The following is a 57,671-nucleotide window of genomic DNA, read 5'->3' on the forward strand; positions in this document are numbered from 1 at the left end:
CCTGAGCCCTGAGCCCTGAGCCCTGAGCCCTGAGCCCTGAGCCCTGAGCCCTGAGCCCTGAATCGCGACCAGCGGGAGCGGGAGCCGAAGGCGAAAGGCCTGGACGGCCAGTCCCCGAAGGCGAAGACCTGGACGGTCAGTCCCCGAAGGCGAAAGGCCTGGACGGTCAGTCCGTTTCGTTCCACAGGAAGGCGAGCTCGTCCGCCTCGTCGTCTACCAGTTGCTTCACCGAGACGCCTGCGCTGTGTCCGCCCTTGAGCGAGTAGTGTAGCAGGATCGGGCGATCGCTGCCGCTCGAGGCCTGCATCAGCGCCGCCATCTTGCGCGCATGTAGCGGATCGACGCGCGTGTCGCTGTCTCCGGTAAAGAACATGATCGCCGGATACTTGGTGCCTGGCTTCACGTTCTGGTAGGGCGAATATTTCACAAGATAAGGAAAGTCCTTCTCGTTCTCCGCGCTGCCGTACTCGGTCGTCCAAAGGCGTCCGAATTCGAACTTCTGGTAGCGCAGCATGTCCAGCAGCGGATAGCCACACCAGATCGCGCCGTACAGGTCCGGCCGCTGCGTCATCGCCGCGCCCATCAGCAGGCCGCCGTTCGAGCGCCCGCGCAGGGCAAAGTGTTCGGGCGATGTGTAACCGTTCTTGATCAGATATTCGCTCGCCGCGAACAGGTCGTCGAAGACGTTCTGCTTGTTGCCGAACATCGCTGCCTTGTGCCACGGCTCGCCGTACTCATTGCCGCCGCGCAGGTTAGGCAACGCGAAATAGCCGCCCTGCTCCATCCAATAGGCATACTCTGCGTTCCACGCCGGAGTCTCCGGCAGATCGAAGCCGCCGTAGCCGGTCATCAGCAGGCGTGTCTTGCCGTCGCGTTGCAGGCCCTTCTTCCCGGCGATGAACATCGGCACGCGTGTGCCATCCTTCGAGGTATAGAAGACCTGCGTCACTTCATACTTATCCGAATCGAACGGAACATTCGGCTTTGCGAAGACATCCGTCTGGCCGGTGCGCGTGTTGTAGCGATAGATCGTCGGCGGCGTAATAAAGGACTGGAAAGTGTAAAAGCCTTCGTCCTGGTGCGGCCGTCCGAACACTACCGAGCCCGAGCCGATGCCGGGATAGGGCAATGTGCCGATCTGCTTGCCCTCGAGCGTGTAGATTGTCGTCTCGCTCTTCACGTCATGCAGGCGCGAGACGAACAGCTTGCCGCCCGTGATGCTCACGCTGTCGATTACGTCTTTATCCGCGGGGATCAGCGTCTTCCACTGCGCGGCGGTCTCGCCCGGCTTCACTTCGGCGATGCGTCCGTTCGCGGCCTCGTAATCCGTCATCAGGAAGAAGCGGTCATCCACCTCGTGCATGCTGGTGTGGGCTTCCACGCCGTAAACGAGAGGCACAAACTCGCTGCCGGGCTTGCGCAGGTCGCGGATGAGGATATCGTCGCGCGTCGCAGGCACGCCATGCGAAATGGGGAGGACGAGATAGTGGTTATCGTCCGTCACATAGGCGCCGATCAGCGCCAGTTCTCCCAGCTTCTCGCCGCGATACTCGCCGCCGAAGATCTTCTCGTCGTGTGCTGTATCGTCGCCCAGCTTGTGGAGCCATACCGTCGTGCCGCTGTGCTCGAAGCGCGCATAGTAGAGAGCCTTGTGGTCCGGGCTCAGGCTCACCCCGCTGTAGCGCGCGGAGGGAAGGGAATCGGAGAGGTCTTTCTTCGCATCCACGTCGAGGATGTGGATCGACTCTTCATCCGCTCCGCCCTGGCGCACGCCGTAGACGAGCAGCTTGCCGTCGTCCGAGATATCGTTAATGCTCACCGACGTGTTCTGGTCCGTGCTCAGCTTCGTTGCATCCACCAGCCGTTCGTCCGCGCCGGTCCAGCCGTTGCGCACGTATATCGACGCTTGGTTCTCATCCGCCAGCCGCTTCTCAAAGAAATATTTTCCGCCCTCCAGCGAAGGCATGGAGTAGGAGTCGATACGCTGCAGCGCGGTAAGACCCTGCACCATCTCGGGCCGATTCTTCACCTGTGAAAGATATTTCTGCGTGTATTCGTTTTCGGCTGTGATCCAGGCGCGGGTCTCGGGAGCCCATTGCCCTTCGATCCAGCGGTAGTTGTCGGTGATCTTCGTGCCGAAGTAATCGTCGGTAACAGGCTTCACGGCGGCCACCGGCGGGGGCGGCAGCGTAATGCCGTTCTTGCCGTGGATTTCGCCCGTCTGTTGGGCCAGTATCGAGGGGCTGACAGCAGCAAGCGCGAACGCAAGGCAGACGCTGCGATTGCGTGCGCCCATGCGGGGAGCGGAAAGGGAAAAGCGGTTGCGGAGCATGGCAAGAGTGTAAACGCCGTTCCCGGCAACGTCTCGCGAAAAGCTTACAGGTGGATGTATCCCCGCCAGATCGCCCACAGGGACGCGCTTGCCGCCACGACCCACAGCAGGATGCCCTGGATCATCGGCCGCGCGCCCACCTCGCGGATCGTTTGCCGCGTGATGCCCGTGCCCACCAGAAACAGCGTCACCGCCAGGCCGAGCTTGCCCAGCCGCGTCAGTGAAGGATAGAGTCCCGATGCCCAGTGCAGGTGCTGCAAAGGCAGATAGCTATTCGCAACCGCCGCTGCGACAAAATACAGGATGAACCACGGCAGATGAATCATGCCGCGCTGCCCGGTTTTTCTGTCAGCGATGGCGATGCCCACGGTCAGCGGCACGATCCAGAGCGCCCGCGCCTGCTTCACTGTTGTGCCGACCTCGAGCGCGGTTGCGCCGTACTTCGCTGCTGCGCCTACCACGGAGCTTGTGTCATGGATGGCCAGCGCCGACCATAGCCCGAACTGCGTCTGCGAGAGGTGCAGTGCCGCGCCGATCGCCGGAAAAAGAAAGAGCGCGGCGGAGTTAAGGATGTAGACCGTCCCCATCGACACGGCCATCTGGCCGTCCGTTGCCGCCGTCACCGGACCGAGCGCAGCGATGGCGCTGCCGCCGCAAACTGCGGTTCCCGCTGAGATGAGGAAGGATTGCGTCTTCTCGACGTGCAGCAGGCGACCCAGCAGCCAACCCAGGGCCAGCGCCAGGGAGATGCCCGCGGCGGGGAGAGAAATCCGGCCGCGGCGAGAATGATGCCGAGGAAGAACAGGTCCTTTGCCATGGCTCTATCTCACGCCGATGGCGATTCGAAATACAGCGTGAAGAATCGAAGGCCGATTGGATTTTCTTATCGGGCGTGCAGCTCGGCCTGAGCCAGCTCTTCTTCGAGCGCATGCATCTGCTGGCTTACCGCAGGCTGGCTCATATGCAAGTGGCCCGCTGCCTTGCGGAAGCTCAGCGCCTCGGCCACGGCGCGAAAGACCTTCAGCCGGAAGTTCTCCATGCGCTGGATTCTCTCATCCCGCGTATTGCGAGACAGAACGCTCTTCGGACGAAAGAGGAAATGGGATTACTGCAGGTCCCGGGCTTCGAGGCGGGCCAGCCTCTTATCTACACCGATATCGTGGAGGATCTGGTCCATGCGCAGCTCAAGTCTGCTTTTTTGTGCCTCATCCCGAATCAGGGATTCTCGATGGATCGCGTCGATTTTTTCTTCAAGTGCTTTGATCTGCGCTCGAACCATGCGATATTGCGCCTCGGCAATCTCGCTTGCCGCTTTTACGGGTGCCGAGAGAGCGCAGCTCAGGCGCCAGAAAATCCTGAAAGACCTGCTCAGAAGACCTGGCGGAGATCCTCGACCATGCTCATGGTGCCGGATTCCGCCAGTTTCCCTATGCTGTCAATTGACTTTGGTGAGGGTTCTACGTGTGGCTCAGTTCGTCGGGTGTGCCGGGTCCGGAGCGGGAATGCTTGTCTCCGAGGTGAACGGCGAGGCCGGCAATCCTGCTGCGTTGTAGAGGTTCAGCGTCGGCGTCGGCGCGTTCTGCCAGCCGTAGCGCACGTAGACGGGCTGCGTTACCGAGCTGCTGGAGACGGAAAGATGCTCGCCGGCCTCGCCATGCTCCACCTTTGCCTCGGCCTTTACGAAGTTCCGGTCCGCGCCAGCAACTTCAAAGCCGGTCAGCTCGCCGCCCTTGGCCGTCAATCCATCAGCATGGTCGAACCAGACATCCAGCGCCGCGCCCGCGGGCGTCGCCTGCCGGAAGAGCGGGCCTGAGTCCTCCACCTTTTCGCCGTAGACCGTGCCCAGTGCCGCCAGCGCCAGGCGGTGCCCCACATCCTGCTTGTCGGCAGGATGCACATTGCCCGGGTTGCCGATATCGATCGTCACGGCCATGCCTGTATTCGTCAGCTTGAGCGTGCGCCGCTGCGCCTCGCGGATCGCCGGCCAGTATTCGCCTGCCGTCGAGCGAAAGCTCGAAAGCTGTACGAAGAGAAACGGGAAATCTCCCTCGCTCCACTGTTTGCGCCAGTCTTCGATGAGGTCCGGAAAGATGCGCTGATAGCTCAGCGCCCGCTTTACGTCGCTGTTCGTCTCGCCCTGGTACCAGATCACGCCCTTGACCGAGAGCGGCGTCAGCGGAGAGATCATTCCGTTATAGAGCCACGATGGATTCCACGAGCGCAGGTCCGGATGCCACGGATGCTGTGGCTTCGGTTTGCCGGCCGCAGCGGCTGCGTCGTCCGCGCGCTTCTCCGCCGCCTGCAGACGTGGCACGTCGCCTGCGTCGCGCGAGGTGTCGGCCCACTGCTTGAAGATCGGCATCAGCCCCGGATCGTTCGCCAACCCATCCATGCTCACCCACGCCTCGCCCGGCGTGCCGCCCCAGGTCGAGTCGATCAGCCCGATCGGCACGTGCTCCTTTGCGGCAACCTCGCGCCCAAAGAAATACGCAGCCGCGGAGAAGCTCGCCGCCGTTTCCGGCGTGCACAGCGTCCAGCTGTCAGGCTGGCTGGTCTGGGGCTCGGTATTCACATCGTGCAGCGGATATGGCGATGCCGCTTTGCGCACCAGCATCAACCGCAGTTGCGGCTGGGTGGCGTTCCTGATCTCCTCCGCGCTGTTCTGCATCTCCGCGCCGGGCCAGCCGGTGAGCGGCATCTCCATGTTCGATTGGCCCGAGGCTACCCACACGTCGCCGATCAGCACATCGTCCAGCACAATGCGGTTCGAGCCTGCGATCGTCACCTGGTAGGGCCCTCCGGCCTTCTCTGCCGGCAGGTAGAGGCTCCAGTGCCCCAGGTCGTCGGCTTTGGCCGTAGCGGAGTTGCCGCGCAGCGTAGCTGTTACAGACTCGCCCGGATCGGCCCATCCCCACAGGTGGATCGGGCGATTGCGCTGCAGCACCATGTGGCTGCTCAGCAGATGTGGAAGCGTGACTTCGGCGCGGCTGAGAGCGGCAGGGCACAGCGCGAGGAGGGGCAGCAGCAGGCGGAGTGGTTTCATGTGCGTGATGGGGTGTCCCGAAAGGACGCCCCATTCTAAACAGCGCACAGCAGGATGCGCACCGGCCCGCTGCAAATGCAAAAGCCCCGGATCGTCTCCGGGGCTTTTGCGGTAGTTGGGGCCGGTTTACGCCTGCGCGGCCACCGGGGTCTTGGCGGGCTCGGCCGCAGGAGCAGCCTTCGCCTCGTTGCCCGGCTTGCGGATGTCGATGCCGCCCTTGAAGAAGGCGCCGTCCTCGATCGAGATGCGCTGCGCAGCCACGTCGCCGGTCAGCGAGCCTTCGCTGCGGATATCCACGCGGTCGCTGGCCGTCATGTTGCCGCGAACCTTGCCGAGCACCACGATCTCACGCGCCGTGATGTTCGCCGAAACCTGACCATTGCGGCCTACGGTCACGCGGTTGCCGGGCAGGTTGATCGCGCCCTCGACCTTGCCGTCGATGTAGAGCGATTCCGAACCCGTAACCTCGCCCTTCACCACCAGGCTCTTGCCGATGGTGGCCTGCTCGCTCGAGGCCGCCGAGGAGGCGCTGGGCGCGGGCGTCCGCGCGGGCGGCTCATAGCTGGCCGGTGCTGCGGGCGCTGCCGGGCGGACCGGCTCGTTCGAAGGCGTCTGGGAAGAGTTGCTGGACTGGTTGGGTTTCCACATATCGTTCGTCTGTTCCTCTCTGGTTAGCTGGAGCCTGTTATGCCTTTTCCCGCGGGTGCCGCTGGGAGCCAATTTTCATCAGATCGAGGAGCATACCGCGACGGATATTAAACATATCCGAGCAGTATGCGACGAAGAGATGGGGAAAACTGGCCCCAGCCCTCCGGGTTGCAGGGCAAATCGGGCCATACTTCGTTGTCGTCCTTGCCTTGGAATTGCCAAAGCCTTCGTCCTCCGTCTCGTCTGGCCCGATTCTCCCTGGCAACGGCGACCACGGGAAAAGGCATAACAGGGTCTGTTCCCTTCCGGCCCCGGTGGACTGCGGGAAGCGTTCGCCCGACGGTGACACGTAAGCCCACACGTACAGCCTGGGAGCGGATTGAGCCTGCGCATGCAATTGCCACGCAGCCTATCTGCGCTCGTGCGCCACGCTTCGATCTTACCCACGGATGGCAGGAAAATGCACGCGTCCCCGGCTCTTTTCCCCGCTGCAGGCCTACACCTCGTAACCTTCGCGGAACCCCCGGTTCGTTTCTGCCCGGTCGGGCAGGAAAAGACTTCCCACGCGCGGCAGTTTTTACCTGTTCTGCTTCTGGGCCCAGAGCACAGCGCGAAAAAGGCTTGTCATTCCGGCCGCGGAGTGGAGGAACGTTATCGAGGGTCCGGGTGCCCCGTCTCGATTCTGAGACGTGGGTTCGCAGGATCTCGCGGTGCCCCATTCAAACCCGCTGTTGTCTTGAGTGGGAAATAGCACCGCAGTTGCAGCAACAGAACGCAACCCCGCGAACCCATGTGCCGTACCATCAAGAGATATGACCGACCGTGAACTCCTGCGCCACATCGAACGCTCTCCCGGCCAGCGTGCCGGCTACAAGCAACTGGTGCGCGAATTCTCGCTCGGTGGCGGCCGCGAACGCCGCCTGCTGCTCGAGCATCTCGCCCGTCTCACCGCCGCCGGCCATCTCACCAAGGTCGACAAAGAGCAGTGGGCGATCGCCAAAGCTGCTGCCAGCCGCGACAATCTCATCGCCGGCCGCCTCGATCTGCACCGCGACGGCTTTGGTTTCGTGCGCCCCAACGAAGGCCAGCGCCTGTCGGGCGGCGAAGACATCTTCATTCCGCCGAACGAGATCAGCGGCGCCATGCAGGGCGACCAGGTGCTGGTCGATGTCGCCCCGGCGCGGAATGATGGCCGTCGTCTCGGCCGCATCGTGCGCGTGCTCACCCGCCGCAATGCTACCGTCGTCGGCGTTTTCCACTATTCGCGCAGTGAACGCGCGCCCGGCAACTACATTCGCCCCGTCGACGAGCGCATGGGGCAGCCTGTTTTCATTCCATATGACGCCGAGTTGCCGGAAACCACGGTTACGCCGCACCGCGTTCTCGGCAAGGAAGCAGCGGCAAAGGTCTATGATCCGGAGAATCTCGAAGGCCTGGTGATGAACGTCGAGATCACGCAGTGGCCCACGCCGCACAGCCCGGCGCGCGGCGTGATTCGCGAGATTCTTGGCTACGAAGATGACTTCGGCGTCGATGTCGAGATGGTCATCCGCAAGCACCATCTGCAGCACACCTTCCCGGAGAACGTCCTCGAAGAAGCGCGTGCCGTCGCGCATCTCGATCCTGATCTTGTTGCTTCGCGCCGCGACTTCCGCGATCTGCCTATTGTCACCATCGACGGCGAAACCGCCCGCGACTTCGACGACGCGGTGCTTGTCGAGCAGGATGAGGCCACCGGCCACTGGCGTCTGCAGGTGCATATCGCAGACGTGGCCGAATACGTGCGTCCCGGTACTGCGCTCGACCTCGAAGCGCGCCTGCGCGGCAACTCCGTCTACTTTCCGGATCGCGCCATCCCCATGCTCCCGCAGGAGCTCTCGACCGACATCTGCAGCCTGCGCCCCGACGAAGACCGCCTCGTGCTCTCCTGCCTAATGAACATCGACCCCAGCGGCAACGTGGTCGACTACGAAGTCACCGAGGGCGTCATCCGTTCCGCGCGCCGCATGACCTATACACAGGTGCATAAAATTCTCGATGGCGATGAGGCCACGCGTGCCGAGTTCGCGCCGCTCGTGCCTGCCTTCGAACGCATGCAGAAGCTTGCCGAGATCCTGCACCACAAGCGCGATCGCCGCGGCTCCATCGACTTCGATCTGCCCGAGCCCATCATCGAATTCGACGAGTTTGGCGCGATGAAGGCGGTCACGCGCTCGGAGCGCAACTGGGCGCATCGCCTCATCGAAGAGTTCATGCTCTCGGCCAACGAGTCGGTCGCCTCGTGGATCGAAAATCTCTCCGTGCCTTCGATCTACCGCATCCACGAGAAGCCCGAACCGCGTCGCGTCGTCGAGTTTGAAGAGATGGCCGCCTCGTTCGGATACTCGCTCGGCGTCGGCAACCTGCCGGTGAAGACCTTCCAGACGCGAGGCGAACGCCGCGAGCGCCGGGGCGAAGGCCGCGGTGGCAGCCGCAACGCGCGCCAGCATGAGGTCGCAGGCGACATTGCCATTTCGCCGAAGATGTACCAGAAGCTGACCGCGAAGATCGCAGGCAAGCCGGAGGAGCGCATCGTCGCCTATCTCATGCTGCGCTCGCTCAAGCAGGCCAAGTACAGCGAGAGGAACGAAGGGCACTTCGCGCTCGCCGCGCCCAGCTACACGCACTTCACCTCGCCCATTCGCCGCTATCCCGATCTCATCATTCATCGCATCGCCAAGGCGCTGCTTGCAGCCGGAGTGGACGGCCACGGCGTGCTCTCCGCAGGCGAGCCGCATGCGAAGCAGACGAAGCCCGGCAAGGAGCCCGCGCTGCGCATCAGCGCCGTGCCCAAGGCGCCTGCGTTTGAGGTGATCTCCGAGACCGACCTCCAGCTCATTGCCGGAGAATCGAGCGAGAACGAGCGCCGCGCCGCCGATGCCGAGCGTGAACTGGTCGAGTGGAAGAAGCTCAAGTTCATGCGCGACCGCGTCGGTGAGGACTTCAGCGCGATGATTCTCTCGGCGACGAAGTACGGTCTCTTCGTCGAGCTCGATGACCTCTTTGTCGAAGGCCTCGTGCCCATCCAGAGCCTCGGCACACTCGACAGCGACTACTACAGCTATCGTGAGAACACGCGCGAGATCATCGGTGAGCGCTGGGGCCGCAAGTTCCGTATCGGACAGCGTGTGCGCGTCGTGCTCGAGCGCATCGATGGGCCGCAGAAGCGCCTGCAGTTCGGCATCCTGCTCGAAGAAGAGGAACTCGCGCAGCTGTCCGATGGGAAGACTCGCACCAGGGGCAAGACGAAGAAGGGCGAAAGGCGCGAAACCGAGCCCGTGGCCAAGAAGGCCGCGCGCAAGGGCATCGGCAAGGCCACCAACAGGAATCCGAAGAAGGGCCGAAGGAAGGGCCCGATCCCCGATTTTGCCATCAACGTCGCAGGCCCGAATGCAAAGAAGAAGTCCCCGGGCACGAAGCGCAGTGGTAAGCCAAGCCGCGCCTCCCGCCGCAGCATGCAGCAGGATGCAGCGCAGTCCATCCCCTATCCGAAGAAGAAAAAGAAGAAGAGATAGCGCACAGAGCGCAGAGCTCAGGGCCCTGGGCATAGGGCTCAGGCTCAGAACTGATCTGTCATTCCGACCGGAGCGAGGCGCAAAGCGTCTCGCGAAGTGGAGGAACCTGCAGTTCTCCTCAAAACTAACCAGAAGCCTGCTGAGTTAGCCGCAAGCCCTTCGATGAGCAAAGAAAAAGCCCTCGCATCCACAAGGATGCGAGGGCTTTCTGGCTTCCCGAACTGAGTCGCGACCAGAGGGAGCGGAGGCCGAAGGCGATCCGCCCTGCGTGAAGCAGTTAGTTCACCATCACGCCGTATTCTTCTTCCTCTTCCTCCGCGCCATGGCGGCGCAGCAGGTTTGGCAGGTTCTGCGAGAAGGCCGAGCGCGGCATCACCGTGTCGCAGCCGGCTTCCACGGCCTTTACCTTCAGGTCGCCCTGCACGTGCGAGAGGAATCCGATGATGGACGTCTTGCCCTTCTTGAGCTTCGCGCGCAGCTTCGGAATCGTCGTCAGCGGCTTTGCGTTCGCGTTGTTCAGGTCGAAAACGATCAGCGCCGGACGTTCTTCTTCGCTGCTGTCCGTCAGCTTGGCGAGCGCCTCTTTTTCGGCCTTCACGAAGGCGACCTTCACGCCTGTCTTCTTCGAGACTTCCTGGATCTTCGCGAGGAAGAAGAGGTCTTCGATGAAGCAGAACACGCGGGTGGGCGCGTCTTCGCGGATGGTCGGCGGTGGCGGCTCGTGATAGGTGTGCTCGTTGCCGTAGGAGCCAACATTGCCGTTCACCATGCGCAGATCGATGGTCGAAGGCGGAGCATCGGCGATGTTGCCATTCGCGCCGCGATAGATGTGATCCATGGGGCCGACGAAGGCCTGCTGCTTCTTCTGCTTGCCTCCGCCGCCTTTGCGGCGCTGGCCGCCACCATTTCCGTTGCCGTTCCCATTGCCATTTCCGTTGTTGTTCTTCTGGAAATAGCGGTTCTGGCTGGATTTGGCCTTCTGCGGCTGCTGCTGGCGGGGCTGGTTCTGCTGCGGCTGTTGCTGCTGCGGAGCGCCCTGGCCTTCGGCCTGTGCGCCACCCTTGTTTTTCCGCCGCCGACGGCGTCTGCGGTGCCCCTGGCCCTGACCCTGCTGGGATAGCTGGGCTTCCCCTTGGGAGGCCTCTGGCTGGTTCTGCTCTGTGCTCATGCGTGCACTTCCTGGTGCGTAATGACTGCTCTATCGGTGCTTTCGCACCGTTCTCAAGGCAGCGGCTTCCGGTATGCGCTGCCGCTTTGCCGTTAGAGGTGCCGGAAAGATGGAACTCCCATCGCTACGTGATGGATCCGTAGGGGACGATGACGCCGCTGGCAGGTGGCAAAGGGCGAATCGGACGGATTGACAGATCGCAATGGAGACAAAATGCTTCGAAACCCGGACAACGGATGTGTTGTTGACCCACTTCGATTCCAGCCGCTGCATCCCTGCTCATCCGTATAGATACACGGCGGGGAGCTGCAGTTGGAACCGGCTTGACTCTCGAGAATTGCGGCGAGCCCCTCTCAACATGAGGCTGGCGTCAGCCGCTCGATAGGCAAACACGATAGTACGCTGAAATAACCCGGCTGGCAAGTGCCCTGTTGTCGGAGGACATCCCCGGCATTTTGCAGGAGCAAAAGAATAACTTGTCAGCTTTCCGATGATTTCGAGACTTACGCCTCGCTCACCGGGAGTTAGGTTGATTGCTGATCAATGGACGCAGGCCGGAAACAATAGTTTCAAAACCTGATTCCCGCATCATCTACCGAGAGACTCACTTCTGGCAATGGGGACAATAATGCGTGCCCCGTCCAGCCACCAGCGTCCGCGTGATCGGCGTCCCGCAGACCGTGCACGGTTCGCCCGTCCGCAGGTACACCCGGTGTTCCAGCTGGAAGAAGCCCGCCACGCCGTCCGCGTCCACGTAATCGGAGACCGACGAGCCGCCCAGCGAGATGGCATGCCGCAGCACGGCCTGCAGCGCCACCCGCAGCGCCTCCAGCTGCGCCCGCGTCAGCCGCCCGGCCATCCGCGTCGGCCGGATGCCCGCCCGGAACAGGCTCTCGTCCGCGTAGATATTGCCCACCCCATGTAGCAGCTTCTGGTTCAGCAGCGCCGCCTTGATCGGAGTTTTCCTCCCCCGGAAAAGCTGTGCAAATTCTTCTGCGCCGATGGTCAGCGGCTCGTGTCCCGGCCCCGCAAATCCTTCTCCAGCAGCAAGATGCCGTAGATCGAGGCGGCCGAAGCGGCGCGCATCCACAAACCGCAACTCGCGGCCGGAGCTCAGCTCGAGCACGGCATGGGTATGCGGCGGCACGGGCACCGCCGCGGCCGAAACCAGCAGCCGCCCGGTCATGCCGAGGTGCACAATCCACTGCGCTTCTACCGGAGCCGTCCCATCCGCGATGCCACGGCCCGCATCGGGGGCCAGATCCATCACAATGTGCTTGCCCACGCGGTACACGCGCGAGATACGCCGTCCGGCAAGCGCCTCGGACATCGCCTGCGGCGTGGCCTTGAACGGCTCGCGATGGCTGCTGAACCACGTCCCTTCGATCCGCTCACCGCGAATCCGCTCGTCCACCCCATTGGCGACGGTTTCTACTTCAGGCAATTCAGGCATGCTGATTGGATTCTCGCAGGAAAGGCAGGGTGCGGGGGGGATTGAACGAGCGCGGGTGGCCACCATCTATCTGCCCCAGCCATCGAACTCTGCATGATCCGTAAACTCAAATCCGGCGAGTATCGGCTTTATTCGAGGAAGAAAGACGCCTCGACGGGGAAACGGCGCAATCTGGGCACGTTTTCAAGCCTCGATAAGGCAAAGCAGCACGAGCGGGAAGTCCAGTACTTCAAGCAGCATTGAAGAGGGTGCGGAGCTCGGAGCATAGGGTTCAGGAAGCTCCTTGGGCGCCCCGGCTCGCGACTATCGGGGAGCAGTGCCGAAGGCGACTCGCTCTGCGGCAGCGGTCCTATTTCGTCTCCGGAGGGGTGCCGATATATCATGAGATACCGGGTGGTTACGCACCACGCGGTTCCATCCTCAAGGCTTCTTTACATCCTCATTCTGAAATCCCGGCCCCGGCGAAAGCGCGGGCGAGGTGTGTGAGGATGTGGCCAAAATTTCCGGATTGAGCAGGCAAGCAAAACATGCGCGCAAAGACAGCTGTAGTCGTGGGTGCCCAGTGGGGCGATGAAGGCAAGGGCAAGATCGTTGACGTCCTCTCCGATCGGTTTAACGTGGTCGCCCGCTATGCCGGCGGACACAACGCAGGCCACACCGTCATCATTCATGGGCAGAAGTTCGTCCTCCAGCTCGTCCCCTGCGGCGTGCTGCGTCCGGACTGCCAGGCCGTTATCGGCAATGGCGTCGTCCTCGACCCCATGGCTTTCCTCAAGGAAGTCGGCAAGCTGCGTGACCTCGGCGTCAACGTGGACGGCCAGCTCCGCATCTCGAACCGTGCGCAGGTCATCCTGCCCTACCACCGCATGATCGAACTCGCCGCCGAGAGCGCGCCGGGCCGCCAGAAGATCGGCACCACCAGCCGCGGCATCGGCCCCGCGTACGAGGACAAGATGGCCCGTAACGGCCTGCGCGTCGTCGACATGATGAACCGCAACCTCCTCAAGACGCACATCGAGAACGCCTGCCACGAGAAGAACGCCATCGCGCACGCTCTCTTCGGCACCGAGCCTCTCAATCCGGCGCAGATCTACGAGGACTACGCCCGCGTCGCCGAGCAGATCGCTCCCTTCGTCGCCGACACCTCGGACCTCATCAACACGGCCATCCGTGAGGGCAAGAGCGTCATGTTCGAGGGCGCGCAGGGCACCATGCTCGACATCGACCACGGCACCTATCCCTTCGTGACCTCATCCTCGGCCACCGCCGGCGGCGCCTGCACCGGTACCGGCGTGGGTCCCACGGCCATCGGCACGGTCATCGGCGTCACCAAGGCCTACGTCACCCGCGTCGGCGAAGGTCCCTTCCCCACCGAGTCGCACGACGAGGCCGGTGAGAAGATCCGCGCCCGTGGCAACGAGTTCGGCGCCGTCACCGGCCGCCCGCGCCGCTGCGGCTGGCTCGACCTGCCGCTGCTCCGCTACTCGAACCAGGTCAACGGCACCGAGTGGCTGGTCATCACCAAGATGGACGTCCTCGACGGCCTCGAGGAGATTCCGGTCTGCATCGGCTACGAGATCAACGGCAAGAAGGTCGACACCATGCCGGCCGATGTCCGCGGCCTCGAGTCGATCAAGCCCATCTACACCAAGCTCAAGGGCTGGTCGGGTTCGACCGAAGGTATTACCGAGTTCGAAAAGCTGCCCAAGGAAGCCCAGGAATACCTCCGCTTCCAGGAGCGTGAGTCCGGCGCCAAGATCGGTATGGTCTCCACCGGCCCTGACCGCGACCAGACCATGCTGCTGCCCGAGTTCGCCGAGGCTCTCGGCTCCCTCCAGGCGTAAGCCGCCCGGCATCGGCTTCGGGCCTCGATCTTTTCGGGGCCCGGGCTCAAAACCAGATTTAGACTTGTTCCACCGTTCTGAGCGTCCTGCCCCGGCTTACCCCGGGGTAGTCACTCCCTGAGGAATCCGTGAGCCAGGCTGAAAAGCAGTCGATCATCAGTTTCACCGTCCGCATGAAGTTCAAGTCCGAGGATCGCGCCAGCATCTACGAGGCGTTGCGCGCGCTTACCGAGGCTTCGCGCCAGGAGCCCGGCTGCGTCACCTATGTCACCCATGCGGTCGAAGCCGAGCCGGACACGATCGTCATCTACGAGCAGTACCGCGGCGAGGCCGGCCTCGAAGCGCATCGCGCCACGCCCCACTTCCAGAAATACGCCGTCGGCGTGCTTTACCAGCGGATGCTGGAGCGCGTGGCCGAAGACCTCATCGCACTGGCCTAGACTCAGCCCGGCCGTGGCCCTTGGCGGTATCGACGTATTCTTTCCGATTGCCGGCTGGTTTCAGGGTTTTAGAAGAGCCTGTCATTCCGACCGAAGCGGGACAGCTAATCGTCTCGCGCAGCGCAGGAACCTGCGGTTCGGGCCACCCTTCAGCGACCTCACTCTTTGGTGGGATCGCATCCCTGCCGCAAAGCCTGATATTCCACGCATCTAACGTGGTGATGAATTTGAGCGGGATGGCACGGCAGCAGGACGGAGAGGGAAATGCAGTGGCGCACTGGCTGCGCGGATTGCACCACCGGACCCCTGTTTTCCGCTTTTCGTTGCGTGCGGATGCTCTTCAATCTTCATCCTTTGACTCGCCGCGCGGCCCCGATCTAACATCCGATACGCACATGCGCCCTTTCCGGCACTTTCCGGCGTCCTCCTCGAGGATCGCGGTTGCTCTTCTGCTCTTCGGAGTGCTGTCCTTTGCTGTTCCGCGCGAGGCGCGAGCGCTTCCGCATCACGAGACGCATGCGGTCCACAAGGAGATCGAAGCGCTCGAAGAGCAGTGGCGCCAGGCCATCATCGCCAACAATGTCGGTCAGATGGACCATCTCCTCGCAGACGATTACATCGGCATCAGCGCCAACGGCACGGTTGAGACCAAGACCGAAGCCCTGGCCCAGCGCCGCGCCGGCACCGCCCGCGTGACGCAGCTCGATATCAGAGATATGAAGGTGCGCGTCTACGGCGATACTGCCGTCGTCACCTCCCAGGCGCACGTCGAAGGCACTAACGGCCAGAGCAGCATCAGCGGTAATTACCGCTATACCCGCGTCTATAACCGCCGCCTCGGCCAGTGGAAGATCATCAGCTTCGAGGCCAGCCGCATGCATGACGCCGACGCCCGGCATAACTAGAGCAGGCGTTGCAAGCGAATCGACGGATCTGTCAGGTCATCGGCAGTCAGTCGCAAAAACTACCAGTGAGAGCATCATTCCCTCTGGTCGTTCTTGTTGCTGACTGTTGAATCTCGTCAATTCATGGCTTCTTTTCGCTAACCCAAGCGATTCGGTTTGCGGATATACTTATCGAGTGCCGACGATCTTCAGATTTTCCGGCCTTCGCGTTGCGATTTATCCGAACGATCATCGGCCTGCGCACGTTCATGTGATCGGCCGAGGCCATGAGGCGATCTTCGAGCTGAACTGCCCGGACGGTCCCGCAAGCCTGCGAGAGAATTTCGGCTTTGCACAGTATGAGCTAGGCACAATACAGAAGGCTTTGGGCGAGCATCGATCGCAGCTCTGCCTGGCCTGGAAGGAGATCCATGGTCAAGTATGAAGAGTTTGTACGGGCGAATGAGAGGGCGGAAGAGCTTTCATCCCGTGTGCCCAGGGCCATTACCGCCCGCTATGACCGTCGTCTTCGCCGGGTGGTGGTGCAGTTGAGCTCGAATCTTGGAATCTTCTTTTCCCCTGCTGACGCTGAGGGTCTTGAACAGGCCTCTCCCGAGCAACTGGATGACATTGAGATTTCACCCTCGGGCTATGGGCTGCATTTTCCAAAGATCGATGCCGATTTATATCTCCCTTCGCTGCTTGAAGGAGTCTTTGGCTCGGAGCGATGGATGGCCAGTCGCATGGGTATGAAGGGCGGGCTATCTACGAGTCCAGCGAAAGGCAACGCCGCGCGCGAGAACGGGAAAAAGGGCGGCCGTCCACGAAAAAGTGAGGCATAAAAACGAAGCTCGTTTAAACAAACGGCCAGTACGGAAAGCTCCCGTACTGACCGTTTTGGGGCAGGCTGCTATCGAGCGCGCAGCGCAAGAGGAGTCTGTCTCGGCCCCTACGAGTGCATCTCCAGATGCGCTTCCGCCTCGGTCTCTTCCGGCGATTGCGCGGGGGCGGCCAGAATCAGCGCAGCCACGATCAGCAGCGAAACGGCCAGCAATCCGAATTCGACCAGCTTGAGCATCGCATCATCCTTCCGGTTCTACCGCGCCTTATCGTGCAGCTCCAACAGCATTGCCGCCAGCAGCGCCGTGCGTGGCGCCAGATCCTTTACCAGCAGGGATTCGTGCGGCGCGTGTGCGCCTTCCCCTACGGCTCCCATTCCATCCAGCGTTGGAATGCCTAACGCTGAGGTAAAGTTGCCATCCGAGCCTCCGCCCGTAGCCGCTTCCTGAAGGCTGAAACCCAGCTTCCCGGCAAGAGTTCTGGCTTGCCGGTAGAGCGCCACCGTCCCCCGCGTTCGTTCCATGGGGGGCCGGTTTAGCCCGCCTTCTACTGTCAGGACGCATCCCCGGTCCCGCGCGCGCAGCCGGCGGAATTTGCGTTCCACCCGCGCCACGTCGGACCGCTTCGCAATCCGCACATCCACCTCGGCCACGGCCTCGGCTGCTACTACGTTAGACCGGCTTCCACCCGCGAAGGTTCCAACATTTACCGTGATTCCTCGTTGCAATTCAGTGAACCCTGCAATGATTCCGGTCTGGTACGCCAGCTCGTGGATCGCCGAGTGCCCGTTGCCGAAGTCCACGCCGCTGTGTGCCGCCACGCCCCGCACGTGGATGCGGTAGTGCCCGATGCCCTTGCGTGCCGTCTTGTAAGCGCCCGGAGCCAGCCCCTGGGCTGGCTCCAGTACGTAGACCGCCTCGCACTCCTTTGCGATCTTCTCGGTAATCGCCCGCGAGGCCGTGCTGCCTACCTCCTCGTCGCTTACCAGCAGCAGCGTCACCGGGCGGCGCAGCTGCGCGGGCAGATCCCTCACCAGCGCGATCGCCGCAAAAGCCATGGCTGCCCCGGCCTTCATATCCAGTGTGCCGGGGCCCCACACGCGCCCCTCGGCTACACGGAAGGGCATTTTTTCGAGCGTGCCGATCGGCCACACCGTGTCCAGGTGCCCCAGCAGCAGGATCGGCTTCCGTCCCCGCGCGCCTGCGGTGAAGAAACGCGCCTCCAGGATGTCACCAAAGGCCTTCTGCCGATGCCGGCGAATCTTTCCTCCCAGCTTTTCCGCAATCTTCGCGGCCAGATCGACACAGCGGTCCACGGCAGCCTTATCGTCGCTCGGGGACTCGATCTCCACCAGTTGGCGAAGCGTTTCCATCAGGTTGACTTCATGGCTGACAGCTGCCGCAGCGAGCTCGGAAAATGAAAAAAATGTCATGGAAGTGCTTTCCCTGGAACGCATAAGGAGGTGTATCCGTCTGTTTAAGGATGGCCGGGCAGGGTGTTGATTCGCCGCAGAACTGTGTCAAATCCGCAACAGTGAAACTTCTCCCGCCAAAGTTAGTCTATGCCTTCGTGCCCCAGTTCTGAACGCGTGGACGATGAGGATTTTGCATTTGAACCCAACAGCGCACTACGAGCAGACGCTGCAGCAGGCAGTCAGCTTTTCCGGTATCGGACTTCACAGCGGAGCGCCCGTTCAGATGCGGCTGCTGCCCGCGCCCGCCGGCACCGGCATCCTTTTCCGCCGCACCGATCTCGACAACTTTGAAATTGCTGCCAGCGGCCGCAACGTGGCCAAGGTCAGCTACGCCACCAGCCTGATGCGCAAGGGCGTGCTCATCTCCACCACCGAGCACCTGCTCTCCGCGCTCATCGGTCTCGGCGTCGATAACGTCATCGTCGAGCTCGACAATCTCGAGCTGCCCATCCTCGACGGCAGCGCCCAGCCCTACGTCGAAGCCTTCCGCTCCGTCGGCATTCGCACTCAGCGCCGTCGCCGCGAATACATCCGCGTCCTCAAGACCGTCGAGGTTCGCGAGGGCGACAAGTTCATCGGTGTCTATCCCGGCGAAGGCTATCGCGTCTCCTACAAGATTGATTTCCCCTCGCCTATCGGTGCGCAGGGCTTCGATATCGATCTCGCCTCCCGCAGCTACGACACGCAGATCGCACCGGCCCGCACCTTCGGCTTCAAGGAAGACGAGCAGAAATTGCGCGATATGGGTCTGATCCGCGGCGTCTCCGATACCAGCGCCATCATCCTCAACCGCAAAGGCGTGCTCAACGGCCCGCTTCGCTTCACGGATGAGTTCGTGCGCCACAAGGTCCTTGACCTCATCGGCGACCTCGCGCTCGCCGGCAAGCAGATCCTCGGCCATGTCGTTGCCGAACGCGCCGGCCACGCCATGCATACCGCGCTCGTCTCGCGCCTGCTCAAGGACAAATCGGCCTGGGAGCTTGCCACGGTGGATGCTCCGGTCGTCAGAACCCTGACCAAGACCTTGACCAAGCCGGCACCCCGTACACGCGTCGCCGCCCGCACCGCGCTGGCGACGATCTAAGCAAGTCAGCGAGTAGAAGGCAGTCAGTCGCAAGGACGGTCAGTGGAGGAACGGTTAGCAGGAAACAGAAAAGCGGCCAGCGGCGAAGATCCCGCTGGCCGCTTTTTTACTGGCCGTCCTTGCGACTGACTGCTGACCTGCCGCCTCACCTGCGCGGACTCGCTGCTAATAAAACAACAAACACTGCGGACGCGAGATCGGATACGTCTTCGACGTGGCTGCGAGTGTGCCTGCTACGCTGTCGCGTGCGATCACCGAGATCGTATCGGACACCTGGTTCGCCACCAGCAGCCACTTCTCGCTCTTGTCCAGCGCGATGTGCCGTGGAATATCGCCGCCGCACGGCGTGCGCCCGAGCAGGCTTAGCTTGCCCGTCTCCGGATCCACTTTGAAGCTGGAGATGTTGTTGTCGCCGCGATCGCAGGCATAGCCAAAGAGGCCGTCGTGGGTTAGCACCATCTTGCAGCCCGTGGCGGTCGGCCCCGTCCAGTTTTCGGTGCGGGTGCTGATCTTCTGCACTGTCGTCAGCGAACCCTTGGCCGCATCCCAGTTCAACACCGCGATCACCGAGGCCATCTCTTCCACGCAGTAGGCAACCTTGCCGTTCGGATGGAAGAGCAGCGAGCGCGGGCCGGCGCCCGGGTCCGAGTGCCACGCATCGGGCGTGTTCGGTGTCAGCTTTGCCGTCGCCGCATCCAGCTTGTAGATGTGAATACAGTCCAGACCGAGGTCGTTCACAAACAGATAGCGATTGTCGGGCGAAACCGTGACCCAGTGCGCGTGCGGCGAGGTCTGCCGCGAAGCATCCGGTCCATGCCCCGTGTACTGGAAGTGAGAGACAGGCATGCTCACGCGGCCATCGGGTTCGACGTGGAAGGAGGCCGCGCTGCCGCTGTCGTAGCTCGCCGCGAAAACCGCCTTGCCGGTGTGGTCGATGGCGATATGCGTGGTGCCGTAGCCCTCGGAAGGCACGGCATTGAGGAAGTTCAACTTCGCCGCGTCTGCATCGACGGCGAAGGCGCTCACGCCCCCAGACTTCGCCCCTCCGAAGTGATCGATCTCGTTACAGGCGTAGAGATACTTCTTGTCCGGTGAAAATACGAGATAGGTCGGATTGTCTCCCCAGGCCGCGAGACCCTTCTGCGTCAGCGTGCCGGTCGCGGCGTCGAAGCTGTACGCGTAAATGCCCTGGCTGGTGCTGGGCTTCAGCGTCTGCGTGCCGACGTAGAGCAGCTGCTGGCCGGCATCGGCGGCGAAGGCGCGCCATCCGCGCGCTGCGAGCGGCGCAACGGCCGCGCTCTGGATTGCGGTGCGAAGAAACCTGCGGCGATTCATGCCCACCATCATTACACGCAGGATGCGATGTTGGTCTCGGCCATGCAGCCTGTACACTGCTCGCGCATGTCTCTTTCGCCTACTGCCCGCGTCCTCGGCCGCATCGGTCTCCCGGCTCCTGTCCATGAGCTCGCGGCCCGCAACTGGGATGCGATCATCGTCGGAGCCGGACACAACGGCCTCGCCTGTGCCGCGTATCTCGCACGCGCGGGCAAGCGCGTGCTGGTGCTGGAAAGCCGCGAGCGGGTTGGCGGCGCATGCACCATCGAGGAGACCTTTCCCGGCGTGCGCATGTCGCCCTGCGCCTACCTTGCCGGGCTTCTTCACCCGCTTATCGTGGACGAGCTCAATCTGCCTGCGCGCGGTTTTCGCTGGTTCCCTGCAGTGAACGGGCTCTTCGTGCCCTTTCTCGATGGTTCCAGCGTCCAGCTCTGGGATGATGACCAGCTCTGCGAAGAAGAGATACGCGCCTTCGCGCCGCACGACCTCGAGGGCTTTCGTGCGATGAGTGCGGTCATCCGCCGCCTGCGCGATGCGCTGCGGCCGCCAGTGTATGAAGGCAGCACAAGCCATGCCTCCGGCGGAGCTCTCGAACGCGATGTATGGTCCGGGCCAGCGCCTACGCCAGAAGAGATCGATCAGCGCCTAGGCTCCGACACCGAGGCGCGTAAGGTGCTCTACGAGTGGTCCATGGCCGAGTTCGTTGGCCAGTACCTCATCGACGAGCGCCTGCAATCGGCGTATCTCGGCCAGGGCGTGATCGGCACCTACGCCAGCCCCTTCGATCCCGGCACCGCGTCCATCCGTTTTCATCACGCATCAGGGCGCCTCGGAGGCATGCCCGGCATGTGGGGATATGTCGAGGGCGGCATGGGCATGGTCAGCTTCTATCTCTGCGACGCCGCGCGCGAGGCGGGAGCTGTCGTTGCCGCAGGCGTTCCTGTCGCGCAGATTCATCCCGGCGCGGGCGTCGAGCTCGAAGGCGGCGACCGCATCCTCGCGCCCATCGTTATCTCGAATGCCGATCCTGTCCGCACGCTGCGCATGCTCGGCTCTGCCGCCGATCCCGCATGGCGTGCGCAGGTTGAACGTGTCCCCATCGAGGGCTGCACCGTGAAGCTCAATGTCCTGCTGCGCGAGCTGCCTGACTTCACCGCGCGCCCGGGCCAGCTGCAGCCGCATCACTATGGGCAGATCAACGCTCCGCTCACGCACGAGGAGTGGAAAGCCGCCTTCGCCGCATCGCGCCGCGGTGAGCTGCCTGAGCACCTGTGGTGCGAGATTTACTTCCAGAGCGTGCACGATGCCGCCGTCGCGCCCGAAGGGCTCCACACCATGAGCATCTTCGCGCAGTACGTGCCCTATCGTTTTGCGCAGGGTTCATGGGACACGCGCCGCGACGAGGTCCGCAGGCTCGCGCTCCGGTCTCTGGGCCGCTTCTGCTCGAATCTCGATACTGCGGTGATCGACGCGCAGGTGCTCGGGCCACCGGATATCGAGGAGAAAGTCGGTCTCACCGGCGGCCATATCTTCCAAGGAGAATGTCTGCCGCCCTACATGTGGTCGCGCCGCCTGACTGCGAAGACGCCCATGCCCGGCATGTACCTCTGCGGAGCGGCAACGCATCCCGGCGGCTCGGTGATCGGCATCAACGGCAGGAATGCAGCTATGGCTGTACTTGCGGATATGCGCTAAAGCTGCGCTTCGAACTGATATAAGAGGTGCTAAAAAGAGCTATGACCGTTCGCATAATGGTCGGCAGTTGTTTCTTTGTGCTTGCAGTAGCCAGTGCAGGCGCAGGTAGTTTAATAGTTCGCCAGATGATCAGAGAGCTCAATCAGAAAAATTCAGGCTTAAAGCCAATTTCTCCAGATGTCTTTTGGCCTGGAAGGCTGAGCTGGATTGTTTCAGCACATCGCTGTTTCTATCCTTCGAGCAAGCTCATGTCTTATATGCGTGCAAGTGTATTGGGGCTACTCGTGGGATTCTTCGGGGGTGCAGCGTGCATCATGATTCATTTGCAATAACGAAGTGTTCCGCCCACACGTGGCTCCACTGCGAGTGACTACTGCGGATACTTCACCTCCGCGCCCGTTCGCGTGTTGAGCACATCGATCTCCCCGTTCCGATATACGCTCGCCTTCAGGAAGTACCCTGCGTCAGCCTTCGTTGCGACAGGTCCGGTCAGGTTTGCAATCCGGGCAGGAGCCACGTTATTCGCCGCGCCGCCTTCCTGCGAATAATGCAGCTGCCACAGTGCCTCGAGCCCCGGAGCTTTTGCGAATGTCTCGAGCGTCGGCGTCGATCCGCCCTTCTGCTCGCCGTTATCCATGATCGCCACGCGCGGCGCGATCGCGTACACCAGCGCCGGGCTGCTGCTCTGGTACCAGCCATGATGCGAAACCACCAGCAGGTCCACGTGCCCCAGCTTGTTCGCTGGACACATTAGCTCGCGCTCCTTGTCCCACGTCAGGTCGCCGAGATCGAGAATGCGCGTCTTGCCGTAAGTGATCCGCACGCCCAACGATCGCGCATTTTCGGTCTGGTCGGCAGACCGAACCTCGCTCTGTGCGCAATAGGGATTCGCCTCTCCCGCGCCGGGCAGCGGCTGCGAAATCAGCTTGCCATCCGCGCTGATGACCTGCACCTCAAGCCCGGGAATCGGCAGCATATCGCCCGGTTTCGGGATGATCTGCTTGTATTTGCCCGTCGCTAGCACCTTCTCGAAGGCCGTGGCCATCTGCACCGTGGTTGCGTCGCCGGTCTCACGATTCGGCCCGTGATAGATGAATGTTTCTACAGGGATCTTCGCGACAAGCTGGGGCACGCCGCCGGTGTGATCCACGTGATAGTGCGTGAGCAGCACCGCGTCGATGCGCGTGAGGCCCGCATCCTTCGCGGCTGCCACGATGCGGTCCGCATCGCGTCCGGCGTTGTCCGGCCAGCCCGTGTCGATCAACAGCGACCGGTGCTCCGGCGTCACCAGCAAAGTCGACTGCCCACCCTCTACGTCGATGAAGTACATTTGCAGGGGCAAGTCTGTCTGCGAAAACGCAGACGCGGCAAAACAACAGATAACGGCCGCGAGCATCGTCAGCGTTCTGACGGCGGCTCGCATACGCAGTACGAGAAAGCTTGTGGGAGAAGCCATGCTTCGCAGAGTAAACCAAACTCTTTTGAAATCGTTTGCAACTGTTCTCTTTGCCGGCCTTACCGCGCACGCGCAGGAGGCTGCCACCTACGATGCGGCCACGAAGGTCTTCCGCATCGATGGCGGCAATGTGACGTACGCCTTCGGCATTAACGATCTTGATGAGCTGCAGCCCGTCTACTGGGGCGCGCGCCTCAAGCCCGGCGACCCGCTGCCCGCCGCGCACACCAACGAGGGCCACGCCTCCTTCGATTTGCCCTCCGGTACCACGCCGCAGGAGTTCTCCGGATGGGGTGCGGGGCTTCAGCTCGAGCCCGCTCTCAAGATCACCTTCCCTGATGGCAACCGTGACCTCGTCCTGCACTACGTTTCGCACAAGATCGAAGGCAACGCGCTCACCGTGCGCCTCAAGGACATCGAGCGCGCCGTCTTCGTCGAGCTGCGCTACGAGATCGATCCTGCAACCGGCATCCTCGGCCGTTCGGCCACCATCGAGAACAAGACATCCGCGCCGCTGGTGATCGAGCAGGCCGCGGCTGGAACGTGGACGCTGCCGCAGGGCACCGACTACACGCTCGACACGCTCACCGGCCGCTGGGCCAGCGAAGACGCGCTGCACGTCGAGCCTCTGCACCAGGGCGAGCGCGTGCTCGAATCGCGCCGTGGTTCCACGGGCCATCAGAACGATCCGTGGTTCGCCATCGAGCGCAATCACACCAACGATCAGGACGCGGGCGATGTCTGGTTCGGGGCCCTTGCGTGGAGCGGCTCCTGGCGCATTACCGTCGAGCAGGATCTGCTCAACCAGGTGCGCGTCACCGGCGGCTACAATCCGTTCGATTTCGGTTACAAATTAGCGCCCGGCGAATCGCTTGCGTCGCCTGTCTTCTATGGCGGCTACACGCATGACGGCATCGGCGGCGCTTCGCGGTTGCTGCATCGCTTCGAGCTCACGCAGATCCTGCCGCAGCGCCCGCATCCCAAGCCGCGTCCGGTGATCTATAACTCGTGGGAGGCGACGGCCTTCGGCGTCACCGAGGCCGGGCAGGAAGCCCTTGCCGAAAAGGCTGCCTCCATCGGCATCGAGCGCTTCGTGATGGATGACGGCTGGTTCGGACAGCGTAAGACGGACAACGCCGGCCTCGGCGACTGGTACGTGAATAAGGAGAAATTCCCCAACGGCCTCAAGCCGCTGATCGACAAGGTGCACTCGCTCGGCATGGACTTCGGTCTGTGGGTCGAGCCGGAGATGGTGAACCCCGACAGCGATCTCTATCGCAAGCACCCGGACTGGGTGCTCAACTTCACCGGCCGTCCGCGTACCGAGGGCCGCCAACAACTCGTCCTCAATCTCGCGCTGCCCGATGTGCGCGCGTATGTCTTCGGATTTCTGGACAAGCTTGTTACCGAGAACGACATCGCCTTTCTCAAGTGGGATTACAACCGCAACTGGTCCGAGCCCGGCTGGCCTGCCGTTGCCCCTGATGAGCAGAAGCAGGTCTACGTGAAGTACACGGAGAATCTCTACAGCATCCTCAAGGAGCTGCGCGAGAAGCATCCCAATGTTGAGATCGAGTCCTGCTCCGGCGGCGGTGGCCGCGTCGATCTTGGCATCCTGCGCTACACCGACGAGGTCTGGCCCTCGGACAACACCGATCCCTACGATCGCCTCACGATTCAGGACGGCTTCACCTATCCCTACACGCCCGGCGTGATGATGGCTTGGGTCACCGATTCGCCCAGCTGGGCCAATAACCGCGCCACCACGGTCGAGTACCGCTTCCTCTCCTCGATGCAGGGAGGACTCGGCGTGGGCGCGAACCTGAACCACTGGCAGGCCGAGGACTTCGCCACCGCGAAGCACCTGATCGCCGAATACAAGCAGGTGCGGGAGACGGTGCAGCATGGCGATCTTTACCGCCTCATCTCGCCCCAAAAGAATGGAGAACGGGATAACAGCGAGCAGTCGGTGACGGAGTCCGTCTCGTCGGACAAATCGCAGGCCGCGGTCTTCGCCTTCCTGCATTCGAGCACACAGGGATATCCGTATCCGCTGCTCTATCTGCGCGGGCTCGATCCCAACGCGCAGTACCGCCTGCACTGGATTACCGAAAAGCCCGGCGGAACGCTGCCCGAGACGGCTAGCGGCCAGTACTGGATGAGCGCAGGCCTCGCGCTGAACCTGATCGGCGACTTCCAGGCCACGGCCTTCCGGCTGGATAAGGTGCAGTGAAAATGAAAGAGCAGCGGCAGTCTTGAACGTGTGCAGTATCAGGCGGGCGGGATCTTCAGATCCGCCCGCTTCTTTCTGCGCTCCGCGATCACGAACACCACCACGCCCGCACCAACAAGCACCAGCGTCGACGCGACCACCTTCACAACCGCAAGCGTGGGATGGGTCTCGTCTTCGCCGGGAATCACCGAGAGCACGATGGTCAGCGCCGTGCTCAGGAAGCCGATCGATGCGAGCGCGATAGCCACGTGCTGTCCGCCCCACACACGGATGGCTTCGGGGCCGGAAGGCCGCGACTGCAGCCGGATCATCGCGGCGAAGAGTACGAGATAAGGCAGAAAGTACGAGAGGATAGACATGCTCACCAGCACGTCATACGCGCCGTGCACCGTCGTCCCCGCCTGCCCCAGCACCGCCATCACCATGCCCGCGAGTCCATAGCAGCCGATGGCGATCCACGGCGTGCGAAAGCGCGGATGCACATGGCCAAATGCTCGCGGCAGATAGCGGTCGATGCCGGCGACGAAGGGCAATCGCGAGGTCGAGGAGAGATACGCCGCAGCGCCTCCCACCGCGTTGAGTCCGATCAGCAATGCGATGGGCGCCGCCAGCCATGCCAGATGCAGCCGCATGCACAGTGTCGTCATCCCGCGCATGAAGCCGTCCACGCCGTGCACCGCATTCGAAGGCAATGCGACCAGCAGCGCGGCTGTGCCTGCGATATAGGCCATTGTGAAGATGGCGCCGCCCGCCAGCAGCGCTCTTGGGATGGTTCGCCGCGGATTCTCGATCTCCTCTCCCATGAACGAGCCCGCTTCGCATCCGCCGAAGGCAAAGAAGATCGTGGACCAGAAGATTGCGTTTTTCAGATCGAGATGCGGGATGAGCTCACGGCCTGTGAAGTGCGTCGCCGATCCATGCCGCGCGGCTGAAACCGTGGCCAGAACGATCAGCAGAGAGATGGGCAGCAGGCTGCCGAGCGAGCTCACATTGTTGAGCCATTTGCCTGCGTTGATCCCGACAATATTTGTAACCGTGATGATGACTAACCACGCCAGGGCGAACAGCAGGTAGAAGCGGCTGTCCGCTGCGAGCGCCTGCCCATGTGAGCCGAAGGCGAAGAGTACCGATCCGGCGCCGAAATAGAGCACGGCAGGGAAGTACGGCAGGTTGCTCATCCAGTAGGTCCAGGCGGTGAGAAAGGCAGGGAAGTCCCCAAACGCCTCACGCGTCCACACGTAGAGGCCGCCCTCATCCGGGTAGCGGGATGAAAGTTCGAGCACACTCACCGCAAGCGGCAGGAAGAACCCGCACAGCGCAAAGAGCCAGACCAGGAGCGTACTCGGACCGGCAGCCGCGGCTGTCGCCACCCAGCGCACGCTCAGACCGCTCACGATGTAGAACAGCGTTAAATCGCGAAAACGCAGCGCACGCCGCAGAGCAGGCTGCTGTGCGGCATCGGAGTCCTGAGCGGCAGGATGCATGGAACCCGCAGCATACTACAGCCCTGCTTTGTTGCCTGAAAAGAAAAAGGCCGGACCCGGAGGCCCGGCCTTTTTCCTTCTTCTATCGCGCCAGGTACCAGGGGATATTGATTACCACGATGCGCTGGTTGCCGCGTAGCAGCAACAGCAGCTTCAGCACATTGGCGCGCTGGTTGTGCAGGATGGTCTCCCACCAGTGCTTCACCACCAGCTCCGGCACCAGCACTGCGATCTGCCGCGTCTCCAGCTCCTTTTCTTTCTTGAGTACGAAGTCGATCACCGGAGCCAGCACGAAGCGATACGGCGAGGTGATCTGCACCAGCTCCGGCACCTTGAGGCCTGCCTTCTCCAGCGGCGCGGCAATCATCCTGTCCCACTCGTCACAGATGCTGCCCTTGCTGTCTTCGCTGTCCACGTGCACGGCGATGACCTCCGGCGACATGCCCAGGGCGAAGCGCAGGGCCTTCTCCGTCTGCCGGCTCCAGCGGTCCAGCGGCAGAATCACCACCGGCGGCTGCAGGTTCTCGAGGCGCAGCGGCGTGGGGCAGTTCGTCTCGCGGCGCACGCGCATGTAGTGCACGCGCACGCGGTGCATCAGGAAGATGAGGATCGGCACCAGCAGAGCTGTGACCCACGCGCCGGCCATGAACTTGGCCACCAGCACCACCAGCAGCGTGATGCCGGTAGCCAGCGCGCCGATGCCATTGATGAGCATGCGAAGTTTCGACTTCGGGCCGGGATTGCGCATCCAGTGCACGACCATGCCTGCCTGCGAGAGTGTGAAGGCCAGGAAGGCGCCGATGGCATAGAGCGGGATCAGGCGATCGGTGACGCCGCCGAAGAGGATCAGCAATGAGGCGGTGAAGAAGACCAGCGCATAAATGCCGTAGGAATGCAGGAGGCGGCGTCCGCGCAGCAGGAACATGTGCGGCAGAAAGTCATTCGACGCAATGGCCTTGGTCAGGCGCGGGAAATCGGCGAACGCCGTATTCGCTGAGAGGGACAGCACCAGCAGGATGGAGCCGATGGTCGTGTAGTAGAACCAGCTGCGCCCGGTGACAGCGGCCGTCAGCTGCGAGAGCACGCTCTCGTAGTGCGTGCCGTTCGGGTCCGTTGCGCCGATGCCGTACGCGCGGCACAGCAGCGCAATGCCCAGCAGCAGGACGATGAGGAAGGCGATGATGATCGTCAGCGTGATGCGCGCGTTCTTCGTGCGCGGATCGCGGAAGGCCATCACGCCATTCGAGACGGCCTCGACGCCGGTCATCGCCGTACAGCCGCTCGAGAAGACCTTGAGCATCAGCCACAGGCCCAGCATCTCGGTCGCATGCGGCAGCGTTGGCGGTTTCACTACCGGCACCGGATGTCCGCCGCCCATCAGTACACGCACGCCGCCGAGCACGATGACCACCAGCATCGTGCCCAGGAAGAGAAACGTCGGAATCTGGAAGACCACGCCCGTGTCGCGCACGCCGCGCATATTCACAATCGTGAGGATCAGCAGGATCGCCAGGCACAGGCCCAGCATGTGCGGCTGCAGGGACGGCACAGCTGACACCAGCGCGCCCACGCCTGCGGAGATACCCACAGCCGCGGTGAGGATGTAGTCGATCATCAGGGCAGCGGCCGCCAGCAGGCCCGCACCGTCGCCCAGGTTCTCGCTGGCCACGGTGTAGGATCCGCCGCCGTTCGGGTAGGCCTCGATCGTCTGGCTGTAGGAGAGGTAGACGATAATCAGCAGGGTGACGATCGCGGCGATCACCGGCACGATCAGGTGCACACCGGCCAGCCCCAGCGGGATCAGCAGCGTCAGTGCCGCCTCCGGGCCGTATGCAGCCGAGCTCAGGGCGTCGAGGCCGAAGATCGGCAGACCCGCCGAGGGGCCTACCTGTTCCGCGCGTTCCTCGCTCGTGGCGAGGGGCTTTCCAAAGAGCAAATCGAGTATCTGCATGGTTTTCTGCCTGTAAAGGCCAACTCGTCCAGCTTAGATGCGAATCGCCCGGACGCCCACATCATCGGCGTTTCCGTCGGGGGCCATCTGCCTTGCCGTTCCAAGGTACAACGGCGCGGTCCCGGCCGAAATTTTCGTCTTGTTAAACTGGAATACGACCATGAGCACCGCCATCAGCCTCTCGCCGGAGATTCTGGCCAAGTACGAGCCGGTTATCGGACTCGAAGTCCACGTCCAGCTGCTCACCGAGACCAAGGCCTTCTGTGGCTGCACGAACCGTTTCGGTTCGGCGCCGAATACGAATGTCTGCCCGGTCTGCCTCGGCCTGCCCGGCGCGCTGCCGGTGCTCAACGCCCGCGCCGTCGAGTTCGCCACGCTGGCCTCCATGGCCATCAACTGCGAAGTCCGCGAGCGCTCCATCTTCGCGCGCAAGAACTACTTCTATCCGGATTCGCCCAAGGGCTACCAGATTTCGCAGTTCGACAAGCCGCTGGCCGAAAACGGCTGGATCGACGTGCCTACGCCCAACGGCATCAAGCGCATTGGCATCACTCGCCTGCACATGGAAGAGGATGCCGGCAAGAGCCTCCACGACGGCCAGCCGGACTCGAACCTCTATACCTCGGTCGATCTCAACCGCTGCGGCACGCCGCTGGTCGAGATCGTCAGTGAGCCGGACATCCGCACGCCCGACGAGGCCTACGAGTACCTCACGCGCCTCAAGGAGATCCTGCTCTACACCGCCGTCTCCGACTGCAACATGGAAGAGGGTTCGCTGCGCTGTGACGCCAACGTGAGCGTGCGTCCGCGCGGGCAGGAGAAGTTCGGCACCAAGGCCGAGGTCAAGAACGTCAACTCCTTCCGCTACATCCGCTCGGCTCTCGAGTACGAGATCGAGCGCCAGGTCGAGATCCTCGAGGGCGGCGGCCGCGTGGTGCAGGAAACCCGTCTCTGGAATGCGAACGAGGGCCGTACCTACTCGATGCGTTCGAAGGAACAGGCGCACGACTACCGCTATTTCCCCGAGCCGGATCTGCCGCCGCTCATCGTCTCCGCGGAGTTCCGCGCGAAGATCGCCGCGCAGATGCCGGAGCTGCCCGAGGCTCGCCGCGCCCGCTTCGTGACCGAGTATGAGATCACCGAACAGGACGCAGCGACCATCACCGCGACCCGCGCCTTCGCCGACCAGTTCGAGGAAGCCGCCAAGGCAGCGAAGAGCCCGAAGCGCGTCGCCAATCTGGTGCAGGGCGAGCTGACCAGCCGCCTCAAGCTCAAGGGCCTCGAGCTCGAGCAGTCGCCAATCAGCATGAAGGGCATCGCCTTCGCCGCCGATCTCGCCGAAGAGGGCAAGCTCTCAAGCAAGCAGCTCAAGCAGCTCTTCGACATCGCCTTCGAGAACAGCGAGGATTTCCCCGCCGTCTACGAGCGCGAGAAGCCGCAGCAGATCTCCGACACCGGCGCCATCGAGAAGATGATCGACGAGGTCATCGCCGCCAACCCCAAGCAGGTAGAGCAGTACCGCGGAGGCAAGAAGACGGTCGCGGCCTTCTTCGTCGGCCAGGTCATGCGTCTCTCCAAGGGCCAGGCCAACCCCGCGCTGCTGAACGAGCTGGTCGCGAAAAAGCTGGACAGCTAGCTGTTAGTTACTAGCTTTTAGCTTCTAGCTCCATCGCTCCAATGCCAAGAGCCTCCCTATATGGGAGGCTCTTCGCGTTCGACAGAAATTGTCATTCCGACCGAAGCGCAGCGAAGTGGAGGAACCCGCAGTTGTGTTGGCAGTGGCACGAAAATGGGTGTCCCGTCCAAGCTCTGCTTGGGCGGGAGAGCACGAACCCACGCCCTTCATGTTTTCCGGACGATACACTGATCTCAGGAATAACATGTACACCATCGCCGCTTTCTATCGCTTCTTCGCGCTCGCCGACCCCGCGGCCCTGCGTGAGGAGCTGTACAACACTTTTGCAGGGACAGACCTGCTCGGCACGATCCTGCTTGCGCCCGAAGGCATCAACGGAACCATGGCGGCCTCGTCCGAGACGATCGGCCGCCTGCTCGACATGCTCGCAGCGAAGGCCGGGCTTGATATTTCCGATGTGAAGTTTTCGGCTTCGGAGACCGCTCCCTTTCGGCGCCTGAAGATCAAGGTGAAGCGCGAGACCATCACCTTCCGCAACGCGCCGGTCGATCCTGAGCGCCCCGGAACCTACGTCGCCCCCGCCGAGTGGAATGCGCTGATCTCTGATCCGGAAGTGCTGGTGCTGGATACCCGTAACACCTATGAGTCGGAAGCCGGTACCTTCGCCGGCGCGGTGACGCCCGAGCTCGCGACCTTCTCGGACTTCGCCACGTATGTGCGGGAGCAGCTCGATCCCGCGCGCCACCGTAAGGTGGCCATGTTCTGCACCGGAGGCATCCGCTGCGAAAAGGCCTCGGCCTACATGCTTCAGCAGGGATTCCCCGAGGTCTATCACTTGAAGGGCGGCATCCTGAAGTACCTCGAAGAAGTGCCAGCCGACGAGAGCCAGTGGAGCGGCAGCTGCTACATCTTTGACAAGCGCGTAGGAGTCGGCCATGAAGACTTCCAGTCGGAGCACGAAGTTGAGGATGCTTCGTTGGCTGACTAGCCTAGGTTCCCCTCATTTCGCGCAACTCAGAAAGTGGGAGGGCACTAGCTATCTCTCTGGTCCAGTTAAGCCGCAAGAATTACGACTAGCCGCTTCTTTCTGTCGTCGGGAAGCTCCTTGTCAGACAGTGAGAGCGGCAAATCCGACAAAATTTCGCAGGCGATAGCAAAGTCTGCCGGGAATCGATTTCTCATTGAGGTGGATTCAGGCCACACAATAAGGATCTTTTCTTGCGGAGTCATGTACAAACCTGACCAGAGGGAATCTGCAAGAGCATCCCAGCTGCGATTGCCGCTCAGTGCAGGGTCAAGTGGTAGCGTGTCGCGGACAGCATTGAAGAAGTCCTCTCTGGTGGAGATCCTGGATGGCAGGCTAAGCACTAGCCAGCCATCTCGTTCACTGTCTTCCTGGATTCTCTGTACTGCATTCGATACCACAGAAAAGAAACCGCTATCGCTGAACATGTTCACTGATTTCCTTCATGGGGTTCACGCGCCTTGCAGTTTCAAGCTAAGAGCTACTTCTTCAAAGCCCGATGCCCAATGTCCCGCCGGTAGTACATCCCCTCGAACGAGATCTTCGCGATCCCCTCGTAGGCAGTCTTGAGTGCGGCCTCGAGCGTATCGCCTGCCGCGGTCACCGCCAGCACGCGGCCGCCGTTGGTCACAATCGTGCCGTCCACCAGCGCGGTTCCCGCGTGGAAAACCGTCACACCCGGGATCTGTTCGGCCTCGGCAATGCCCGAGATCGGCAGTCCTGTGAGGAAGCTGCCCGGATAGCCGCCCGAAGCGGCGATGACGCAGGCCGAGGCGCCCTTCTTCCAGCGGAATTCCGTCTCCTTCAGCCGGCCCTCGACGCAGGCTTCAAAGGCATCGAGCAGGTCGCTTTCGAGGCGCACCATGATGGCCTGCGTCTCAGGATCGCCGAAGCGCGTGTTGTACTCGAGCACCATCGGGCCGCGCGCCGTCATCATGAGGCCCACGTAGAGCACGCCGACAAACGGCGTGTCTTCAGCCGCCATGCCGTTCACCGTGGGCTGCGCGATGTGGTTCACGATCCACTCCCGCATCTCCGGCTCTAGCATCGCGTCGGTGGAGTAGACGCCCATGCCGCCCGTGTTCAGGCCGGTGTCGCCCTCGCCGATGCGCTTGTGATCCTGCGCGGGAACCAGCGGTGTCACGTGTTTGCCGTCGCTCAGCAGCAGGAAGCTGATCTCGTCACCGGTGAGGAACTCCTCGATCACCACCTGCGTCTCGACAGAGCCCAGCAGCTTGCCGCTGAAGAGCCCGGCGATCGCCTGCTCCGCCTCGGTCTTCGTCTCGCAGATCAGCACGCCCTTGCCGGAAGCCAGGCCATCGGCCTTGACCACCACCGGCAGGTGGAAAAGGTGCAGCGACTCGAGTGCTTCCTTCTCGGTGGTGCATACGGCGTAGTTTGCCGTGGGGATGTTGTGCCGCTGCATGAAGCGCTTGGCGAAGCTCTTGCTCGTCTCGAGCATGGCCGCGGCCTGCGTCGGCCCAAAGGCCTTGAGTCCGCGTCGCTGCATCTCGTCCACCATGCCGACGGAAAGCGGTAGCTCCGGCCCTACGATCGTCAGGTCCGGCCGCTCCTCGGAGACGACGCGCATCAGGTCGTTCACATCCTTCTGATTCACCGGCACGCACCGCGCCAGCGCCGCCATGCCGCCGTTGCCCGGCGCGCACACAATCTCCGTCACCCGCGGCGACTTCTTCAGCGCCCACACCAGCGCATGCTCGCGTCCACCCGCGCCTACTACCAGAACCTTCATCTCAGCCAGCTTCTCCGTGCTTCCTCAAATTGCCTGCAGCTCAAAATTCCCAAGATTCAGGCTATCGCAGCACGTTCCGCGAGCCAAGCCAGCCCAATCCATATCTGTCATCCCGGCCGTCGGGTGGCCCGCACAAGCCTTCACCCGCAAACGGAACCGGGTGCCCCACGTCTCGATTCTGAGACGTGGGGCGGCTCAACCGCTCGATCCACAGTGCGACCCTATGTCGCCTCCGGTCCGGACAGTCTGGGGCCATCGCACCCACTCTTAATTGCTATTAAAAATATTTCGTTAACCATGGTTTACATCCAGGCAGGCCATGCCTACACTGGAACCACCCACATGGCGCTTCCCGCGGCAGGACCACAGACCGACCCGGAGTTCACGCCTCAGCTGCCGAAGTTGCGCAGCCGCCAGCTCTGGTCGTACTTCGGACCGGCTTTCGTCGCCAGCATCGCCTACATCGACCCCGGCAACTTCGCCGCCAACTTCGACGGTGGCGCGCGCTTCGGCTACAAGCTGCTATGGGTGCTCCTGTGGTCGAACGCGATGGCCATCCTCATCCAGTACCTCGCGGCCAAGCTGGGTATTGCGACCGGCAAATCGCTGCCGGAGAACTGCCGCGATCAGTTCTCGAAACCCACCGTGATCTTTCTCTGGCTTGCGGCAGAGGTCTCGGCGCTAGCCACCGATCTCGCCGAATTCCTCGGCGCGGCGCTCGGCTTCTATCTGCTTTTTGGTCCGCGATTCCTGCTCTATGGGTGGAGCAAGACGGAGATCCTGCTCGTCGCCGCGCTGCTCGCCTCGGTCTGCGTCTTCGCCATCCTCGCGCTGGAGCTGTGGGGATTCCGCAAGCTCGAGCGCGCCATCATGGCCTTCGTCTGCGTCATCGGCGTCTGCTACGCGCTGGAGATGGTGATGATCCGCCCGCAGTGGGGGCAGGTCGCCTATCACACGCTCGTGCCCATGCTTGATGGCAAGAGCATCTACGTCGCCGTCAGCATGCTTGGCGCCACGGTGATGCCGCACGTCATCTATCTGCATTCGTCGCTGGTACAGCCGCGCCGCCGCGAGGAGGACACAGGCCCGCAGCGTCAGCGCATCGTGCTGCGCCTGCGCCACCTGCGCTTTGAGACGATCGATGTCTTCGCTGCCATGAATGCCGCGTGGCTGGTGAACTCAGCGATGATCGTCGTTGCGGCGGCTGCCTTCGGCGGCCACGTGCTGGCGAATCCAATCGAAGATGCGCACCGCACCCTGGGACCGCTGCTGGGGCCGGCGGCAGCGATGGCCTTCGCCGTCGCGCTGCTCTGCTCCGGGCTCTCGTCGTCGACGGTGGGAACCATGGCCGGGCAGATCATCATCGAGGGCTTCCTCGATATCAAGTTCAGCATCTTCCTGCGCCGCCTCATTACGCTGCTGCCGGCCATCGCGGTCATCGCCAGCGGACTCGACCCGCTGAAGATCCTCATCCTCTCGCAGGTGGTGCTGAGCTTCGCGCTGCCCTTCGCGCTGATCCCGCTGCTGCTGCTCACGGGCAATCGCAACCTGATGGGCACCTTCACCAATCGCCGCCCGACCCACATTGCCGGATGGGTGACGGTGAGCATCATTGTCGCTTTGAATGGGTTCCTGTTGTGGCAGAGTCTGTTGGGGTGAGAGTAGGGTAGAAGTTGTTTCGAAATGAACGTGCTCGTGCTAAGTTCGTGCCATGTTCAGAAAGATCGTTGTAGCCGTTGCTCTTGGCACATCTGCCTTACTGCTGCCTGGTCAGGAAGTTTCAACTCCCGAAGTTGCCCCCGGGATTCATCTGCCAGAGAGAGGAAGTTACTCGATGCTGGTGGAGAAGAGCAGCAAGCCCAGTCTCGTCGTTCTTCACGGTTCCGAACTTGTAAGCAATACGCATGCTGGCTCCAACTTCGCCCGTTCCATCGTGTATGCGGGGCCTCGCCGAACTGTAGAAATCGCGAACCTCACGTCAGAGGTCGAAGTGGCAACGAAGTCTCCAACCTTCTTTGCGCGGATTCCCGATGATGATCCGGACACCTTCCGCAATCGTCTGAGCCTTATCAAGCTAAAGCCCGGTAAGGATACGCGGATCTGCATCGAGTTCTCCGCAAATGTATTCGGCGGATCACGGAAGCGGGAGGTACAGGAAATCGCGATCACGAAGACGGATATGGATGGCGGCGCATGGGTAAAATTCACTCCTGAACAGCCGCTGGAGCCGGGCGAGTACGCGGTTGTGGAACTTCCCAAGGACAAGCTGCTCACTCCCACCGTCTTTTACGACTTCGGCGTTTCTAACGAGGCGCAGTAACGCTCATTGGGTGCCCCATGTCTCGCTTCTGAGACATGGGAGGAAAACCCGGGGGAGACTGTGATCCTGTAGGGATAGGCGATCCCACGTCTCAAGGTCGAGACGTGGGGCACCCGGCTACACCCTATCCTCTACACCCTATACCCTCGCTTCCTCTACTATGTTCGGCATGCAGAATCCTGCGCCTGCCGACGCTCGAAAAAGCCGCAGTCAAACGATTGCATTCATCGCCGTGCCGCTGTTGTTGGCGATCTTCGCCCTTCAGCTGATCGGCGTGGCGCGGCTCTATTCTGCAAACTGGGACGAGGCGCATCACCTCTACGACGGCTATGTGAGCCTGACGAAGAGCGACTATCGCCTGAATGCCGAGGTGCCTCCGCTGGTGAAGATGGTGGCGGCGCTGCCCATCCTGCATCTGCATCCCGCGCTGCCCGGCGATGTCGCCGAGGGACACACCGGCAACGCCTTCGTCGGAGGACGTCTCTTCGTCTTCCACAATGGTGGCGATCGCCTGCTCTTTGCCGCGCGCATGGCGTGCATGCTCTTTGCGCTCCTGGCCGCGCTGTTGATCTATGTTTTTGGGCGGCACGTATTCGGCGCGCTCGCCGGCGTCTGCGCGCTTGCGCTCTTTGTCTTCGATCCCAACGTGATCGCGCATGGCACGCTCATCTCCACCGACGTGGCCAGTGCCTGCTTCATCCTTGCGTCGATCTACGGCTTCTATCGCTACTGCGAGCATCCCGGCTGGCGATGGTTATGCATGACGGGCCTGCTGACAGGGCTCGCGATGAGTGCGAAGTTCACCGGTATCTTCGTTGCGCCGATGCTGGTGCTGATCGCGGTGTGCGAGGCTCTGCGCGAGCGTAACACCGCGGTCTTTGGCAGACTGCTTGCCGCCTGCGCGGGCATCCTTGTCTGCGCCTGGGCGGTCATTTGGGCCTTCTATCGCTTCCGTTATGCGCCGGCTCCGCATGGTCTCGAACTGAATCCCGCACTTGCGCCGTATCTCGCTTCGCTGCCGCATAAGTCGGATGGCGCGATGCTCGCGTTACTGGCGCGCCTGCACCTGCTGCCCGAGGCGTACATCTGGGGGCTGGCGAATACCAAGCACACCGAATGGGAGTTCACCGCTTACTTCCTTGGCCGCATCTATCGCCATGGTCCGTGGGAGTACTTTCCGCTTGCCTTCCTGATTAAGTCCACGCTGCCGTTGCTCCTGCTGCTGGTGCTCGCGCCGTTTGCGTGGCACAAGTCTGAGCGTGGATATGGCCGTGAGCTCATCTTTCTGCTGGTGCCGGTGGCCGTGTATTTTGCCGTGATCGTGACCTCGCACTTCGACATCGGCGCGCGGCACCTGATGCCGGTATATCCGTTCCTCTACATCATCGCGGGCGCAGTGGCGGCCATGATGCTTCGGCGCGGAGCTGCATGGAAAACTATCGCGGTGATTTTGCTCGTATGGCAGGTGGTCACGACGGTGCGCGTCGCTCCGAACTACATGGCCTATGGCAACGAAGCCATCGGCGGACCGTTGCAGGTGCGCCGCTACCTGAGCGATGCGAATGTCGACTGGGGGCAGCAGCTCAAGACCGTGCGGCAGTATCTCGAGCAGAACCACATCACCGACTGCTGGTTCGCATATTTTCCCGATGCCGCGGTGCAGCCGCAGGATTACGGCGTGCAATGCAAGCGGCTGCCCACGCCGAGCGGGCTGTGGTGGATCGGCCTGCCGATGGATGTGCCGCCAAAGATCACCGGTACCGTGCTCATCAGCGAGAGCGATCTCGATGGTGTCGAGTCAGGCGAGGGTGCGCTGAATCCGTATGACGCTTTTCGCGCCATGAAGCCGATCGCGATCCTGCAGGACGGTGTGTATGTCTACCAGGGAACCTTCGATGTGCCGCTCGCGTCGGCGTGGGTGGACGTGCACACGTCGGGTAAGCTCGAGCAAGGTGGCCAGCTCGACGAAGCACTGCAGCTGGCGCAGCAGGCTGTAGCGCTAGCGCCCGATTCGCCACGCACACAGTTACAAATCGCGGATGTGTTGGCGATGAAACAGCAGTGGTCTGAGGCATGGCAGCACTATCGGCTTGCGCAGAACGCGCTCCGTCAACAGCGGCCCGATCTGCAGGGAGAGGAGCTGCAGCCGCAGATCGATACGGGGATGAGGAACGTCGCAGCGCATCTGTAATCGCTGTATCGCTTGAGGATGCTGACTATCCCACGTCTCAGACTCGAGACGTGGGGCACCCAGTTATACCCTGCATTTCTACGCGAGAAGCACGCCGAGCGCGCAGCTCGCCATGCGGGCCAGCTCTCCGTCGGCGCGGCTCGTCAGCACGATCGGCACCTTCGCGCCGACCACCACGCCCGCGGCCAGTGCTCCCGCCAGGTACTGCAATTGCTTGAAGAGAATGTTGCCTGCTTCGAGATTCGGCACCATCAACAGATCCACATCTCCGGCCACCGGCGATGCGATGTGCTTGATCCGTGCCGCGTCGCTCGAGATCGCGTTGTCGAAGGCCAGCGGCCCATCCACGATGGCGCCGCGAATTTGACCGCGCTCGGCCATCTTGCATAGCGCCGCGGCTTCCAGCGTCGAAGGGATGGCCGGGTTCACCGACTCGACTGCAGAGAGGATCGCTACCTTCGGCTCGCGCACGCCCAGCCGCAGCATCGCATCGATGGCGTTCTGCAGGATGCTCACCTTCGTCTCGAGATCTGGCTGGATATTGATCGCTGCGTCGGTGACGAAGAGCGTCTTCGGATACATCGGCACGTCGAGCGCGAAGATGTGGCTGATGCGCCGCCCCGCGCGTAGTCCGCTTTCCTTTGCGATGACTGCGCCCATCAGCTCATCGGTGTGCAGCGAGCCCTTCATGAGCATGCCCACCGCGCCTGCTCGCGCTAACTCTACGGCCTTCGCCGCTGCGGCGCGGCTGTCTGCGGCTTCTATGATTTCCGTGCGGCTGAGTGATTCTTCCATCGCAGTGCTCAACTCGTGCGCGACGCGGCGTATCTCTGTTTCTGCGCCGACGAGCACCGGCACAATCAGGTCGTCCTTCGCGGCTTCGAGCGCCGCGCTCAGCGAGACGGCATCGCAGGGCCACGCCACCGCCGTGCGCACCGCGGGCCGCGCGGTTGCACGCGCAATCAGCTCCTGGTAGCGCCGGTAAGAATTGTTCACGATCACGTGCGGCACCGGCAGCGTGGACCATCGCTGTTTCTCCACCGGAGCCAGCACCTTGGCCGTGCCAGTGAAGATCTGCGCACCGCGCTCGTCATGCGCTTCGCAGGCAAAGTCGATCTGCCGGGTTGCTTCGTCCCTGCCCGTGACCTCGACGCTCACGAAGACGCGGTCGCCCACGTGGATGCGGTTGTGAAAGGCGAGGCAGATGCCGGTCAGCGTCACGCCGGGCCCTGGCAGCTGCATGCTGAAGAGTCCGGAGACCAGCGACGCACACCACATGTTCGGTCCCGTGAGGGCCTCGCCGCCGGCGCGCCGCGCAAGCTCGCCCTGGTCAAGCACTGCCTGGAAGCCCGAGATGGAGGCGAAGGCCAGCGCGTCATCGCCGGTGAAGACGTGTTCCGCGCGCGCGGTGTCCCCCAATGCTATTTCGTCGAAGGTTCTGCTCTCTACGAATCCCAGATTCATCCCGCCCTCGCGCTCGATCTCAGCTTCAAGCCTAAGCGTGTGGGCAGCGTGGGGATGTGATGGAAGTCACGGAGATGCGCGTCCTTGCATGCGCGGGGATGGACGCAAGGGATAGCTGGCTCTAGTTCGGGCTGGGATGCTCAACCTGATCGACGACGATCGCGGAAATGGGGCCTTTTCGCGCCTCCAGCTGTAAGCCAAGCTGCTGGCGGACTGCCTCGAAGAAGGGAAGGCTCGGCGCGTCGTCGGGGGCCGCAGGAAGCTCTCCTCCAAACTGGCGTTCATCCGGTGCCCATTCCAGGGAAAAGTCATACCGTCCCGTGAGCCCTGTTTTGTCCACGACGGGGCGGTCGAGCACCGCGCGCTGCAGCAATGAGGCGAAGTCATTCATCGTGGCGTTGCTGGCCGGCATCACGATCTTCTGCGGGTAAACCATGCCGGGGCCTACGCTCGCTGGGGCGTCGGGGCTGAGAGTGGTTGGCTTGAGCTTCGGCCCATCCTTGGCCACTTCCAGCGTGTAGATGGAGAACTCTTTCTCCTCGCGATGGAAGGTGAGATGAAAGCGATCCTGTAACAGCTTGCGGAGCATGGCCATCTGCGCATTGTGATCTGGCTTCGTTTGCCCCGGCGTCAACGCAAGAATGTCGAAGTGATCGGACTCGATCCAGGCGGGGCCGCCCGAGATGGTGCCAGGGTTCATGTCGTACGCGGCTGCAATGAGCAGTTTGAGATTGTAGTCGCGGACGACAAACCGGTTCGTCCCCTGCAAGGTGAGAAATCGGGGAGTCTTGGGACCGTTTTCGGCGGACTTGATTGCCACAACCTCAAAGCCCTGCCCGGGCAGAAGTGCGTGATCGCCCGCCTGCGAAGGACGGCCGCTGTCTGAGGTCTGAGCGAAGAGGCGCGACGAGATGAGGATGCAGAAGGCAATGGCTGTCAGGATTGCCTTCCGGCTCAGGCGCGGTGTCAGGCGCAGTCGTTGCCCCATGCGGTCTGTCATGGTTCACCCTGCTCATTCTTCAGGATCTGTTTCCCTTGAGGCGCGCTATGCATTCCAGCGGGCGAGAGCCGAAGCCCTCGCCCGCTGGAATGCTACACCTTCTTCCGGAAGCTCCGCTTTACTTCAGCCCATCCAGCAGCGAGCCGACGATGCCGCCCATCACGCCGGCCTGCGTGTTGCTCTGGGTCGCTTCGCCGTCGAGATACGGTTCGAGTTGGTGCGCGAGCTTCGCGATCGGCAGCGTCTGCAACCACACGCGGCCCGGGCCGGTGAGCGCGGCAAGGAAGATACCGTCGCCGCCGAAGATCATGTTCTTGATGCCCTGCACGCGGGTGATCTGGAAGTTCACGCTCGACTGAAACGCGCCCACGTGGCCCGGATGCACGCGCAGCGTCTCGCCCGGCGCGAGGTCCTTCACCACGACTTCGCCCGAAAGCTCGATCCACGCCATGCCCAGGCCGGTCACGTGCTGCAGCAGGAAGCCGTCGCCGCCGAAGATGCCCGCGCCCAGCGATTGCTGGAAGCCTACGCTCAGCTGAATCTGCGAGGTGGCGCACAGGAAGCCGTGGCGATGGATGAAGAGGTCGCGTCCCTGACCGATCTCGATCGGCACAATGTGGCCGGGCACACGCGTGGCGAAGGCCAGCTCGCCGGGCGCGCCTATCGCGCGGTATTCGGTCATAAAGAGGCTGCCGCCGCCGGCCATACGCTTGATCGCGCCGAAGAATCCGCCGCCGCCGCCGAACTGCGTATGCGTCGTCATCTGGATCGAGGCGCCCATCCAGGAAAGCTCGCCGGACTCGGAGATGATCGCGTCGTTGTGCTCCAGCAGAAACTCGAGGACCGGCATCGTGGTCCCGACAATACGGGTTTGCATCCTGAAACTCCTTCGTCTGCGGATGAGCCGCAGACTCTTTCAGATACGCGCAGATCGGTCCGCGCGTTCCACGCCACGATTGTAGCCGCACATTCATGCGGTGTTTGCGAAAGGGTGGCATGATCGATGCCATGATGCCACTCGCTCGTGTTCTCACCGCCGCGCTGCTTGCCTCGTTTGCCGCCGCTCCCGCCTGCATGCAGGCCCAGTCTTCCAGTCAATCGGCGCGCCCCGTGCTCATGATCTCCATCGACGGCATGAAGCCCGAGTACGTCACGCACGCCGACGAGCATCATCTCAAGATTCCCACGCTGCGCCGCTTCGTGGGTGAAGGCGCGTATGCGGATGGCGTCGTCGGCGTGATGCCGACGGTGACCTATCCGAGCCACACCACGCTGGTCACCGGCGTGTGGCCTGCGGTCCACGGTATCTACAACAATCAGGTCTTCGACCCCACGCGCGACTTCTCCGGCGCATGGTACTGGTACAACGAAGATGTCCGCGTCGAGACGCTCTGGCAGGCCGCGCATGAGAAGGGCTTGAAGACGGCCGCGGTGAGCTGGCCTGTGAGCGTCGATGCAAAGGGCGTCGACTATCTGCTGCCTGAGTACTGGCGCTCCTCGGTCGGCGGCGATCATCCCAACCCGGACGACCGCCACCTGATGGCCGCCATCAGCCGTCCGCTCGGTATGCTACCCGAGCTCGAGCGTGAGAACGGTCCTTACATGGCCGGCAATGACACGTCGGTCGATGGTGATCGGACCAGAACAAAGTTTTCGCTCGCCATCCTGCACGAGAAGAAGCCTGGCTTCATGACCATCCACCTCAGCTCGCTCGACGGCTCCGAGCACGAGCATGGGCCTTTCAGCGATGAGGCGGACGCCACGCTCGAGGCCATCGACGGCATGGTCGGTCAGCTCATCGAGGCGGCGCGCGCCAACGATCCGCGCACCGACGTCGTCATCGTCTCCGACCACGGCTTTGCCGACTCGCCGCATGGGGTGAACCTCGCGATCCCGTTTCTCCAGGCCGGACTCATCACCATGAGCAAGGCGTCCTACATCGGCGCTCCGCGCGTGACAGCGTGGCAGGCCGAGCCCTGGGCCGCAGGCGGCATGGCGCCCATCATGTTGCACGACCCGAACGACCAGGCCGTGCGCGAGAAGGTGAAGACGATCCTCGACAAGCTCGCTGCCGATCCGAACTCCGGCGTCGAGCGCATTCTCACGCAGGAAGAGGCGAAGAAGTACGGAGGCTTCCCGGATGCGGCGTGGGTCGTGGTGCTGAAGATGGGCTACATCACCGGCTCGCAGCTCAGCGGCCCGCTGGTCAGCGACTCGCCCGAGAAGGGTGCGCATGGCTGGATCACCGATGATCCCGAGATGCACGCATCGTTCTTCGCCATGGGCGAGGGCATCGCACATGGTAAGGATCTCGGAACGATCGACATGCGCCAGATTGCGCCCACGGTCGCGGGTATCCTCGGCGCAAACCTGCCGGATGCAAAGCAGCCGAAGCTGGATGTGACGGGGAAGTAGCTGGAATATGTAGCTAAAGCAGTTACGAAATACACGAGGGGCGCGGATATATGTCCGCGCCCCTCGTGTATTTCCACCAAACTTTGTCATCCCGACCGGAGCGAAGCGAAGTGGAGGGACCTGCGGTTCTTGCTGCTCAGGTCGAAATAACAAAGTTATTTTCTGAACACCAAAGATCAGGGTGCGCCATCCAGGTTCCGCTTGGATGGCAGTGCAATCCCTCTACAGCTCCTCCGGAATCTCCACCGGCTGAAAGCACGCCAGGTTTTCGATATCCCGATCGCGCACGCCAATGAGGTAGAGCAGGCTGTCGAGCCCCAGATGCGTGAGCGAGTGGCTTGCGCTCGCGCGCACCAGCGGCTTTGCACGGAAGGCGATGCCCATCCCGGCCAGCTTCAGCATGGGCAGATCGTTCGCGCCGTCGCCGACAGCAATGACTTGCTCAAGTGAAATATTCTCGCGCGTGGCGATCTCGCGCAGCGCCTTGGCCTTGCGTGCGCCGTCCACGATGGAGCCCGTCACCTCACCTGTCACCGCGCCGTTCGTCATCTCCAGCTCATTCGCATACACGTAGTCGATGCCGAAGCGCTGCTGCAGGTGATGCGCGAAGAATGTAAATCCTCCGGAGAGAATCGCCGTCTTGTAGCCCAGCGTCTTCAGCGTGCAGATCAGCTGCTCGGCGCCTTCGGTCAGCGGAATCCTGCCCAGCAGCTCGCGCACGCGCGCCTCGGGCAGCCCCTTGAGCAGGCCCACGCGACGGCGGAAGCTTTCAGAGAATGGGATCTCGCCACGCATCGCGGACTCGGTGATCCTGACGACCTGATCCCCCACACCGGCCAGCTTCGCCAGCTCGTCGATCACTTCGCCCTGGATCAGTGTCGAGTCCATGTCAAAGGCGAAGAGCCGCCGGTTGCGGCGGAAGATCGACTCGCGCTGGAAGGCTACGTCGATCGGGAAGCGCTGTGCCACTTCGAGCAGGGCCGACTTCATCTCGTCCTGAGACTGTGCCTGCCCGCTCGCATGGATTTCCACGCAGGCATTCGCATCGGGCGTGTGTACCGCGAGCGAGAGCCGGCCCGAGAGCCGCTCGATGCGGTCGATGTTCAAACCCTGATCTGTAACCACGGCTGTGACAGAAGAGAGATGCGCGGCAGTAATCGACCGCCCGAGCACGGTGAGGATGAAGCGGTCCTTGCCCTGCAGCGAGAGCCAGTGCGCCAGCGCCTCGGCGGAGATCGGCGTGAAGCGCAACCGCAGCCCAAGCGCCTCGGCTTTATCTTCAAGCCGAGCCTGCAACGGCGCGAACTCCGCGCCCGCAGGCAGCTCGACCAGCAGGCCCAGCGCCAGCGTCTCGTGCACCACGGCCTGTCCAATGTCGAGGATGGATGCGTCGAAGTCTGCAAGGATGCCGGTCAACGCGGCGGTCAGCCCGGGATGATCCTGCCCGGAAAAATGCAACAGTACAGTCTGGCTCATGGCTCTTTCAGGCTAGCAGGACAGGCGGCCGTTTAGACCTGCTGCACCGGTCCCTGATACTTCGCTACAAGCAGATCTGCGGTCAGCAGGATAAGTCCCTCCATGTTCGCCTGCGCGATCAGCATGCGGTCGAACGGATCTCGATGCAGCATGGGGAGGTTCTCGACAGCCATGGCGTGATCGCTGGTGATCGCCAGCTCCTTGTAGCCGCTCGCAAGCAGGCCGCGCCGAAGGCGCTGCGTATCGACATGGAAATCTTCGCGTCGCAGGCTATTCTTGATCGCGATTTCCCAAAGATTGACAGCGCTGAAATAGAGCAGATGCGAGCGGTCGAGCATGAGTTTGCGCGCCGCTTCAGGCAGCCGGGACTGCTGACTCGCCGCCCATAGCAGGAGATGCGTGTCTAAAAGAAGCTTCACGCTTCTCCGTAGAACATGCGTTCGATCTCTTCCTGCCCCATGCGATCGAAATCATCCGGTATTTGGAACTCACCTTCGAGAAAACCGAGCCGCTCCTCTGCTATGGCTTCCGGCGCGTGCAGGGGCACAACCTTGACGAGCGGTTTCCCGGCCTTGGCGATAATGAATGGCTCACCATTTACGGCTTCGTCCACCAGCCGTGAAAGGTGCGTCTTTGCTTCGTGCATATTGACTTCACGCATGGCTGGCTCCTATGGACTTAGTCTGGTCGACTTAGTCTATTATATCGCGGATTTTGCCTCTGCTTTCTGCGGTACTCTGGCTCCTCTGTTGCTTCTCCTCATGATCTCTGGAAGGACGCTAGACCCAATGCCCGATCAGCCACGCCTTGCCCCGACCGATCCCGTCCTCCCCGGTTGTGACCACCCAACCCCACTCCCCGACGGATGGACCCTTGCGAGCGAATCGCCGCTTACGCTTGCCGGGCCCGAAGGCGATCTCTCGCTCGTGCTCATCCGCGCGCCGCTGCAGGAGGACCTCGCCGCGCAGACGCTGGCCGCATGGCAGAGCCATGAGCCGGGCTTTGCCGCGCCCGTGCGCCAGCAGGTGGAAGCGCCCTCGGCCAACGGCTGGGAGCGCGTCGTGCAGATCGTCTATGAGCGCCCTGCCGCCGAGTCACGCCTGGCCATCGCCCTCGTGCGCATCTTCGCGGGCTTCGCCTATATCGTGCTCATCGATGCGGCCATCGCCGCGTACAGCCGCCGTGGAGCACAGATCCTGGAGCTTGTGGAGGCATGGAAACCCTCCGGTCTCGTCGAGGCGAATCTCGCCGGCGTTGCAGCGAAGCCTTTCGGCGAAGAGGAGCGCGTGGCGCTTGAAAGCTTTCTCCGTCCCGCGCTCGAGCGCTTCGGCATTCCCGGCGCAGCCATCGCCATCGTGCAGAATGGCAAGACGGTCTACGCCGAGGGATTCGGCGTCTGCCGTGCAGGAGGCAGCGATGCCGTCACGCCGGAGACGCGCTTCATGATCGGCTCGACCACCAAGCCGCTCACCTCGCTGCTGATGGCACGGCTGGTCGATCGCGGGCTCTTCGCATGGTCCACGCCGGTGACCGAGGTTCTGCCCGGCTTTGCCCTCGCCGATGCCGCCACCACGGCGCGTCTCACCATGCGGCATACCGTCAGCGCCTCCACCGGCATGCCTCGCCGCGACTTCGACATGCTCTTCCGCTATCGCGGTGTCACGCCCGAGGACCGCATCGCCGAGATGCGGCAGATGAGCCCCACTACCGGCTTTGGCGAGGTCTTTCAGTATTCGAATTACCTCGTCGCCGCAGGAGGCTATGCTGCCGCTCACGCCTACGCGCCGGAACCCGATCTTCAATCGGCTGCGGTGAAGGCCTTTGACGAGGTCATCTTCGCGCCGCTCGGCATGAAGCGCAGCCGGCTGTTGCATGCGCCGGAAGCGGGCGATGCAGCGCCGCATGGTTTCAATCTCGCGGGCGACGCCGTGCCCATCGATCCGGTCATCGAGCAATTTCCTGATCCCACCGCGCCTTCGGGTTCGGCGTGGTCCACGGTGCTCGACATGGCGAACTACCTTCACTTCGAGCTGAGCGGAGGTCTCGCTCCGGATGGCGAGCGGTTGCTTTCGCCGGGGAATCTTGCTGCGCGCCGCACGCAAGCCATTCGGATCGGCGATCGTCACGGCTATGGTCTCGGCCTCTTTCTTCAGCAGCAGTACGGTCTCCAGCTCATCGGGCACGGTGGCAATACTCTGGGCTTTTCTTCGGACATGTTCTTCCTGCCCGGCCCTGAAGAGGGGCATGGCCTCGGCGTGGTTGTGCTCACGAATGCTCGCGCCGTGAATGACTTTCTCGCAGCCTTGCAGCAGCGCATCCTCGAACTCTTCTTCGGCGCTTCCGCGCAGGCCGATGCCATGCTCGAATCCTCCTGCAAGGCGCGCTCGGAAGCGACAGCCCTGCGCCTGGAACGCGTCCAGACTTCACCGGAAGCTACGGCGTGGATCGCCTCACTCCTCGGCGACTACCGCAGCGAGGAGCTGGGCTCTGCGCGCGTCGTGCGCGACGGCGATGGCTTTGTGATGCACTGCGAATCCTGGTCCAGTGCTCTCGGCACGCGGCAGGATGTATCCGGCAAAAACCTGCTCGTGCTGACCAGCGCTCCGTGGAATGGGGAATTTCGATTCCAGCCAGTCGAAGACGGCTCCGTGCTCCTGCTTGATGGCGGCCAGCAGAAATACCGCTTCGTCCGTCTGGGTGTAGAAACCAGCCAACTGCCTTATATCGGACCTGAACGGTCGGAATCCCCATTTGAAATGTCCTAGAATAATCACAGGACGATGAGCACGATGCTTATGCCGCCGCTTCTCAAGCGCTTTCGACACGGTCGCCCGGACCGTGGACGGTTCCTCTCCCTGTAGGCTCTCTTTCTCCCGTCGTAAGATGGGCGCGCTTTCCTGCGCTCGCCAACGACGCCGGTCCTGCTACAGGGACCCCCACAGGCCATCGCGCCTACCAAGTTCACATCGAGGACTCAATGAGCACTTCCAAGAACTCCTTCGGCAGCCAGACCATGCTGACTTCTGGCGGCAAGACCTACGAACTCTATCGCCTGGGCGCGCTCGAATCGAAGGGCGTGAATCTCAGCCGCCTGCCGTACAGCCTGCGTATCCTGCTCGAGAACCTGCTCCGCCGCGAAGACGGCGAGTCGGTCACCGCCTCCGACATCGAGTTCCTCGCCAAGTGGGATCCCAAGGCTGAGCCGAACCGCGAAATCGCCTTCATGCCCGCCCGCGTCCTCATGCAGGACTTCACCGGCGTGCCGGCCATCGTCGATCTCGCCGCCATGCGCGACGCGATGAAGCTCCTCGGCGGCGATCCGCAGAAGATCAACCCGCTGCAGCCAGCCGAGCTGGTCATCGACCACTCCGTGCAGGTGGACGAGTACGGCACCTCGAACTCCTACTCGCTCAACTCGCTGCTCGAGTTCCAGCGCAATCGCGAGCGCTATGCCTTCCTCAAGTGGGGACAGTCGGCCTTCCATAATTTCTCGGCCGTGCCCCCGGGCATGGGCATCTGCCATCAGGTCAACCTCGAGTACCTCGCCCGCGTCGTCTTCACGCTCGCGACCGACGGCAAGTCTGTGGCCTATCCCGACACGCTCGTCGGCACCGACTCGCACACCACGATGATCAACGGCCTCGGCGTCCTCGGATGGGGCGTCGGCGGCATTGAAGCCGAGGCGGCCATGCTCGGCCAGCCAGTTTCGATGCTCGTGCCTCAGGTCGTCGGCTTCAAGCTCACCGGCAAGCTGCGCGAAGGCGCCACCGCCACCGATCTCGTCCTCACCGTCACCGAGATGCTGCGCAAGCTCGGCGTAGTGGGCAAGTTTGTCGAGTTCTACGGCGCCGGCATCTCCGAGCTTTCGCTCGCTGACCGCGCCACCATCGCCAACATGGCTCCCGAATACGGCGCCACCTGCGGCATCTTCCCGGTCGACGCCGAGACGCTGCGCTTCCTGCGCCTCAGCGGCCGCAGTGAGGAGCAGATCGCCCTCGTCGAGGCCTACTACAAGGAGCAGGGCCTCTTCCACTCCATCGATGCACCCGAAGCCGAGTACTCCGCGACCCTGTCGCTCGATCTCGCCACGGTCGAGCCCAGCGTGGCCGGACCCAAGCGCCCGCAGGATCGCGTGCTGCTGCGCGAGACCGGCGCTTCGTTCGCGAAGCAGTTGCCGAACCTCCTCGGACCCAACGCCGGCAAGAACGGCGAGCGCCAGGTTGTCCGCTGGGAAGGGGAAGGCGGCCATCCGGCTGAGACCATCGATGCCGCCCAGGGCGTGCACGAGTCCGGTCCCACCATCTCGGTGAAGGAGCGTTTCAATGTCGACGTCGACAAGTACCTCGACAACGGCTCCATCGTCATCGCCGCCATCACCAGCTGCACCAACACCTCGAACCCTTCGGTGATGATCGCCGCCGGCATTCTCGCGAAGAAGGCCGTTGAGAAGGGTCTCAGCGTTCCGCCGTGGGTCAAGACCTCGCTTGCACCCGGTTCGCGCGTCGTGACCGACTACTACGAGAAGGCTGGCCTGCTGCCGTACCTCGACAAGCTGCGCTTCAACGTCGTCGGTTACGGCTGCACCACCTGCATCGGCAACTCCGGCCCGCTGCCCACCGACGTTTCGAAGTCCATCGAGGATCACGGCCTGGTCGCCGTCTCGGTCCTCTCCGGCAATCGCAACTTCGAGGGCCGCATCAACTCTGACGTGCGCGCGAACTACCTCATGTCGCCGCCGCTGGTCGTCGCCTACGCGCTGGCTGGCCGCATCGATCATGACTTCGACGCGACGCCCATCGGCAAGGGCAAGGACGGCGATGTCTTCCTGAAGGACATCTGGCCTTCGCAGCAGGAAGTCGCCGATGCCATCGAGTCCTCGATCAGCTCCGAGATCTTCCTCAAGGAGTACGCGACGGTCGCCGACGGCGATGCCAACTGGCAGCAGCTCAAGTTCCCCACCGGCGACGTTTACCAGTGGGAGGGCGACTCCACCTACATCCGCAAGGCTCCGTACTTTGACGGCATGCCGGCTACCCCGGCTCCGGTCGAAGACATCGCCTCGGCCCGCGTCCTCGCGGTGCTCGGCGACTCGGTGACCACGGATCACATCTCGCCCGCAGGCTCCATCAAGGCCAACGGACCGGCCGGCAAGTACCTCGCCGAGCACGGCGTCAAGGCAGCGGACTTCAACTCCTACGGCTCGCGTCGCGGCAACCACGAAGTCATGGTTCGCGGCACCTTCGCCAATGTCCGCCTGCGCAACAAGCTGGCTCCGGGCACCGAAGGTGGCGTCACCCGCCTGCTGCCCGAGGGAGAAGGCATGAGCATCTTCGACGCATCGGTCATCTACGCCGAGCGCAAGACCCCGCTCATCGTTCTCGCGGGCAAGGAGTACGGTTCTGGCTCGTCGCGTGACTGGGCGGCCAAGGGACCGAAGCTCCTCGGCGTCCGTGCGGTCATCGCGGAGAGCTACGAGCGCATCCACCGTTCGAACCTCGTCGGCATGGGCATCCTGCCCCTGCAGTTCGCCGAGGGTCAGAATGTCGAAAGCCTCGGCCTGACCGGCGAAGAGGTCTTCGACTTCCCCGGCCTCAAGGCGCTGCTCGACGCGAAGTTCGCCAATGGCCGCACCCTGAAAGTGAAGACGACCGCAGCTGACGGCTCCGTGAAGGAGTTCGAGGCCAAGGTGCGCATCGACACTCCGCAGGAGATCGGCTACTACGAGCACGGCGGCATCCTGCAGTACGTGCTGCGCGGTCTGGCTAAGAGCTAGCTTTTAGCTGCTAGCCTTTAGCTTCTAGCTCAAAGACAAAAGCCCTTCGCGCGAAAACGCGAGGGGCTTTTCTTCTTCCACGATTTTTCATTCCGAGCGAGCGGAGCGAGTTCGAGGAATCTGCGGTTTGCTCGGCATGACGAGGATAGGGGGCCCGTCCAAGCTACGCCTGGGCGGGAGGGTAGTCGCTCATAAGCGAGAGCAGAGCGCACGAAATCTGCCCGCCTCGCCCATCACGATCACGCAATTCGATCATGGCGCTTGATCTGAAACGCAAGCGCACACGATGCAGCCGCAGCCATGGGGATGCCGAGTATCCAGGGGAGGCGAGCACCAAGTGCGTAGATCGCGGTACCCGTTGCAGGTCCAAGTGAATCCTTCAGATCGCTCGCAACCGATGTCGCGGCCTGATACGTGGCCTTTGCATGCGCCGGAGCGAGTGCGTGGACGATGGTTGGGATCAATGGACCGATGAGCATCTCCGCCATTGAAAAGCACGTAATGGCGATCACCAGCATCTCGACGCGGGCAGAGAGGCCGACGCAGGAAAATCCAGCCATGAGAGCTGCGCCGCTCGCCAGAATCATGCGAAATCCAGAAGCCCTGGCCAATGCCCGCGTGACCGGAAGCTGAAAGCACACGACCAGCAGCGACGCATAAGAGAACAGCAGTCCTACTCCCGATGCCGTGAGCGTGCCTGCATCCCGGGCATAGAGCGGCAGAACGCACTCAACCCAGCTGCCTGCAACCTCCAGAATCATGAACCAGAGCAGCAGCAATGCCAGCCGGCTGTCTCGAAATGCTGGCATGAGATTGGCGAATCCCTCTTCTTCCTCCTCTTCGGGTTCACCGCTTCTCTCAAGCGTTTCGGGTAGGAACAAGGCGGAGATCAGCGTGCCGCATAGAAGTGCAGCGGCGCTCCCGAGGAATACATCTCCCAGAGAGAGCTTCGCCAGAAGTGCGCCGCAGAGCGGCCCTGCCACTCGACCTGCATTCAGCGCAACGCGTCCACGGGCGAATCGCTGGCGTCTTTGATCGGCCGGGGAACTGTCGGCGATCACGGTGAAGATGGTAGGGTGCACCACGCTCTCGCATACGCCGATGAAGAGCAGGAGGAGCACGGAAGCGATTACGCCGTGGCAGAATGTGAGCGCCAGCAGTCCCGTGCCTACACCTGCAGTGGAGAAGGTCGCGACCGGACGTCTGCCGATACGATCTGCGATTCCTCCAATGAAAGGGGCAGCGAGCAGTTCACCCCCGGCATAACAGGCGAGCAGCAGGCCGATATATGGCACGGGGATTCCGGCCTGCAGGTGCGCCCAGAGCGCAAAAAACGGCAAGATGCTTCCGTCTGCAAATCCGATTAGGAAAAGAAGCAAAACGGCGATGGAGGCTGGTTGTTTCGACGGGAAGATCGCGGAAAACAGAAGGGTCGATTTCTTTTCAAAAAGCATTTACGTTACCCACGCAAGAGAGTTGGGCCAGCCCGTGGGCTGGTCTTGAACTTTGCGCGTTGATTCACGTAAAACGCTTACGACCGCTCTGAAAGCGACCTTTCCATTTTATCTTCGGAGGCTCGGGCGCACAAATAGAGGTGACGGAGTCAGTGCTGAAATTTCGTCAGGCAGACGCAGAAAAGCCCCGGCGATGCCGGGGCTTTTCTCATGCATTGTTGCGCGGGAGCTATGTCCCGACGCCGTACTCCGCTTCCGAGTACGTATCGCCCGCGTGGGCGTAGAAGTCTTCCGGCTTCCGGTTCTTAAACTTGTAGCGGATTCGCAGCTCTCGTCCGACATACAATCCCAGCGCGGCCACTCCGACCGCGACTGAGGCCCAGCCCAGGGCGCGCAGCGCAAGGCTCTCGTCCGACTCCGACTTCCGGCAGAATGCAGGCAACATACTCACAGGAAAACCCATCCTTCCGCGGCGCCGACGCACCGCGATGCCATCATGATAGCCCAGTTTCTCATCTCGCCCGGCCGCTTTCTTGCCCGGCCGGATACCACTTCGGTTCCATATCGCCCACAGCCTGTTGCTCATGTCCTACTTCAGGCTGTTGATTCGATGCAGCAGCTCGACCTTTCGTTCTGCGGGCAAAAAGCTCGCTTCGATCGAATTCGCCGCAAGCTCCCGCAGGTGCTCCTCGTGAAAATCGAAGCTCTCTTCCGCCAGCCGGTACTCGCTCTCGAGCGAGCAGTGGAACATGGCCGGGTCGTCCGAGTTCAGCGTCACCATCAGTCCCGCGTCGAAGCAGCGCCGCACCGGATGATCGGCCAGCTGCGGGCAGCAGTCCGTCGCCACATTGGACGAAATGCATACCTCGATCGGCACCTGCCGCTCGGCGAGAACTTCCATCAGCTCCGCGTCCTGGATCGCGGAGAGTCCGTGCCCGATGCGCTCCGCGCCGATATTGAGCGCGCCCCAGATGCTCTCCGGCCCCGTCGTTTCGCCTGCGTGCGCGGTCAGATGCAGCCCGGCGGCCTTTGCCTCGGCGTACAGTTCGCGGAAGAGCTCAGGGCCGGCCTGACGCTCGTCGCCGCCGATGCCGATGCCCACAATGGATGCATGTTGGTGCTTCATCTCTGCGGCCTTGCGGAAGACCCGTGCCGCCGCATCTACGCCGAATTGCCGCACCGCGTCGAAGATCCAGTAGAGGGTGATGCCGAAGTCCGCCTCGGCCCGCAGCCGTGCGCGCTCCATGCCCGCGAAGAGCGGTTCGAACTCCGAGCGGCCCCAGAAGTACACCACACCCACGGCCACGTAGACCTCGGCATGCACCACACCTTGCGTGGCCAGCCGCTCCAGCATGGCATAGGTGATCAGCTCGTAGTCCTCGGCCGTGCGCAACCGCTCGGAGACAGCCTTGAAGGCCATCAGGAAGCCGGTGAAATCCGTGTACTGGTAGATGGCGGCCGCCGCGTCGAGTGTCAGCGGCTCCTCGTCATGCCGGCGGCTCAGTTCGACCAGCGTCGCCGGCTCTACCGTGCCTTCCAGGTGCAAGTGCAGTTCCGCTTTCGGCAGCCGCCGCAGAAATTCCTGTCCGGATTCAGGCCTGCCCAACACCGGCCTCGTTCAGCGTGGACTGCGCCTTGCGCGTCCGCTTTGCCGCATACATTGCCTGGTCGGCGGCTTCGATCAGTCCGTCGATCTCCGAGCTGTCTTCGGGATAAACCGCCGTCCCGATGCTCGCATTCAGGTTCAGGTCGTGATCTTCAAACTGGAATGGCTGCACGATAGTGGATGAGATGCGGTGGACTGCCTCAAGGACGCTGTCGCGGTCCCGGATCTCGGAGAGAATGACGCCGAATTCGTCGCCGCCCAGCCGTGCCACCGTGTCCGCCTCGCGCGAGGTATTGCGGATGCGCTGCGCCGTCTCCCGGATCGCCGAGTCGCCCGCGCGATGCCCATAGCGATCGTTGATCTGCTTCAGGCAATCCATGTCCAGGTTCAGGACACCGATACCGCTGCCCTGCCGGCGCGCCTGGGCCAGCCGCTGGCGGAGCCGGTCATAGAACAGCGCGCGGTTGGCAAGGCCGGTCAGCGCGTCGTGCGTGGCCCGGTAATAGAGCTCGCTGGCCTCGCTGCGCGCGGCGTGGAACATGGCCGCTGCGATCAGATCGCACATCATCCCCAGGATCGCCACGTCCTTCTCGTCGAAGGCATTTGCGTCGACACCGGCGATCTTCAGCACGCCGACCGTGGTGCCGTCATAATCGAGCGGGGCCACCACCAGCGAGCGCAGTCCCACGCGGCGGCAGGCCGCCCGGTCCACGCGGTCGTCGGTTTCCGAATCGTCACAGCGCAGCACCTGACCCTGCGCCACGCACAGGCCGGAGAGGCTGCCTTCGCGGCCGAGCCGCAGTCCGAGGTGCGATCCGGCAATGCCCGTGGCCGCGCGATACACCATGTCCGAACCTTCGGCCAGCTCGACGATAGCGCCGCTCGCCTCCGTCAGGTTCTGTACCCGGTCCGCCACCAGGCTCATCACCGCGCCAAGGTCCAGTCCGAGCCGGGCGATCTCGGTCTGGGTGCGAATGACCTCTTTAAGAATCCGAGGATCAAGGGCGACGTCGGTGGAAAAGTCCATGAAGTTTGAGCCTTAAACATGATGCCGGGTTAGGGATTGGGCGTGACAAAAATCGCGCTCGACCTGCTGGCTTTCTGCAAACAGCATCGACACCGGGATTAGAAAGGGTTAATGCGAGGGGGCCTAGTCGCTAGTGTACGCAGAACAATGCCAAATTGGGACAGCAAAATGCCGCCGTGAGGGCCAGGATTCTTGACATTTCGCGATGCAGGAGCTGCTTTTTGTGGAAGTAAAAAGCCTGTCACTTCGCTGGGCGAAAGGACAGGCTCTTCGGTGCAATTCGCGAATGAAATTGCTCTAGGTGTGGATATTCACCAGGCCGTCGGCTGAGCCCGGCGAGACCCGCGAGGTCTGCGGCGCGCGCCAGTGGTCGATGTAGGAGATCTGGTGGACGCAGCTGATGGTGCAGTGCGGCGCGCAGGTCTTCTCGGTGAGGAACTCCCGCTTCACGTCGGCCTTGGTGTACTCGCCCAGCGGCACGCCGGGGAAGCCGCGCTGCTGCGAGCAGTAATGCACCAGCCCGTTTTCGCAGATGTAGATGTAGCGCGAGCCCGCGCGGCAGCGCCAGTCGTTCGGCTGCGCATTGGCGATCGCTTCCTGGAACTTGTTGAAACGGGAATAGTTCTTCTTGTTCCAGCCACGCATCTCCTGCCATACGGCACGCTCGCGTCCGCCCAGCGGCTTCAGCTGGCCGTCGCCGTCGTGGATGATGCCGATGGTGGAGGTAAAGCCCAATTCCAGCGCCCGGCGGCCGATCGTGAGTGCGTCCTCGGGGTTCGAGATGCCGCCGCCCACCACCGAATTGATGTTCACGTGGAACTCGGCGTACTCCGAGAGCCACTGCAGCTTCTTGTCCAAGACCTTGAGGCTCTTTTTCGAGACCTCGTCCGGATTGATGTTGTCGATCGAGATCTGCAGGTGGTCGAGGCCGGCGCGGTTCAGCCGCTCAATGCGCTCCGGAACCAGGTAGTAGCCGTTGGTGATCATGCCGGCCAGTGCGCCGTTCTTGCGAATGCGGCGGATGATCACGTCGAGGTCGGGATGCGTGGTCGGCTCGCCGCCCGAGATGGTGATGATGCTGGTGCCCAACCGTCCCAGGTGGTCGATGCGGCGCAGCATCTCGTCGAGCGGCACCGGGTCGGAGACCTTGTCGTACTCGTTGCAGTAGGTGCAGGAGAGGTTGCAGAAGCGCATCGGCACGATCTGCGCCATGACCGGGTGACCGGTGCCGGCCAGAGCCCGACCCACGATGGCCAGCTCGCGTACCTTGCGGCTCGCCGCACGCATCTTGCGGATGAAAGGACGCTTCTTGGGCAGGGCCTTCGCTCCGCGCGCTGCGTCCGCTCCGGACTTGTCCGTACCAGGTTGTTGCACGGCCGTAGACATATCTCATCTATTGAATCACAGGGCCAAGTCCTGCCGCGAGCGAACCGGGCCGAACGGGGTTTCCGGAGGGTTGAACGGCGAACTGCAGCTTCCAGCTATGAGCTCTTAACCTCCAGCCGTTGATGCTGGTCGTTGATGCTGGCTGTGAGTTTTTTGGTTGAGCGGATATATGGGTGCCCCATCCAGGCTTGGCTCGGGTGGGAAGGTATGAACTTTTACAGGAAATCGGGCAATATGAGCATTCGCGCCGGAATGTTCCCCCGTGCAAGCCAAGCTCCGGCTTGTATGAGTCACCCTGATTTAGAGGCCAGGAGCTGGAACCTGTTTCTTACCCCTTCTTCTTCGGCTCGCCGTCCTGCAGGCTCACCATGAACTCGCGGTGATTGCGGAAGATCGTCACCTGTACCTGTTTGCCGCGGTTGGCGTGCATGGCCTTGTCCCAGTCGCCCACGGACGCCATGTTCCGGCCGTTCACGCGAGTGACCACGTCACCGGCCTTGAGCCCTGCCGCCGATCCTGCGCTGTTGGCCGCCACGCGCTTCACCAGCAACCCCCGGCCGTCGTGCAGGCCGAAATAATCGGCCAGCTGCGCATTCAATGGATCCAGCTGCAGACCGATGGATGGGCCTCCGAAAAGCAGCGATCCGAAGAAGCCGTAGCTATGGGTCGTGGGCGCGGTCAGCGCGATATCGCCGTCCGAATTCGGGTCGGGCACCACGGTCAGGTTGTCGAGAGCGCTGTGCTCGAGCTGCGCCTGGTCGGCGAGCGTCGCCGAGATGGTCTGCGGCTGGCCGTCGCGGCTCACCAGCAGGGTGACGGCGCGGCCCGGAGGCGTTTCATGCAGCATCCTGCGCAGCAGTTCGGCGTTGGAAACGGCCTGCCCGTTCATTTGCAAAACCACGTCGTGCAGCTTGAGCCCGGCGGAGGCCGCCGGCGCATCGTGATCGAGGGTGATGATCTCCGCGCCCGAAGGATCCTTCAGCTTCAGATCCTTCACCCGGTCGGCGGGAATATCCCGCACGCCGATGCCGAGGTAGCCGGAAACGCTGCCGGTGGCCATCGCCGCCTGCGGCGCGGCCGGCGCGGGATGTCCGGTGCGCATGCCCAGTGCAGTCAGCCCTGACGGCATCACAGCCATGGCCGTTACCGCGAACACCAGCCTCGAAAGATGCTTCATGGCCTTCCTTCTATCGCCGCTCCCTCTGTCGGTGGGGAGCTGGCCGCAAATATGTGACGGTCACAGTGACAAAATGTCACGGGAGATATCACTTCGGCGCAGAGTAATGTTCTGGTTACGAGCGGCCGAAGCCAGAATAGAGTGCAACGAATCGCTGTCCGGCGCAAGAACCAAAGTCGTTGCGTCTGCTATTGCACCTGCACGGCCTGGCTCAGGACCTGCTGCAGCGCGCCACGGATCTGCGGATTGTCGTCGCGCTTGGCCACGGTATGCAGCACCTCGCGCACGCTTGAGTCCGCGCCCACAGGCTCCAGCAGTTCCACGGCATGGGCGCGCACATCGGCGTTCGGATCGCGCATGAGCGCTTCGAGCACCGCGTCGCGGACCTTCACATCGTCGGCCACATAGGGTTGGAGGCCGTCCAGCGCCTCCAGGCGAACCCGGGGGCTGTCGTCATAGAGGAGGGAGACCATCAGCGCGTTACGGACCATCCGGTCGCTGCACAACTGGCCTGTACGGCAGCCGGTGGCGAGCAGTCCGACCGAGTTGTCGCGCACATCGGCATTGACCCGGTTCTTCGCGCCCAGCACCAGCAGCTGGCGGATGCCAGGATCGTTCGGGGAGCCGTGCACCGAGACCGGCACCAGCCGGTTGTAGCGGACTTCCACCTTGTCGCTGCCCGGTTCGGCGAGGATGTTGCTCACGCTGGCGATGTCCGCCAGCTGCTCATCGTTTGAAGCTTCGGGCGCAACCGTCGTTCCTGCGTCGTGAAGTGCTGCCGGTTGCGCCGGGGGAGCCGCGACTTCGTGCTCCGCCTCGATGGTTGTTTCATGGGCATGCAGGCCAGCGTGGTAGCCGCCGTAAGCGCCCGCGCCCAGGCCGGCGATCAGCACTACCGAGGCCGCGATCGGAGCCGTGCGCAGCCGGTGTGCTCCACGAGAGAATCCCTGCGTGAAGCGCAGCAGCCAGCCACCCTGCGGCATCGCGTCCAGCGCCTCTTCCAGGCGCATGCGCGTCCGCGCAACCAGGTTCGGGGACGGTTCCTCGACCG

Annotated in this window: 47 protein-coding genes (1 of these 47 running past the window's edge); 18 read left to right on the plus strand and 29 right to left on the minus strand. The window is 62.6% G+C overall.

The annotated features are described in order from the left end of the window. Positions 1-166 precede the first annotated feature (166 nt). From QM649_RS12315 to QM649_RS12340, 6 genes are all read right to left on the minus strand, one after another. Entirely contained in the window at positions 167-2,332 is a 2,166-nt protein-coding gene (locus QM649_RS12315; RefSeq protein ID WP_415199342.1) for a prolyl oligopeptidase family serine peptidase, read from the minus strand. Between the two features lie 44 nt (positions 2,333-2,376). Further along, entirely contained in the window at positions 2,377-3,102 is a 726-nt protein-coding gene (locus QM649_RS12320; protein ID WP_415199386.1) for a YeiH family protein, read from the minus strand. Positions 3,103-3,215: 113 nt separating this feature from the next. Then, complete coding sequence (locus tag QM649_RS12325) at positions 3,216-3,371, minus strand: helix-turn-helix domain-containing protein (protein ID WP_415199343.1); 156 nt, start codon at positions 3,369-3,371, stop codon at positions 3,216-3,218. A gap of 66 nt (positions 3,372-3,437) precedes the next feature. After that, positions 3,438-3,611 carry a hypothetical protein gene (locus tag QM649_RS12330; protein ID WP_415199344.1) on the minus strand — a complete coding sequence of 58 codons (174 nt, stop codon included), beginning with the start codon at positions 3,609-3,611 and terminating at the stop codon, positions 3,438-3,440. A 189-nt stretch (positions 3,612-3,800) separates the two neighbouring features. Continuing rightward, complete coding sequence (locus QM649_RS12335) at positions 3,801-5,375, minus strand: sialate O-acetylesterase (RefSeq protein ID WP_415199345.1); 1,575 nt, start codon at positions 5,373-5,375, stop codon at positions 3,801-3,803. Between the two features lie 126 nt (positions 5,376-5,501). Then, complete coding sequence (locus tag QM649_RS12340) at positions 5,502-6,023, minus strand: bactofilin family protein (RefSeq protein ID WP_415199346.1); 522 nt, start codon at positions 6,021-6,023, stop codon at positions 5,502-5,504. Positions 6,024-6,835: 812 nt separating this feature from the next. Here QM649_RS12340 and QM649_RS12345 point away from each other — a divergent pair. Next, entirely contained in the window at positions 6,836-9,577 is a 2,742-nt protein-coding gene (locus QM649_RS12345) for a ribonuclease R family protein (RefSeq protein ID WP_415199347.1), read from the plus strand. 277 nt (positions 9,578-9,854) lie between these two features. Here QM649_RS12345 and QM649_RS12350 read toward each other — a convergent pair whose 3' ends face one another. After that, positions 9,855-10,745, minus strand: coding sequence for a response regulator (locus QM649_RS12350; RefSeq protein WP_415199348.1), 891 nt, complete (start codon positions 10,743-10,745; stop codon positions 9,855-9,857). A gap of 604 nt (positions 10,746-11,349) precedes the next feature. Continuing rightward, entirely contained in the window at positions 11,350-12,198 is an 849-nt protein-coding gene (locus tag QM649_RS12355; protein WP_415199349.1) for a DNA-formamidopyrimidine glycosylase, read from the minus strand. Between the two features lie 93 nt (positions 12,199-12,291). Here QM649_RS12355 and QM649_RS12360 point away from each other — a divergent pair, with 93 nt between their 5' ends. From QM649_RS12360 to QM649_RS12385, 6 genes are all read left to right on the plus strand, one after another. Continuing rightward, positions 12,292-12,441, plus strand: a complete 150-nt coding sequence (locus tag QM649_RS12360; RefSeq protein WP_415199350.1) for a hypothetical protein — start codon at positions 12,292-12,294, stop codon at positions 12,439-12,441. A gap of 284 nt (positions 12,442-12,725) precedes the next feature. Further along, complete coding sequence (locus QM649_RS12365) at positions 12,726-14,042, plus strand: adenylosuccinate synthase (RefSeq protein WP_415199351.1); 1,317 nt, start codon at positions 12,726-12,728, stop codon at positions 14,040-14,042. A 128-nt stretch (positions 14,043-14,170) separates the two neighbouring features. Then, a complete protein-coding gene (locus tag QM649_RS12370) occupies positions 14,171-14,482 on the plus strand; it encodes a putative quinol monooxygenase (RefSeq protein ID WP_415199352.1) in 312 nt (103 codons plus the stop codon). Positions 14,483-14,877: 395 nt separating this feature from the next. Continuing rightward, on the plus strand, positions 14,878-15,387 hold the full coding sequence (locus QM649_RS12375) for a nuclear transport factor 2 family protein (protein ID WP_415199353.1): 510 nt from the start codon (positions 14,878-14,880) through the stop codon (positions 15,385-15,387). Between the two features lie 175 nt (positions 15,388-15,562). Continuing rightward, positions 15,563-15,811: a DUF4160 domain-containing protein gene (locus QM649_RS12380; protein ID WP_415199387.1), complete on the plus strand. Its 249-nt coding sequence runs from the start codon at positions 15,563-15,565 to the stop codon at positions 15,809-15,811. Continuing rightward, positions 15,798-16,208, plus strand: coding sequence for a DUF2442 domain-containing protein (locus tag QM649_RS12385; protein ID WP_415199354.1), 411 nt, complete (start codon positions 15,798-15,800; stop codon positions 16,206-16,208). The genes QM649_RS12380 and QM649_RS12385 overlap by 14 nt, the downstream gene beginning before the upstream one ends. A 107-nt stretch (positions 16,209-16,315) precedes the next feature. Here the strand turns inward: QM649_RS12385 and QM649_RS12390 are convergent, their stop codons facing one another. Together QM649_RS12390 and QM649_RS12395 are read right to left on the minus strand one after the other, a co-directional pair. Continuing rightward, positions 16,316-16,444, minus strand: a complete 129-nt coding sequence (locus QM649_RS12390) for a hypothetical protein (RefSeq protein ID WP_415199355.1) — start codon at positions 16,442-16,444, stop codon at positions 16,316-16,318. Between the two features lie 18 nt (positions 16,445-16,462). Continuing rightward, complete coding sequence (locus QM649_RS12395) at positions 16,463-17,638, minus strand: M20 family metallopeptidase (RefSeq protein ID WP_415199356.1); 1,176 nt, start codon at positions 17,636-17,638, stop codon at positions 16,463-16,465. A gap of 178 nt (positions 17,639-17,816) precedes the next feature. Here QM649_RS12395 and lpxC point away from each other — a divergent pair, with 178 nt between their 5' ends. Further along, the gene (gene lpxC, locus QM649_RS12400; protein WP_415199357.1) at positions 17,817-18,764 is read left to right on the plus strand and encodes a UDP-3-O-acyl-N-acetylglucosamine deacetylase; all 948 of its coding nucleotides are present in this window, start codon (positions 17,817-17,819) and stop codon (positions 18,762-18,764) included. Positions 18,765-18,929: 165 nt separating this feature from the next. Here the strand turns inward: lpxC and QM649_RS12405 are convergent, their stop codons facing one another. Then, on the minus strand, positions 18,930-20,099 hold the full coding sequence (locus QM649_RS12405; RefSeq protein ID WP_415199358.1) for a lactonase family protein: 1,170 nt from the start codon (positions 20,097-20,099) through the stop codon (positions 18,930-18,932). Positions 20,100-20,126: 27 nt separating this feature from the next. Here QM649_RS12405 and QM649_RS12410 point away from each other — a divergent pair, with 27 nt between their 5' ends. After that, positions 20,127-21,794 (plus strand): phytoene desaturase family protein, encoded by a 1,668-nt coding sequence (locus QM649_RS12410; protein ID WP_415199359.1) that lies wholly within the window; start codon positions 20,127-20,129, stop codon positions 21,792-21,794. Between the two features lie 370 nt (positions 21,795-22,164). On the opposite strand, the gene QM649_RS12415 is transcribed toward QM649_RS12410, so the two are convergent. Next, positions 22,165-23,136, minus strand: coding sequence for a ComEC/Rec2 family competence protein (locus tag QM649_RS12415; protein WP_415199360.1), 972 nt, complete (start codon positions 23,134-23,136; stop codon positions 22,165-22,167). A gap of 139 nt (positions 23,137-23,275) precedes the next feature. On the opposite strand from QM649_RS12415, the gene QM649_RS12420 reads away from it, so the two are divergent. Next, on the plus strand, positions 23,276-25,483 hold the full coding sequence (locus QM649_RS12420) for an alpha-galactosidase (protein ID WP_415199361.1): 2,208 nt from the start codon (positions 23,276-23,278) through the stop codon (positions 25,481-25,483). Positions 25,484-25,521: 38 nt separating this feature from the next. Here QM649_RS12420 and QM649_RS12425 read toward each other — a convergent pair whose 3' ends face one another. Together QM649_RS12425 and QM649_RS12430 are read right to left on the minus strand one after the other, a co-directional pair. Beyond that, a complete protein-coding gene (locus QM649_RS12425) occupies positions 25,522-26,967 on the minus strand; it encodes an APC family permease (protein ID WP_415199362.1) in 1,446 nt (481 codons plus the stop codon). A gap of 82 nt (positions 26,968-27,049) precedes the next feature. Further along, positions 27,050-28,918 (minus strand): APC family permease, encoded by a 1,869-nt coding sequence (locus QM649_RS12430; protein WP_415199363.1) that lies wholly within the window; start codon positions 28,916-28,918, stop codon positions 27,050-27,052. A 160-nt stretch (positions 28,919-29,078) separates the two neighbouring features. Here QM649_RS12430 and gatB point away from each other — a divergent pair, with 160 nt between their 5' ends. Both gatB and QM649_RS12440 read left to right on the plus strand, forming a co-directional pair. Then, positions 29,079-30,554, plus strand: coding sequence for an Asp-tRNA(Asn)/Glu-tRNA(Gln) amidotransferase subunit GatB (gene gatB / locus QM649_RS12435; protein ID WP_415199364.1), 1,476 nt, complete (start codon positions 29,079-29,081; stop codon positions 30,552-30,554). 244 nt (positions 30,555-30,798) lie between these two features. Next, a complete protein-coding gene (locus QM649_RS12440) occupies positions 30,799-31,542 on the plus strand; it encodes a rhodanese-related sulfurtransferase (RefSeq protein WP_415199365.1) in 744 nt (247 codons plus the stop codon). Positions 31,543-31,607: 65 nt separating this feature from the next. Here QM649_RS12440 and QM649_RS12445 read toward each other — a convergent pair whose 3' ends face one another. Both QM649_RS12445 and purD read right to left on the minus strand, forming a co-directional pair. After that, positions 31,608-32,006 carry a barstar family protein gene (locus tag QM649_RS12445; RefSeq protein ID WP_415199366.1) on the minus strand — a complete coding sequence of 133 codons (399 nt, stop codon included), beginning with the start codon at positions 32,004-32,006 and terminating at the stop codon, positions 31,608-31,610. Between the two features lie 53 nt (positions 32,007-32,059). Beyond that, positions 32,060-33,331 (minus strand): phosphoribosylamine--glycine ligase, encoded by a 1,272-nt coding sequence (purD, locus tag QM649_RS12450; RefSeq protein WP_415199367.1) that lies wholly within the window; start codon positions 33,329-33,331, stop codon positions 32,060-32,062. Positions 33,332-33,628: 297 nt separating this feature from the next. Here purD and QM649_RS12455 point away from each other — a divergent pair, with 297 nt between their 5' ends. The 3 genes from QM649_RS12455 to QM649_RS12465 all read left to right on the plus strand — a co-directional run bounded on the left by QM649_RS12455 (position 33,629) and on the right by QM649_RS12465 (position 37,842). After that, positions 33,629-34,990 carry an Nramp family divalent metal transporter gene (locus tag QM649_RS12455; RefSeq protein ID WP_415199368.1) on the plus strand — a complete coding sequence of 454 codons (1,362 nt, stop codon included), beginning with the start codon at positions 33,629-33,631 and terminating at the stop codon, positions 34,988-34,990. A 52-nt stretch (positions 34,991-35,042) separates the two neighbouring features. Then, a complete protein-coding gene (locus QM649_RS12460; protein WP_415199369.1) occupies positions 35,043-35,651 on the plus strand; it encodes a hypothetical protein in 609 nt (202 codons plus the stop codon). A gap of 232 nt (positions 35,652-35,883) precedes the next feature. Further along, positions 35,884-37,842 carry a glycosyltransferase family 39 protein gene (locus QM649_RS12465; protein WP_415199370.1) on the plus strand — a complete coding sequence of 653 codons (1,959 nt, stop codon included), beginning with the start codon at positions 35,884-35,886 and terminating at the stop codon, positions 37,840-37,842. Positions 37,843-37,920: 78 nt separating this feature from the next. On the opposite strand, the gene QM649_RS12470 is transcribed toward QM649_RS12465, so the two are convergent. The 3 genes from QM649_RS12470 to QM649_RS12480 form a co-directional block, all read right to left on the minus strand. Further along, entirely contained in the window at positions 37,921-39,306 is a 1,386-nt protein-coding gene (locus QM649_RS12470) for a bifunctional enoyl-CoA hydratase/phosphate acetyltransferase (protein ID WP_415199371.1), read from the minus strand. Between the two features lie 121 nt (positions 39,307-39,427). Beyond that, positions 39,428-40,306, minus strand: coding sequence for a TIGR03435 family protein (locus tag QM649_RS12475; protein WP_415199372.1), 879 nt, complete (start codon positions 40,304-40,306; stop codon positions 39,428-39,430). A gap of 118 nt (positions 40,307-40,424) precedes the next feature. Then, the gene (locus QM649_RS12480; RefSeq protein WP_415199373.1) at positions 40,425-41,183 is read right to left on the minus strand and encodes an AIM24 family protein; all 759 of its coding nucleotides are present in this window, start codon (positions 41,181-41,183) and stop codon (positions 40,425-40,427) included. A gap of 131 nt (positions 41,184-41,314) precedes the next feature. On the opposite strand from QM649_RS12480, the gene QM649_RS12485 reads away from it, so the two are divergent. Next, positions 41,315-42,721 (plus strand): alkaline phosphatase family protein, encoded by a 1,407-nt coding sequence (locus QM649_RS12485; RefSeq protein WP_415199374.1) that lies wholly within the window; start codon positions 41,315-41,317, stop codon positions 42,719-42,721. A gap of 222 nt (positions 42,722-42,943) precedes the next feature. Here the strand turns inward: QM649_RS12485 and serB are convergent, their stop codons facing one another. From serB to QM649_RS12500, 3 genes are read right to left on the minus strand one after another with little or no spacing between them, the layout of a single operon-like run. Continuing rightward, the gene (gene serB, locus QM649_RS12490) at positions 42,944-44,197 is read right to left on the minus strand and encodes a phosphoserine phosphatase SerB (protein WP_415199375.1); all 1,254 of its coding nucleotides are present in this window, start codon (positions 44,195-44,197) and stop codon (positions 42,944-42,946) included. Positions 44,198-44,229: 32 nt separating this feature from the next. Next, positions 44,230-44,616: a type II toxin-antitoxin system VapC family toxin gene (locus tag QM649_RS12495; protein WP_415199376.1), complete on the minus strand. Its 387-nt coding sequence runs from the start codon at positions 44,614-44,616 to the stop codon at positions 44,230-44,232. After that, the gene (locus tag QM649_RS12500; RefSeq protein ID WP_415199377.1) at positions 44,613-44,858 is read right to left on the minus strand and encodes a type II toxin-antitoxin system Phd/YefM family antitoxin; all 246 of its coding nucleotides are present in this window, start codon (positions 44,856-44,858) and stop codon (positions 44,613-44,615) included. Before QM649_RS12500 ends, QM649_RS12495 begins: the two co-directional genes overlap by 4 nt. Positions 44,859-44,985: 127 nt before the next feature. Between QM649_RS12500 and QM649_RS12505 the strand changes: the two genes are divergently transcribed. Both QM649_RS12505 and acnA read left to right on the plus strand, forming a co-directional pair. Next, positions 44,986-46,962, plus strand: coding sequence for a serine hydrolase domain-containing protein (locus QM649_RS12505; RefSeq protein WP_415199378.1), 1,977 nt, complete (start codon positions 44,986-44,988; stop codon positions 46,960-46,962). A gap of 212 nt (positions 46,963-47,174) precedes the next feature. Beyond that, on the plus strand, positions 47,175-49,970 hold the full coding sequence (acnA, locus tag QM649_RS12510; RefSeq protein WP_415199379.1) for an aconitate hydratase AcnA: 2,796 nt from the start codon (positions 47,175-47,177) through the stop codon (positions 49,968-49,970). 239 nt (positions 49,971-50,209) lie between these two features. Here the strand turns inward: acnA and QM649_RS12515 are convergent, their stop codons facing one another. The 7 genes from QM649_RS12515 to QM649_RS12545 all read right to left on the minus strand — a co-directional run. Beyond that, positions 50,210-51,424: an MFS transporter gene (locus tag QM649_RS12515; RefSeq protein ID WP_415199380.1), complete on the minus strand. Its 1,215-nt coding sequence runs from the start codon at positions 51,422-51,424 to the stop codon at positions 50,210-50,212. A 229-nt stretch (positions 51,425-51,653) separates the two neighbouring features. After that, positions 51,654-51,869: a hypothetical protein gene (locus QM649_RS12520; RefSeq protein WP_415199388.1), complete on the minus strand. Its 216-nt coding sequence runs from the start codon at positions 51,867-51,869 to the stop codon at positions 51,654-51,656. A 144-nt stretch (positions 51,870-52,013) separates the two neighbouring features. Continuing rightward, complete coding sequence (gene add, locus QM649_RS12525; protein WP_415199381.1) at positions 52,014-53,033, minus strand: adenosine deaminase; 1,020 nt, start codon at positions 53,031-53,033, stop codon at positions 52,014-52,016. Further along, on the minus strand, positions 53,017-54,057 hold the full coding sequence (locus tag QM649_RS12530; RefSeq protein ID WP_415199382.1) for a diguanylate cyclase domain-containing protein: 1,041 nt from the start codon (positions 54,055-54,057) through the stop codon (positions 53,017-53,019). Before QM649_RS12530 ends, add begins: the two co-directional genes overlap by 17 nt. Positions 54,058-54,354: 297 nt before the next feature. Then, positions 54,355-55,344: a radical SAM protein gene (locus QM649_RS12535; protein WP_415199389.1), complete on the minus strand. Its 990-nt coding sequence runs from the start codon at positions 55,342-55,344 to the stop codon at positions 54,355-54,357. Between the two features lie 427 nt (positions 55,345-55,771). Then, complete coding sequence (locus QM649_RS12540) at positions 55,772-56,620, minus strand: PDZ domain-containing protein (protein WP_415199383.1); 849 nt, start codon at positions 56,618-56,620, stop codon at positions 55,772-55,774. Positions 56,621-56,808: 188 nt separating this feature from the next. Further along, positions 56,809-57,671 carry the 3' portion of a HEAT repeat domain-containing protein gene (locus QM649_RS12545; protein ID WP_415199384.1) on the minus strand. The gene runs 166 nt beyond the window's last position, so 863 of the gene's 1,029 nt are visible here — the last part of the coding sequence; its start codon lies off the right edge, out of view; its stop codon occupies positions 56,809-56,811.

Source organism: Silvibacterium sp. (assembly GCF_047605705.1).
GTDB lineage: Bacteria > Acidobacteriota > Terriglobia > Terriglobales > Acidobacteriaceae > Silvibacterium.

Bases quoted from the DNA above. Each gene is read 5' to 3' on its own strand.
- QM649_RS12315 (WP_415199342.1), bottom strand. From the start codon at position 2,332: ATGCTCCGCAACCGCTTTTCCCTTTCCGCTCCCCGCATGGGCGCACGC.
- QM649_RS12325 (WP_415199343.1), bottom strand. From the start codon at position 3,371: ATGGAGAACTTCCGGCTGAAGGTCTTTCGCGCCGTGGCCGAGGCGCTG.
- QM649_RS12330 (WP_415199344.1), bottom strand. From the start codon at position 3,611: ATGGTTCGAGCGCAGATCAAAGCACTTGAAGAAAAAATCGACGCGATC.
- QM649_RS12335 (WP_415199345.1), bottom strand. From the start codon at position 5,375: ATGAAACCACTCCGCCTGCTGCTGCCCCTCCTCGCGCTGTGCCCTGCC.
- QM649_RS12340 (WP_415199346.1), bottom strand. From the start codon at position 6,023: ATGTGGAAACCCAACCAGTCCAGCAACTCTTCCCAGACGCCTTCGAAC.
- QM649_RS12345 (WP_415199347.1), top strand. From the start codon at position 6,836: ATGACCGACCGTGAACTCCTGCGCCACATCGAACGCTCTCCCGGCCAG.
- QM649_RS12350 (WP_415199348.1), bottom strand. From the start codon at position 10,745: ATGAGCACAGAGCAGAACCAGCCAGAGGCCTCCCAAGGGGAAGCCCAG.
- QM649_RS12355 (WP_415199349.1), bottom strand. From the start codon at position 12,198: ATGCCTGAATTGCCTGAAGTAGAAACCGTCGCCAATGGGGTGGACGAG.
- QM649_RS12360 (WP_415199350.1), top strand. From the start codon at position 12,292: ATGATCCGTAAACTCAAATCCGGCGAGTATCGGCTTTATTCGAGGAAG.
- QM649_RS12365 (WP_415199351.1), top strand. From the start codon at position 12,726: ATGCGCGCAAAGACAGCTGTAGTCGTGGGTGCCCAGTGGGGCGATGAA.
- QM649_RS12375 (WP_415199353.1), top strand. From the start codon at position 14,878: ATGCGCCCTTTCCGGCACTTTCCGGCGTCCTCCTCGAGGATCGCGGTT.
- QM649_RS12385 (WP_415199354.1), top strand. From the start codon at position 15,798: ATGGTCAAGTATGAAGAGTTTGTACGGGCGAATGAGAGGGCGGAAGAG.
- QM649_RS12390 (WP_415199355.1), bottom strand. From the start codon at position 16,444: ATGCTCAAGCTGGTCGAATTCGGATTGCTGGCCGTTTCGCTGCTGATC.
- QM649_RS12395 (WP_415199356.1), bottom strand. From the start codon at position 17,638: ATGACATTTTTTTCATTTTCCGAGCTCGCTGCGGCAGCTGTCAGCCAT.
- QM649_RS12405 (WP_415199358.1), bottom strand. From the start codon at position 20,099: ATGAATCGCCGCAGGTTTCTTCGCACCGCAATCCAGAGCGCGGCCGTT.
- QM649_RS12410 (WP_415199359.1), top strand. From the start codon at position 20,127: ATGTTGGTCTCGGCCATGCAGCCTGTACACTGCTCGCGCATGTCTCTT.
- QM649_RS12425 (WP_415199362.1), bottom strand. From the start codon at position 26,967: ATGCATCCTGCCGCTCAGGACTCCGATGCCGCACAGCAGCCTGCTCTG.
- QM649_RS12430 (WP_415199363.1), bottom strand. From the start codon at position 28,918: ATGCAGATACTCGATTTGCTCTTTGGAAAGCCCCTCGCCACGAGCGAG.
- gatB (WP_415199364.1), top strand. From the start codon at position 29,079: ATGAGCACCGCCATCAGCCTCTCGCCGGAGATTCTGGCCAAGTACGAG.
- QM649_RS12440 (WP_415199365.1), top strand. From the start codon at position 30,799: ATGTACACCATCGCCGCTTTCTATCGCTTCTTCGCGCTCGCCGACCCC.
- QM649_RS12445 (WP_415199366.1), bottom strand. From the start codon at position 32,006: ATGTTCAGCGATAGCGGTTTCTTTTCTGTGGTATCGAATGCAGTACAG.
- purD (WP_415199367.1), bottom strand. From the start codon at position 33,331: ATGAAGGTTCTGGTAGTAGGCGCGGGTGGACGCGAGCATGCGCTGGTG.
- QM649_RS12455 (WP_415199368.1), top strand. From the start codon at position 33,629: ATGGTTTACATCCAGGCAGGCCATGCCTACACTGGAACCACCCACATG.
- QM649_RS12460 (WP_415199369.1), top strand. From the start codon at position 35,043: ATGTTCAGAAAGATCGTTGTAGCCGTTGCTCTTGGCACATCTGCCTTA.
- QM649_RS12470 (WP_415199371.1), bottom strand. From the start codon at position 39,306: ATGAATCTGGGATTCGTAGAGAGCAGAACCTTCGACGAAATAGCATTG.
- QM649_RS12475 (WP_415199372.1), bottom strand. From the start codon at position 40,306: ATGACAGACCGCATGGGGCAACGACTGCGCCTGACACCGCGCCTGAGC.
- QM649_RS12480 (WP_415199373.1), bottom strand. From the start codon at position 41,183: ATGCAAACCCGTATTGTCGGGACCACGATGCCGGTCCTCGAGTTTCTG.
- QM649_RS12485 (WP_415199374.1), top strand. From the start codon at position 41,315: ATGATGCCACTCGCTCGTGTTCTCACCGCCGCGCTGCTTGCCTCGTTT.
- serB (WP_415199375.1), bottom strand. From the start codon at position 44,197: ATGAGCCAGACTGTACTGTTGCATTTTTCCGGGCAGGATCATCCCGGG.
- QM649_RS12500 (WP_415199377.1), bottom strand. From the start codon at position 44,858: ATGCGTGAAGTCAATATGCACGAAGCAAAGACGCACCTTTCACGGCTG.
- QM649_RS12505 (WP_415199378.1), top strand. From the start codon at position 44,986: ATGCCCGATCAGCCACGCCTTGCCCCGACCGATCCCGTCCTCCCCGGT.
- acnA (WP_415199379.1), top strand. From the start codon at position 47,175: ATGAGCACTTCCAAGAACTCCTTCGGCAGCCAGACCATGCTGACTTCT.
- QM649_RS12515 (WP_415199380.1), bottom strand. From the start codon at position 51,424: ATGCTTTTTGAAAAGAAATCGACCCTTCTGTTTTCCGCGATCTTCCCG.
- QM649_RS12520 (WP_415199388.1), bottom strand. From the start codon at position 51,869: ATGTTGCCTGCATTCTGCCGGAAGTCGGAGTCGGACGAGAGCCTTGCG.
- QM649_RS12530 (WP_415199382.1), bottom strand. From the start codon at position 54,057: ATGGACTTTTCCACCGACGTCGCCCTTGATCCTCGGATTCTTAAAGAG.
- QM649_RS12535 (WP_415199389.1), bottom strand. From the start codon at position 55,344: ATGCGTGCGGCGAGCCGCAAGGTACGCGAGCTGGCCATCGTGGGTCGG.
- QM649_RS12540 (WP_415199383.1), bottom strand. From the start codon at position 56,620: ATGAAGCATCTTTCGAGGCTGGTGTTCGCGGTAACGGCCATGGCTGTG.